This window comes from Mastigocladopsis repens PCC 10914, assembly GCF_000315565.1.
In the GTDB taxonomy this organism is placed as follows: Bacteria; Cyanobacteriota; Cyanobacteriia; order Cyanobacteriales; family Nostocaceae; genus Mastigocladopsis; species Mastigocladopsis repens.
The window spans coordinates 115,343-173,013 of the sequence record NZ_JH992901.1 but is presented as its reverse complement, the minus strand read 5'-3'; the positions used below and the strand labels follow the sequence as shown (position 1 = coordinate 173,013).

The window sequence follows — 57,671 nt, the reverse complement described above, 5'->3', positions numbered from 1 at the left end:
TTGTAACTAGCCAATTCTGCGGCGCACAGCGCCAACAGTTCTGACGTGTCGAGTTCTCGACCTCTGCTTTCGATGAAGGCGACAGGCGTCTGTCCCCACGTGTCCGAGGGCGCCCCCACTACGGCCACTTGGCTGACTTGGGATGATTGTAGGAGCACTCGCTCGATCTCTGCGGGATAGACATTCTGACCGCCGCGCACGATCATATCGACGCGTCGATCAACCACCCATACGAAGCCGTCAGCGTCCTGGTAGCCCAAGTCACCGGTGGTGAGCCAGCCGTCGTGCATGATCTCGGCGGTCGCCCCGTCGTTCTTCCAGTAGCCCTGCATCAGGCTGTCACAGGCGACTTGGATCAAGCCGATCTCGTCCGGGCGTGTCGGCTCAGCGTGGTCGCCGACGATGCGGACCGAATAGCCGGGCATGGGCCGCCCAGCGCAGATACCGCCGTCATGCCCGGCGTTCGTGCGACCGTCCTCCGGCCACTTATGCAGCGCGACCCCCCCCTCGGTGATCCCGAAGATGGTGCGTAGCGGTGTGCCCAGGACATCGCGGGCTTGATTGGCCAGGTGCTCGGGCAAGGGCGCACCGCCGCTGATTAGGGACCGCAGCGAACTGTTTTTCAAGGTGCCAGCTTTGCGGTCTTGCAACAGCAACGCAATCATCGCGGGCACGAGCATACTACACTCCACCCGCCAACGCTCGACGGCATTGATGAGCGCGCGCGGTGTGTACGCGTCGAGGATGCCTACCACGCCGAGCGCGGCCAGGTAATTGAAGGCGATGACGACACTGCCGTGAAACAGCGGGGCCGCGTTGAGGTACACCGCGCCGGGCGCGACGCGGGTCTCTGCCGCCCAGGACAGCGCCTGGAGCTGCAAGTAACGCTGATCCATGACGACGCCTTTGGGCCGTCCCGTCGTGGCGGAGGTGTGGAACATCACAACCGGGTCGGTCATACGGGCTGGGCCGCGCGCGTTTCCCGGTCGGTCGGGGAGTTCGGTGACGGACTCGATCGGCACCGTGTTCACCGAACGGTTCAGCTCGACCAATCTAGCCCGGCCCGTCGTGTCGGCAACCACCGCCGCTGGGGACACCGCGTCGATGATGTAGGTCAGTTCCGAATCGGTCAACGCTGGGTTCAGCGGTACAACAATTACTCCTGTTAGCGCACCGGCGAAGTACGTCATGATGGTTTCAACGCGATTGCCACTAAGCAGAAGAACACGGTCCATCCGACCAGTCAGGGATTGAAGGACGCTGGCCAGCGCGCGCGCTTCGCGGTAGAGTTGACGCCACGTGACGTCTCGGCGAAGATCGCGCAGACAGATTTGGTCGGGCGCGCGCTGTGTGCCTCGGGTGAGGAGCTGCTCAAGCCACATATCATCCTCCAGTACGGTAACGGTGCAACATGGCGGCGAGCGCTTGCAGCGAGGTGATGGCGAACATTTCGTCATCATCGATCTCGATGCCAAGGTACGCTTCGCATAGATACAGCAACCGGATGATTTCCCCCGAGTTGATCCCTGCATCCAGGAACGTCATCTTGTCGTCAACTTGCGCGGCGAGTTCGGGCGTGTCTAAGGCGTCTGCTAGGAGACGACAAGCCTCATCGATGTAGAACGCACGCTCATGATCAGGCAGCATCATGACGTCGCTCCTTAGTCGCGCTGACTACACCAATCATCGGAAGTGGTTGGCCTCGATCATCGTACATGAGTGCTGATGCGTCCTCTGCAACACAGGGCAGGCAGCGGTTGAACCGACTACCCAAGCAGTGAGATGAGAATTCATCATGAGACGGCAGTCGCGATCCGCCAGACAACCCGGTTGGCATTGCGGCGAGCGTCACGTCCAGGGACTTCCATCGGCTATCCTCGTATACTTCGCACCAAGCGTGTTCACTGCCCACCAAGCCCAGAATGAAGCCACGTCGGGCACGGGATTGCACACCTGCAGCGCGTAAGCGATCCGCTAACACCCGGCTAGTCACCATGCAATCAGCCATGCCCAACTGCCACGCCTGCTCGTGCTCCGTGCGCAGCGGCTCACTGATAGCCTGATAAATGACCGCCCCTGAACGCAGGTGTTGAAAGATGTCTTCGTAGATGTCGTGCACAACTGGGTCCCGAATAGGGTCGTAGACGCCCTCTATCTCAACACTTACAGCATAGCTGCTAGACAGTTCAATACGACCGTCTATCGGCCATGGTAGTAACCCGCCGACGTAGGTGATCCCGGAACTTTCAAAGTCTGGAAGGCGAACCTTGTATTTTCCAGTTCGGTCATCTTCCGGGAGACGGACCGTTAAGGCCCACTGTTGCGATCCAAGCCATGTCGACCTTGACTGGCGAGAGAACCGCAAGAGAGCGAGCGCATTAAGCTCTGGAACCGTCACACCAGTGTTGGAGAAGCGGCCGACATTCATTACGTCGAAGTAGTCGAAACGCAGGCCTTCCTGGGTGTGCATGCTGGTCAAGCCATATTCTGTCAGCTGCACCACATCCTCGGGCGTACACCGGAGCATCCTAGACGCTGACTCAGGGCTTGTATGGTATGTGGCCCACTGTGGCGGCATACACCTAAACCGTGCAAGAGCAGGAGCGAGCTGCGCTACTGTCGTCAATGAATTCATTGGAAAACTCCTAAATTGCTCGATCAATGGATAATACCCACGGTTGGGGAATGTTCGTCAGATCAACCACCTGCTTGAGGCGATTATCTAGCGGGAGCTTTTCTAAACGTCCATCCTGCTGGTTCATTTTCTCTGTTTAGAGCAGAAAGACGCCTTACTAAAGGATTCACCCAATTTTCGCCTCCTTAACGGGACTTAAACAAAAATTAAGCCCAAATAAAGCCCAAACTAGCTTTATACAGCGGTTTGCAATTGGGTGAGGTACACAAAGAAATAATGAACCACAGATGGACGAGCCAGCGCCTTGCGGAGAGAAGTTGCAAGGAGGGTTTCCTCCTTTGCAAACTAAGCCCTGAGTCCTTACGGACACGCTGCGCGAACGGGGGGTTCCCCCCGTTGTGGCGACTGGCGTACAAATGGACACAGATGAATTAGTACTTCATTCAGATGAGAAGCGCTGTAAATGAGTTGTTACAACTACTATGCCATTATCTGTTTTACCGATTTCTCCGATGTATTGTCTTCCTACTCCATCAGTAAAATTACCACTTTTTCTGTGACCAGAATCATCAATTATCAAGCTAAATTCGCGACTAATCCTGGTTTGACTACACTTGTTCATGATCTCTAATCGAAGCTCATTGATCTGAGAATCAGACCACGGCGCTTCAATTAAAAAGTGGTGTAATCGATGGTATTCTACTCCTATAGCGTTAAAAGCCATTTGAGATAAGTTTTTCTCGCTTTCCCCCAATAATCCTTCTAAATAATGCCTAAACCCTCTTTTTTGGGCTTTATGAGTAAATGCTTTATCAAACTGTTGACACCATTTCTCAAAACACGGAGGCATACTTGCGGGGGTTGTCTCTTTCATAGGGTGTTACTTTGACGTAAAAGCTATGCCGCTAAAGCATTATACCTTAAATTAAGGGTTTCAGGTTTTGTTTTGGGAGCAATTTAGTAGCATTTTCCCAAAAACGCTACTAAATCGCTTGTATCTTTTCTCCTACAACGATTTCAACTCAAGCATTCTTCTTTATCCTCAATTATGGGCATCTCTTCCAACGAAATCACTCTTCCTTCATCCTCAAAACCAGCAATTTGATCAAAGTTTAAATACCGATACAAATTATCAGCAAAAGGATGAATCTTATTCGCCACAATGTCCAGATATTCCTGCACAGTGGGAATCCTTCCTAACAGCGCACAAACTGCTGCTAATTCAGCGGAACCGAGATAAACTCGCGCATCTTTACCCATGCGGTTGTTGAAGTTGCGGGTAGAAGTAGAAAACACCGTTGTACCATCAGCAACTCGCGCTTGATTCCCCATGCACAAACTGCAACCAGGCATTTCTGTCCGCGCATGAGCAGTATTAAAAATGTCATATACACCTTCTTGTTTGAGTTGGTGTTCATCCATGCGAGTTGGCGGAGAAATCCACAAGCGTGTCTTCACTGCACCTGCGCCTTCCAACACCTTAGCAGTGGCGCGATAATGACCAATATTCGTCATACAAGAACCGAGAAAAACTTCTTGTACTGGATCGTTAGCAACTTCCGATAATAACTTGACATTATCGGGGTCATTGGGAGCAGCAACAATAGGTTCTTTGATTTCGTTCAAATCAATTTCGAGAATTTCTGCGTATTCTGCGTCTGCATCCGCTTCCAAAAGCACGGGGTTTGCTAACCACTCTTCCATTTTGGCAACGCGACGCATGATGGTACGGGCATCTTGATAGCCGCGTGCTACCATGTTCTTCAACAGCACCACGTTGGAACGCAGATATTCGGAAACTGTCTCAACACTCAGCTTGATGGTGCAACCTGCACAAGAACGTTCGGCGGTAGCGTCGGTGAGTTCAAAAGCTTGCTCAACTTTCAAATCTGGCAAACCTTCTATTTCCATGATCCGCCCAGCGAAGACATTTTTCTTGTTTTGCTTCTCTACCGTCAGCAAACCTTTTTGAATTGCCACGTAGGGAATGGCATTCACAATATCCCGCAGGGTAACACCGGGTTGCAATTCACCTTTGAACCGTACCAAAACAGATTCTGGCATATCCAAAGGCATGACACCCAACGCCGCCGCAAACGCCACCAACCCAGAACCAGCGGGGAAGGAAATGCCCAAGGGAAAGCGGGTGTGGGAGTCGCCACCAGTTCCCACCGTATCGGGTAGCAGCATCCGGTTTAACCAAGAGTGGATGATACCATCACCAGGACGCAAAGCGACACCGCCGCGAGAGGCGAAAAAGTCAGGTAGTTCGTGGTGAAGTTTGATATCAACTGGTTTGGGATAGGCTGCGGTGTGGCAGAAACTTTGCATCACCAAGTCTGCACTGAAACCCAGACAAGCAAGTTCTTTCAATTCATCGCGAGTCATCGGTCCTGTGGTATCCTGAGAACCAACTGTTGTGATGATTGGTTCGCAAGATGTACCGGGACGCACACCAGGTAAACCGCAAGCTTTCCCCACCATTTTCTGTGCTAAGGTGTAGCCTTTGCCTGTATCAGCGGATTGCTGGGGACGGGTAAAGACGGTGCTAGGTTCTAAACCCAGTGCTTGGCGAGTTTTATCAGTGAGGGTGCGTCCTATGAGTAATGGAATGCGTCCTCCGGCGCGGACTTCATCTAGGATGGTGTCAGGTTTCAGGGTGAAGGTGGAAATCACTTCCCCAGCTTCATTGGTAATTTCCCCTCTGTAGGGGTAGATGGTGATCACCATGCCGGTTTCCATCTTGGTAACATCGCACTGGATAGGCAAAGCACCAGCATCTTCGGCGGTGTTGAAGAAGATAGGCGCAATAGTACCGCCTAAAATATATCCGCCCGCCCGCTTGTTGGGTACATAAGGAATATCATGTCCAATGTGCCATAACACTGAGTTAATTGCCGACTTGCGGGAGGAACCAGTACCCACCACATCTCCCACGTAAGCCAGGGGATACCCTTTTTTCTTCAACTCGGCAATCGTTTGCAGCGCACCAGGCATTTTGGTTTCCAGCATCGCCAAGGCGTGTAAAGGAATATCCGGGCGTGTGGTGGCGTGGGTTGCAGGGGATAAGTCATCGGTATTCGTCTCACCAGGAACTTTGAAGACAGTGACATTGATGAATTCTGGTATAACCGGACGAATGGTGAACCACTCAGCTTCTGCCCAAGAATCTATCACACGCTTGGCGAAGGGATCGGTTTTAGATAATTTCAAGATATCATGGAAGGCGTCATACACCAGCAACGTTTTGCTTAAGGCATTGGCGGCGTATGCTGCCATGGGTTCCTTTCCTTGTCCCCCCATCACCAGAGGCACTTCAGAAGATGATGATAGGGATACGGTGGGAGTTTGCAGCAGTTCGATTAATGATTGTACGTTGTAGCCACCCACCATTGTGCCCAGCATTTGCACGGCTTCGATAGGTGAAATGAGGGGGCTGGTGATTTCCTCTTTGGCAATCGCGGTGAGAAACCCAGCTTTGACGTAAGCTGCGGGATCGACTCCAGGGGAAACGCGATCGCGTAACAATTCCAGTAATGTATCCTCTTCACCTGTAGGGGGATTTTTCAGTAATTCGCACAATTGTGATGTTTGATTTGCATCCAATGGCAAGGGAGGAATTCCTAGTGCGGCTCTTTCGGCAACGTGACTGCGGTATGATTCCAGCATTCTGCTCTCCAAAATGATTTTGGTCAAAAATTTATCTGTGTTTACAATGACTTCCCAACGTTACAGGAGTTCTCCCTGAGAAATGGCGACAGGTGAGATCAACAGGCGAGAAGCCTCCCTAGTTTAAGTTTTTTGTCTGGCAAGGACTTATAATTATCACTGGATAGCGCCCTCGCTAGTCAAGCTCTTTCAAAATAGCTATGATTGCTTGCGGTTGTTTATTGTGTTGTCTACCTATTTATAAGATAAGATATTTGACTTATCCGTTGCATAGCGCTGCTCTTGTATATGCCCGAAACTTACACCGTTGAGATTAACCACCAAGGCAAAACTCATACTTTGCAAGTTCCTGAAAATCAAACCATCCTATCAGTTGCTGATGCAGCTGGTTTAGAGTTACCGAGTTCCTGTCATGCTGGTGTTTGTACGACTTGCGCTGCCCAAATTCTCTCCGGAAGTGTGGATCAAAGTGATGGTATGGGCGTGAGTCCACAACTTCAACAACAGGGCTATGTCTTGCTTTGCGTTGCCTATCCTCGTTCAGATTTGAAAATTGAAACAGAAAAAGAAGAAATAGTTTATCAGTTGCAATTTGGTAAATAATGTAGAGACGCGTCATTGTGCATCTATGGCGCGTCTCTACATGAGTTAGGAGTAAAAAAATGACAACCCATTTTATCACCGCAGAAATTGACCTACAAGAAACTCCCACGGAACTACAAAAAGTCATTGAAGCAGAATTGAAAAAACAGGGAGAACCCCTACGTTGGGCAATTACCTCTGTGGATGTTGAACAGCAAGCATGCACTATTGAAGCTGTTGTCACTACAGAAAGCTAATAGCAAATAGTGAGTCTTAGTAGATAGTGGATAGTGGATAGTAAAAAAAACAACTACCAACTACCAACTACCAACTACCAACTACCAACTACCAACTACCTAAGTTTCTAATTTCTTTGTGCGTCCATATACCGCTATCTTAATTGTACCTACCGGTGTTGGAGCAGCGATTGGAGGCTATGCAGGAGATGCATTGCCTGTTGCAAAAGCTGCTTCACAGGTTTGCGATCGCCTAATTACCCACCCCAATGTCCTCAATGGTGCTAGCTTATACTGGAACCTACCCAATACTTTCTACGTTGAAGGTTACGGGCTTGACAAATTTGCCGCTGGATGCTGGGGTTTGCGTCCAGTGCATCAAAATCGGATAGGTTTGCTTTTTGACCAAGGAATTGAACCAGAATTACGGCTGCGACACCTGCAAGCAACGGATGCAGCTAGAGCAACTCTGGGATTATCCATAACAGATTACGTCATAAGTGATGCACCGTTAAATGTAGAATTACGGACATCAGCATCTGGCGCAAGTTGGGGAACCATAGGCAACCCGGATAGTTTACTACGGGCGGCCCAAGTCTTAATTAAAAGGGCGGGGGCGGAGGCGATCGCAATCGTTGCGCGTTTTCCTGATACTGTTGATGAAGAGGCAGAGCAAAACTATCGCCAAGGTAAAGGAGTCGATCCCATCGCTGGTGCAGAAGCCGTGATCAGCCATTTGATTGTACGAACTTTTCAAATTCCTTGCGCCCATTCCCCCGCCTTCTGTCCCCCACCTCTAGATCCAAATTTATCTCCCCGTTCTGCTGCCGAAGAATTGGGCTATACTTTTTTATCCAGTGTGCTTGTTGGTTTGAGCCGCGCACCCCAGTTTATTAGGGCGTCTGATGAATTGTCCCAATCTGGCGATATTTGGGCTAATCAAGTTGATGCGGTGATTGTACCCGCAACCGCTTGTGGCAGTAGCGCCTTACTGAGTTTAAGTGAGAATAGGCGATGCCAAATTATTACGGTGGAGGAAAATCAGACTCAGGTAGATGTTCGACCCCAACCTTTAGGGATAAAATCAGTACAGGTAAACACATATTTAGAGGCTGTAGGTGTATTAGCCGCCCTCAAAGCAGGCATTAACCCATCTGCCCTTAGCCCAAATATATTTCCTTTGCAATCATTAATTGTAGAGACATGCCATGGCACGTCTCTACATTAAGTCGCCAACTCCCCCACTCCTCAGGTAAACTCCCGTGGCACAACAGCACAAGCAAGAGCCAGAAGTTCCCTATTTGACACGTACCCAGGTGCTAGTGGCGATGGGAGTGACTGCAATTCTTTTATGGATAATCGCCAAGGTGTGGTTGCAATTGGGTAACATTTCCTTAATGTCTTGGCGCTGGCACGAAAGAGAGTTGCTTTGGGGAGTCTTGTTAGGTTTATGCATCACTCTCTTGAGTGGCATAGCTTATCGCTTGTGGCTTCCTTACCGTAGAAGTGCCGATTATTACTTAGAAATGGTGCTAAAGCCCTTGGCAATGCCCGACTTGATATGGCTAGGGTTACTACCAGGATTAAGTGAAGAATTGTTATTTCGGGGTGTGATGCTACCAGCCTTTGGATACGACCATGTAGCTGTCATCTTCTCAAGTCTTTGTTTTGGTATATTACACCTCAGTGATACCCAACAATGGCCCTATGTCATTTGGGCAAGCGTTGTCGGATTATTTCTGGGTTATGGGGCGCTCCTCAGTGGTAACTTATTGGTGCCGATTGTTGCTCATATCATGACTAATTTGATTTCTAGCTATTTATGGAAAATTTGGCAATCTTAACAAAGAGTTGACACTCCCACGGCTACGTGAATATCGCGCTTTGCGCTCATTCCCGTAAAAAGCCGTGGGATTCTTGGTTCATTGACTCACCATTAGACAGCAGGCTTGCGCCAACCGCCCAAGAGGGCAAATCTCCCCAAGCGTAGGTTCCCGTGTGCCCCACGGTACTGAGTCCCCTTTTCAGGATGTTGATGGCGGCGTTCACGTCTCTATCCTCCACAAAACCGCAGTGTGGACAAACATGAGTCCTGGTAGATAGAGACTTTTTCACCTTCTGACCACAGTTAGAGCAATTCTGACTTGTATTGTGGGCGGGCACGGCAACTGTAACCTTACCGTACTTGTGCCCAAAATACTCTAACCATGAGCGGAAAGTTGACCAGCCCGCATCAGTGATCGATTTAGCTAGATGTCGATTACGTACCAAGCCTTTGACATTTAAGTCTTCATAGGCTACCAAATCGTTAGATTGGATGACGGAATATGCCACTCGTTTGCAATATTCTTTTCGCTGCCTACTTACTCTTAAATGCTTCCGAGCATATCGATTTCTGGCTTTGTGGTAGTTGGTAGATTGTGGTTTTTTGGCTTTCTTTTTAGCTGAATCGTACTTCTGAGATTCCTTGCGGTTGGCGCGATTTAATTGCTTTTCAGATTTGCGGTAAAACTGGGGAGATTGTTCTACATTGCCGTTATTGTCAGCAATAAAATACTTCAATCCCAAATCAATACCGACTATTTGACCTGTTGGTTGAGTCTCCACTTCCAGCTCAACATCAATTGCAAATTGAGCGTAGTATCCATCAGCGCGACGCACTAATCGAACACGTTTAATTTGCTTGATGTCATAATAGTTCAAGTCATAAGTTCCCTTTAGTTTCAAGGTTCCCATTCCCTTCTTGTCTGAAAAGGTTATGGCTTTACGATTTGTAGAAAGCTTCCATCCAGATGTTTTATATTCGACAGAACGGCAGTGTTTCTTCAACTTTGGAAAGCCTTTTTTCCCCGGAATTTTCTTCTTACAATTCTCGTAAAACCGAACTATCGCACTCCACGCACGCTCAGCCGCAGATTGACGAGCCATTGAGTTGAGTTGATCAGCAAAAGGAAATTCAGCAGCTAGTACGGCGCAATGTTTGTTTAATGCATACTTGTCAATTTTTTTATCTTTATTGTCCAGCCAAAGACGTAAACACTTGTTTTGGATGAATTGACTAGTGCGAATAGCATCATCTATCGCCCTATACTGTTTGTCTTTCCCTTTGATTTTAAACTCGTAAATTATCATCGGCTCGACCTAACCTACTACACCTTTATGCTAACACGGCGAGCATAATAGATGATGAAGATACAACAAAGATTGTTTGACACGGCAACTAAAGTTGCTTACGCTTTCATCCCAGGACTGAAGCCACTGGGTTTTCAGCTTCCGAAATATATAAGATTGCCATTTTATCCACCTTGATCGTGCCGACTCAACCAGGGTTTGATGTCAAAGACTAGTGGTCTATCGCATTTATTTTGAAGGCTTCGTAGTCAGCGCTTAAGCGCTCAAAGAATCTAGGACTAAAGTCCTGACTACGAACTTGTACAACCATCATAAATTAATGCGATAAACCACTAGCGCTAGACAAAATTTCTCTTAAGTTTCTTTGCTAGTTCACAGCGTCGTGGGTTTCAATGGCTGCGTGAGCTGAGTGAGTCCCCAAGCGTCGAGCGCAACGCGCTGTGCTTGTAGCTTGGCTTCGTTCACTGGAGAAAGCCCAAAATCGATAGCTCCTGCAATGGTTCGTAGGGGACGTTTTCCAGAAGGCATTGCAACTAATTCCGCCACGATGTCAGCAACTATTTGGGGGTCTTGATAGACTCCTTCAGAAGAGGGCTGGTCGACACCATCAAGCAACTGTCTCGCTATTTCAGCTACGGTTCCGTATTGGGCGAGACGTTCTTGATCTTGCGGACCTTCCAAGCTTGTAGTCAAGTTTGTCTGGAAAGGTCCTGGCTCAATAATCACAGAATCAATGCCCAAACTGAACAATTCATAGTGGTACGACTCAGCCACGGCCTCAAGTGCAGCCTTGCTGGCACAATACAAACCGAAGAATGGGAAAACCAGACCACCTGCTAGTGAGGTGACATGAACCAGCAGTCCATTGCCTTGCTGTCGCATATAAGGTAGCACAGCTCGGTTCATCCGGACTACGCCAAAGAAGTTAACTTCCATTTGTCGTCGCACCTGCTCTAGAGTATATGCCTCGGTGATACCCCCATACATAACTCCTGCATTGTTGACAAGCACATCAATGCGTCCTGTCTGCTCAACAATCCTCTTCACACAGTCTTCTACGGAAGCATCTTCCGTTACATCAAGCTCCATCACATGCAGCGACAAGCCTTCTTGCTTGGCTGTATCTTGCATTTCAGCACTTACGGTACTATTACGCCCAGTAATGGCTCGCATGGAAGCAAAGACTGTATGTCCTTGTCGAGCTAGGGTAAGAGCAGTGAGACGACCAAATCCATGACTACTTCCGGTAACGAGAATAACTTGCTGTACAGCCATTTTATGGACTCTTTCTTTATTTTGAAAGTGAATAGGGTGAGTTAACTTTTTTAATGAACGGCTGGAACTTCTGGTTTAGCTGAAGTATCAGCTAAATTTAATTTGTGAACGATATAGCTTTTGAACACGGGTTTGTAGGTTTGTGGCGATCGCTTTACCACCCAGCTATGATCAGCATCTGCAATAGTCCTTTGGCTGTGGGAGGCTGGTGCTTTCCAAACACTACCCTCCCAATGTACGATCGCCTTAACTTCAGCTTGTTCTGATGTAGCGGAAACATTGATTTCTTTCAATTGATGAATTTCATCAAAGTATAGATTAACACTGCTTTCGTACCATTGCTTAAACTCTTGGCGATTATGTAAGGTTTGGCTAGGAAATTGCATCTTAAAGCCTTCTTCGTCAAAGGCAAAGAAACGATCATATTCTTCAACTGGGGCGTGAGCGTCCAGTTTTGCGTAAAAATCTGTTACCAGTTCCCTAATTTCTGACTCGGTGACTGGTGCTAATTTCGGCAGATTCCCGTCTCTTTCTTGAATAAACTTAACTATTTCCGGGATACGTTTGGGAAGAAATTCTTTGAGGGTTTTAAGGGCTTCAGCGCGTTCAGAGCGGTTTTCACTTTGCAACACAAACTCTACAATAATCGTAACTTCTGCTTGATCGCCAACTTCACGGGCGCTGAAAGTGACATTGTAAAGAGTGAACAGCGGAGTCGCCTCTGGTATATCCATCCTCCAGACATGATTTTTTTTGTCGTTCAGCAGCAAGCGATCGCGAACGATGGAACCCATAAAATCAAAGCGGACTATAGCTCCTGGAGTATTTTTCGGTTTTCCAAACCCGGTTTCCAGTTCCACATTTGTGCGTCCACTGAAGGAATTGAGAAACGTCAGGTAATCATCAAAGGCAGACCAAAATTTGTCAATAGAAAATGGAACCATTTGCACATTTTTTAATGATATCCATGTGCCGTATTCCAGTTCATCTGTGGTATCCATGTTAATTGTTGAAGTCATTTTTTCATCTCCATTAAGTAAAATAAAAAAGTCAACAGACTAATTTCATCCAAGATTTTCCGTGTTGAGTAGACCTCTTGCATAAGTAAATAATTATCTGCGTTTATCTGCGTTTATCTGCGGTTTCATAATCCAATTCAGGACTTTTGCAAGAAGTCTAGTTAAGTGGAAAATACTTGAAAAATAGAGCGTCGGTTTATTTATGAATTAACTCAATCATTTCTGACCCGACGCTCCAGATATTAGCTATTCAAGCGAGAACGAAGACTATTCAAATCAAAACCTAACTTTTCAAACTCTCCTCTTTTGCTTTCAATGAGTTCTATCAGTTGCGGTGGAATGTCTCCATCTTCATTTTTGAGCATATACCCGTAATCAAAATTAGTCAGCATATTAGAAACAGCAAGAATAATACTTGCTACCTCACGACCGGGTAATACACTCTCATCATCTTCATCTCCCATTGAGCCATTTCGCAACAAGTCGCCGTACTTTAATTCACCAAATTCAGGATTATGCTCGTTGTGAATCCAGCTATGCCAAAAAGTACATTGGTAAATAACATACCTACAAACTTGTTTGAGGTTGGCGATATCTTGTGCTGAAGGTTCCTCTGATGAAGTAATTGGTCTAACAGCTTTTACTTCTCCATCAATTTCTCGACGTGGATTTGATGAATGTTCAATTTCATTTAAATCGTACCATTCATCACCATCATCTACTTGCTCCATCGTCTGAGAAACATAAGGAACACTATGTTCCACTAAATCCTCAGATAATCTCAAAATTTCGTCCCAATTTCTGACTATTTCCTCATGATTAGCGGCAAAAAATGCATCTACATGATTGGTGAGAATATCCCAGTATAAATTACCGAGTTTCGCAAAAGTATGTGACTCACAAAGCGGCTTTCTTGGTTGCCAATCTGTCCAATCATAGCTTCCCATATTTGATCGCACCCATTTCAACATATCTGGGTTAACAATGATCGGTTCTAGCTTGGCAAAAAACCCTTCATTTGGGTCCATTAATATTTGGCGACCAAATTTATTAATATGAACAACTTCTTTGATATGAGGGTACAAAAACTCTCGAAGAGGATTTTTTCTGATATTTCGCAAGAAAGCGATCGCATACTGTTCCATATTAAAGTGACACTGACTCAGGTGTCCCTTTACCTCACCTAAAACACCCAAATGAGTAGCACGAATCACCCGTTTAGCTTGCAACCACTTATTACCATCCGCTGGTATATAAGTCTGTGGTGCTTTCATAGGTGGATTTGGCTGAGTGCAATTATCTTCCCGAAACTGGAGCGTAATTTCAACGGGTAATAATTTTTCATCTTTTAATTCAAACTTGACTTTGTAATTAGGCAAATCTATCTTGCCAGTCAGTTCAAATTGTTCTCCATTAAAACTTGTCGTGTACAAAGAAGGATTGTCTTTATCCTTCTTAAATATAAGAGGGTTAAAGCCATTCAGCATTCTTAGCCCAAAGAATTCATCGCTTCTCGTATAACCCTTTTGTCCTTTTTCTAAGATGAGAGTTAATGTTTCTGGGAATGACTTTTGTATCTCCTCGTATGATGGCTCATTCGGATTTTTGCGATTCCGTTGGATTAAGTCAAGCATGACCTTGCCAAATTTAGCTACGGATTGCATTGTCCTAGCATGAGCATCTGGCGCAAAATCGTTTCTAATAGACTTTGGCAGCGCATAAGAAAAGAGGCGATAATCTGGGTCGTACTCGTAATAAGAGAGTGGCAATACCCCAAACTCATAAATTTCTGCTGTTACGTTCTCATCCCCCTTAATTACTTCAATTAAATTTCTCGTTTTGCTTGTTTTTCCCTCGATAATCGCCGTTTGACTAGGATCAAAAATTCTTAATTCCAAATCTGGTGCATCCCCAAATCCACCTGCCTTGGGGTCATAGTATATTGCAAAATTTCCTGTTTTATCAGTGACACCATTTGCCAAATAATCCTTAAAACCAAATGGATCTCGCTCCCACAACTCCACCTCTAAATTGGGTATAGGTGTTTTCAAATCAGAATGTACTATTTTACCAACAACCTTACGCGATTGCTCAATTGACTTTCCCTTTAACTCAGCTTTCAATTTCAAAAGCTCGCTTAAAGGTAAGTTGGTTAATACCTTATATGTCAACCGTTCTAACTCGGTATCAGTGTATTGCTTTAATGAGACTTCGCCGGAAATTATTCTTTGGATTAAGTCACTCATATATGGTAGTCCTTTTGGAAAGTTTAAGGTTTTCTTAATGGCTTTTTGTCTGTGCTTTTTGGCGCTCCTCGTCGAGATTCTGTTCGTCATCCCTACCTAGAATCTCTGCAAAGGTTTTGCCATTCCAACCAACTAAATGCATCGTGGTAAATTCTTGAAAAAAGATGTACATGCGATTGGCAGGTACCTGAAATTTATTCAGTAAAATATTGCTAATGCCTTGTGTTAACTGGCTGGTAATATGTGCAGGCATACTAGCATTGAGAACCTGCACAATAGCTGCTGGGGTTTCAGAATCACTACCAAAGGAAACGTTACTATCGGTGTGAACAACAACCGATATCATTTTTACTGGATCTCCCTTTTTTATATGAATTTCTTCAGTAATTTGAGTCATGACATCTTCAATGACTTGCTTATTAAAATGATGATTAGTTTCAATTCTTACGAAAGGCATCTTGGTTTTCTCCTCAAGAATTGTCTCAAAATCACTACCGTACCCTTTGAGTCGGGTAAATCTTGGTTTTCTAGGAACACATTTAATTCATATCTGTCTTGAAAGCCCTAACTTAATCTACAAACTGATCTGACACCATTCCAAATTTTGTGGAAGCAAAATCAACTTATGCCCTTGGGAGAGTGGTGGACATAGGTCTTAAACTCGCTCCCCTGACATCTATGGCTTTATATGTGGAAGCAAAATCAACTTATGCACTTGGGATGCTGGACATAGGAGCCATCAAAAACCTAACCCCCCTTCCCTACAAGTCCTAAGGGGGGCGCTCGCATGATTGCGCGCCCTACTGCCCAACTGCACTCCGTGCGGTTGCCTTGCTCTGAAGGAGCAGGGCAGTATACGGGCGATCACTACCTCTGCATAGTCGGGCTTTACTGCTTCAGCTGGAGGCAAAATGATACTATTAAAACAGTTTAAATTTAATCTGAAAACTAAAACTAATCATTTAGTAAACTTATTGGCTAGTTATCCTGCTGTTTTTTAGCAAATTCTCATGTACAACCCATCCCAAACAACAAAGGCGAGGCAGCGCGCCCTTCGGGCTTCCCGAGGACAGTTCTCAGGAGGATAACCCTGCCGGAAGAAACTGTCCGTCCTGCTGAAAGCATAGCCGCGTGGTTCCCCCGAGTGTGCAAACTGCCGCTTGATTGGGTTAAGAGTTTATAATCAATCCCAATCCTTATAATTCCCATCCTCCTAGATTCTGTATAATCTGCCATGCTAAAGACCTTGTTGGGCGACCCCAACGCTCGTAAACTTAAAAAATACCAACCTTACATTACAGAAATTAACCTTTTAGAGGAAGAAATAAAAGCCCTCCCGGATGAAGAGCTAAAGGGCAAAACAGCAGAGTTTAGACAGCGCCTGAAGAAAGGCGAAACTTTAGATGATATCCTGAGCGAAGCGTTTGCTGTAGTACGGGAAGCAGGACGGCGAGTGTTAGGGTTGCGGCACTTTGATGTTCAACTTTTAGGCGGTGTCATCCTGCATACAGGGCAAATTGCCGAAATGAAAACTGGTGAGGGCAAAACCCTAGTTGCAACATTGCCAAGTTATTTAAATGCTCTGACTGGAAAAGGCGTACACGTTGTTACTGTGAACGATTACCTGGCTCGTCGGGACGCAGAATGGATGGGACAGGTGCATCGCTTCTTGGGATTGAGTGTGGGGCTGATTCAGCAGAGCATGACCCCAACTGAACGCCAGAAAAACTACGGCTGTGACATTACTTATGTCACCAACAGCGAGGTGGGCTTTGACTACCTGCGCGATAATATGGCAACAGACATCAAAGACGTAGTGCAGCGCCCGTTCAATTACTGCGTGATTGACGAGGTAGACTCTATCCTAGTTGACGAGGCGCGGACTCCGTTGATTATTTCCGGACAGGTAGAAAGACCAACGGAAAAATACCTCAAAGCCGCCCAAATTGCAGCATCTCTGACAAAAGACGAGCATTACGAAGTGGATGAAAAAGCTCGTAACGTGCTGTTATCTGATGAAGGCTTTGCCGAAGCAGAACAGCTTTTGGGAGTCAAAGATTTATTTGACCCAGAAGACCCTTGGGCGCACTTCGTTTTCAATGCTATTAAGGCAAAAGAACTGTTCCTCAAAGACGTCAACTATATTGTCCGCAACTCTGAAGTCGTCATCGTAGATGAATTTACTGGTCGAGTCTTGCCAGGACGACGTTGGAGCGATGGACTGCACCAGGCAATTGAGGCAAAAGAACGAGTAGAAATTCAACCAGAAACTCAAACCCTAGCAACCATTACCTACCAAAACCTGTTCTTGCTTTATCCAAAACTCGGTGGAATGACCGGAACGGCAAAGACGGAAGAAGTCGAGTTGGAAAAAATTTACAAACTCGAAGTTACGATCATTCCGACCAACAGAACCAGAAGACGCCAAGACTTGTCTGATATGGTCTTTAAGACCGAACCGGGCAAGTGGGGAGCAATTGCCAAAGAATGTGCTGAAATGCACACACTCGGCAGACCAGTGTTGGTGGGGACGACTAGCGTGGAAAAATCTGAATATCTCAGCCAGTTGTTAAGGCAAATGGAGATTCCCCACGAACTGCTCAACGCTAGACCAGAGAACGTGGAGCGCGAAGCAGAAATTGTCGCCCAAGCAGGACGCAGAGGTGCTGTGACCATTGCTACCAACATGGCGGGTAGAGGGACTGACATTATCCTGGGTGGTAATGCCGAGTATATGTCACGTCTGAAGCTGCGGGAATACTTCATGCCTCGGGTTGTTAAGCCAGAAGATGAAGATATGTTCGGTATCCATAGAGCGTCTGGTTTACCGTCCCCGGGAACTGGAGGAGGTCAAGGCTTTGTCCCTGGAAAGAAAGTGAAAACTTGGAAAGCTTCGCCACAGGTTTTCCCCACTCAGCTTTCTAAAGAAACGGAGAAACTCCTCAAAGAAGCAGTGGACTCTGCTGTGCGGGAGTATGGCGATCGCAGCTTATCAGAACTGGAAGCAGAAGACAAAGTCGCTGTGGCGGTAGAAAAAGCCCCAACAGACGACCGCGTCATTCAGAAGTTGCGCGAAGCTTACAACCGTATCAAGCATGAGTACGAACAGTTCACAAGTCGTGAACACGATGAAGTCGTGGAATTAGGCGGTTTGCACGTCATTGGTACAGAACGCCACGAGTCGCGACGGATTGACAACCAGCTGCGGGGACGAGCAGGACGCCAAGGCGACCCTGGTTCGACAAGATTTTTCCTCAGCTTAGAAGATAACCTACTGCGGATTTTTGGTGGCGATCGCGTGGCACGCCTCATGGATGCCTTCCATGTAGAAGAGGATATGCCCATCGAATCCGGAATGCTCACCCGCAGTTTGGAAGGCGCTCAGAAAAAAGTCGAAACCTACTACTACGACATCCGTAAGCAGGTGTTTGAGTACGACGAGGTGATGAACAACCAACGCCGTGCTATCTATGCCGAACGCCGTCGGGTGCTAGAAGGGCAAGACTTGAAAGAACAAGTCATCAAGTACGCCGAAAAAACGATGGATGACATCGTTGACTTCTACATCAACCCAGACTTACCCTCAGAAGAGTGGGAATTAGATAAGTTGGTTGATAAGGTCAAAGAATTTGTCTATCTGTTGGAGGACTTGCAGCCCACTCAATTAGAAGATATGGGAATGGGCGAAATTAAAGCCTTCCTCCACGAACAAGTGCGGATTGCTTACGATCTCAAGGAAGCCCAAATTGACCAAATTCAGCACGGATTAATGCGGCAAGCGGAACGATTCTTTATCTTACAGCGCATTGATACCTTGTGGCGGGAACACCTGCAACAAATGGACGCCCTGCGTGAGTCCGTGGGATTACGGGGTTACGGTCAAAAAGACCCGCTGATTGAGTACAAGAGCGAGGGCTACGAATTATTCTTGGATATGATGACCAACATCCGCCGAGATGTGGTTTACTCCTTGTTCATGTTCCAGCCCCAGCCTCAAGCAGTAGCGCAACCTTCGGAGATGGTTTGAAGCTTTTAGCGATTAACAATTAGGCGGGTAAAGGTTTATCTAAGAACCTTTGCCCGTTTTTTAGTGTGACTATTATTGAACTCTCGCTTTTGTTGTGATTGCGCGAGTCCTAAGAGCAGATGCATTCAACCACTGAAGAATTTGATGCTGCTGTGGAGCAGTTGTCCTAATGTGACGTTGTCAGGTAGCAGAAAAATGCGGGCGATGATTGCTGACAACACCGCCAAAAATACTAGCACAATCAACAACGGTGTCATGAAATCACGATCAGTTACTAGCCGGGGTAAGGGTGCATCTGAAATTGAGTCATTCTTATCACCATTTAGCTCCACCTCTTTTATCAAGAGGACAAATCCGCCAATTTGAATGATGTCACCCGCCTTAAGATTATTACCTCTAACTCTCTTTCAACAAACCGTCCGCAACTACGGTTTGTTAGGAGAGGATAAAGCCTGAAACCCTTGTTTAATAGGTATTTCTAATCTTGCCATTCCGAAGGTGACAAAATAGGGCTAAGAAACAAAGAACCAAGCAAGATGCATAGTAACAAGTTAAGGTGAGGAGCAAGTTGTCGCGAATGCCCAAAGACCCAAAGGCGCTAGGAAGAACTTTGCATTCTTGTGTTGTGTAGTGAAAGTGCTTAACAGTTTTCTATCATAGATACAGAAACCCCTGCGGTTTTAACTTGAGAGGCTCCCATAACACCGACACCCGTAAAACTCATCTTTCAGGATTACCTGAGTTACGATGACGGGACTAAAAACTGCTATGAACCGGTACCTGGGAGACTGGTTTTAAGGAGAATACTCATGAATAAGCTTTTTTCAATAGACACGCTGTCTTCATATAATTGCGAAAAGGTCTTCAAGCTTTTGATAGTTGGCGTGACAGTATTGGGAGTCAGTTTTTTAATGCCTCAAGGGGCAGAGGCACAAAGTAGTTCCACTTCCAGTCCGAGTGGGGGCAACATTCTCAATTATCCTTCTGGGACGCGCATCTATCCGAATGGTGTTATTGACCCACCCAGGAGGAGAGCGATTTATCCAGCCACGACAGTCAAGAATGGCGACGGTTCTACCACTTACTATTACCGGAATGGGACACGCATGACTACTGATAGCAATACAGTCAGTCCTGGTGGAACTTTTCTCAAATCAGGAAGCCCGAATGGAGGGTTGAGACCTACACCGGGAAGATCGAATAGAGGGGTGAATAATAATCGATAGCTGCCTCAGCAAGGGTTTAGGCAGTTGTGACAGCCATTTGCAATGCTACGCCGCTCATTAGCTGCTATCAATCGCCTTGATATTTTACAAGCTGTGTTTGGGCAAATTATCATCCCCAAGTGCAACCCCTACCAACTCAATGCCATGATTGATAATGCCCAATATTGGGTCAGTACCAGCCTCTATAAAAAAGTATTGCAACAAGCAGGAGAATTATCACAGTAGCAATGAAGAAATTCAAAGGGGCAACAAATGGCATTAGCTGGCTTAAGAATTATCTTGGTAGAACCAGCAGGTCCAATGAACGTGGGGTCAATAGCACGGGTGATGAAAAATTTTGGTCTACAGCAACTGGTGTTAGTCAATCCCCAATGCAACCCACTTTCAACGGAAGCACTTCAGATGGCAGTTCATGCCAAGAATATTTTAGAATCAGCGGTAATAGCAGGGACATTACCAGAAGCGTTGCAAGGATGTACGCGGGCGATCGCCACTACGGCTCGTGTTCGTAACTGGGATTCCCCCCTAGAAAACCCCCGCACAGCACTACCCTGGTTACTGGAGGAACCAGAACAACCCGCAGCGCTCATTTTTGGTAGGGAAGACCGGGGACTGAGTAATGAAGAATTAAATTATGCTCAGCGGTTTATTCGCATTCCTACAGGTCCGAGCTATCCATCGCTGAATCTAGCGACTGCTGTGGGAATTTGCTGCTATGAACTGTCACAAAGTGATGCGGACAAAGAAGACGCAAAGGAGGAAAATGACCCCACGTTATCTGAGAATGAGTCTGCACCTTTGGATCTCTTGGAAGAATATTACCAGCAGTTAGAATCGCTACTGCTCAAGCTAGGATATCTGTATCCGCATACGGCAGCCAGCCGTATGGAAAAATTCCGGCAACTGTATAATCGTGCTCAGTTACAAACTAAGGAAGTTGCTATGTTGCGAGGTATTTTACGGCAGGTAGAATGGGCACTTGAGAACCGGAACAATTGTGAAGACTTTTAACTCGTTGCTTACCATGTATCCAGTCACCCTCCCAAAGCCTTTAATTATGGCTTAAACTAAACACAAAAATGTTATTGGTAAGCAGAAATTGATTTCAGTAACAAGGTGCTTTAAAAGTAACTTTGAATTGTAGTTAGGGAGTTAGCGCGAAAAAAAATAATTCAATCTCTATAAAGGCTTGAGAAAAAACGACTTCTGCCCTTAAGGTAAAACCTTTATAAATATGTCGGATAATATACACTTTTTATCACCTTTTATGCAACCGAAAACCGTTATAAAAACTGTTTCGCGGCGTCAAAGCGCCAACCGCCAACTGGTTAAGCGCAAAGTCCAAAAGCCAAAACAAAATCAAGTCGAAGCCACAAAACACCAGCAACGACCCTCCCACAGACAAACAACGCCTACACGTCTAAAATCCATTCCCCCCCTCAACCCTGCAACTGCACTCACAAAGCGACCCGGGGTAGTAGCCCCAGCAGCCAAACAAATTGCTACTACCAAAGGAAAGATTCCTCCATACAACCCAAACACAGTACAGGTACAGGTAAAGAATGTGCGGGTGCGGAAGCAGCCTTTGCGTAGAAAAACTGCTCCATCCCGAAAAACACGGTTAAAGCCCATGGCAAGAACATTTTTGTACGCCCTGCGGTTGTTAATTGTGGGAGTTGGTATCGGTGCAATCGTAGGCACGGTGTTATCAGTGTTTGATCCAGCTACTCGTATCGCCACAACAGAGGGAACATCACCCGAGACTATCGGACAAACACAGCCACAACCTACCCAAAATCCCTCAGCAGGTGCTTCCGGCTTATTCTTAACTCAGGAATTGGCTTCTTTAAAAACTGCTGTGCAAAATTTGGCAGCAGGAACCCCCAATCTCACACCAGGAGTTTTCTTAGTAGATTTGGACAATGGCAGTTATGTAGATGTGAATGGTTCCTCAAGTTTTTCTTCTGCTAGCACGATTAAGATTCCGATTCTTGTTGCCCTTTTTCAAGATGTAGATGCTGGCAAAATTCGCCTAGATGAAACTCTCACCATGCAGAAGGAAATGGTTGTAGGCGGTTCTGGGGATATGCAGTACAAATCCGCAGGAACCCAGTTCACAGTGATGGAAGTGGCAACTAAGATGATGACAATCAGCGACAACACGGCAGCAAATATGCTGATTGGCCGCTTAGGTGGAATTGAGGTGCTGAATCAGCGGTTCCGCAGTTGGGGTTTGACAACCACAGCAATTCGCAATCCACTTCCCGATTTGCAAGGGACAAACACCACCAGTCCTAAGGAGTTAGGGAATTTGATGGCGATGCTGAGTAAGGGCAATTTGGTGAGTGTGTCATCACGCGATCGCATATTGGATATTATGCGCCGCACTGTGAGAAATCATCTCTTGCCAACTGGTTTAGGACAAGGCGCGACCATTGCCCATAAAACGGGCGATATTGGCACAACGCTAGCAGATGCGGGTTTGGTTGAGATGTCCACTGGCAAACGTTACATAATTGCTGTTATGGTACAGCGTCCTAATAACGACGCCAGCGCCGAAAAACTCATTGGCTCAATTTCTCGTGCTGCTTACCAACAGTTTAACCAAACTGCTCCCGTACCTAGCACGACAGGAAGCACAATGCCCACAACTGGTTATCAGTCCCCAGTGATGAGTCCACCTCTACCCAACAACATACCCAACGGTATGGGAAGCACAATGCCCACAACTGTTTATCCGTCCCCAGCCATCAATCTGCCTCTACCCAACGGCATGGGAAGCACTGTACCCACCAATACTTATCAGTCTCCCGTTCAGTCTCCCGTGATGAATCCACAGTATTATTATCCTTACCAACGATAAATTTTTCTGTTTCATGGCATCTACTACACCTTCAATCCAATTTTTTGCTGGCATTTTTGAAGAACTCAGCAATGTCAGTTTGCGACGCACCCCTAGTTCTGCGACGCGCATTGTTTTAATGACATTCAATCAATTGAAAGCGTTGGAAAAATTTAACAGCTTCACCAAACAATCTTTGAATTCCATGCTTTTGACTGACGAAGAAGGTGAAATCAGCGTCACTCCTTCTTCCACACAATTCATTTTCGGGGGTGCAGAAGGCGATGAATTACAGCGTGTAGAGTGTAAATTTGAAATTGAGCGAGATGACCATTGGGAACGATTTATGCGGTTCATGAATCGTTATGCTGAAGCTAATGGTATGGCATATAGGGAATCTTGAGATTGACTTGTCGTAAGCACTTAAGCGCTGAGGCAGATATTCAAACTGGTTCCCAATAAATTACTGCCTTACGTGGTGGAGTTTGAAATTCAAGACTGACAGCTTCTCCAACTCCATGAGCGTGTTCTTGAGAGACAGCGATCGCTAGTATGTCTTAGCAATGAATTCGACAAAAAATTTGATGCGTACCTTAAAGATATTCACTTCCGATACTCCATAAACACGACAGGAACCTTGATCAATCTCTTTCCTAATTGAGACAATCCAAACTTGCGTTTGAGAGATGGTGGTAAGTTACCAAAGGTAATTGGTACAAAGCCAAAGCGACTATAAAACTGCGCCAATCTCTGACCGAGACACTCTAAATACAGTGGTTGAGTCGCTTGGTTAATCAAATGCTGTGTCAAAGCAGTTCCCAAACCGCGACCTCTCCAAGCTGATGAAACAACCAAACTACCAAGTTCTTGTGCGCCAGAAAAGTTGCGTAACTGTCCGCAAGCGACTAATTGACTATCGCATTCTATGACCCAGAATTGCTGCCATTTGATTTGGGTAGGGTCTAGTTTTGCTCCTAGCACCAACAACCGAATCGACCAGATATCCTCAGATGTTGCACTGCGAAAGTTACACCCACTTAGCAAGGACAAATCGCGCTGATTCATAGTTTTTCTTCATTTTAAACTCTCACTCTTAATTTTCTTCTAAAAACTAAAGTCTTTGGGTAATTATATTGACCTATATTTAGTCAGAAAAGGTTTGGAATTCATAGGTACTTGTTCAATCTTTGCGTAAATCCTCAAATAACTGTTGGTAATTAAAATAGACACTCATCAGAAAGAAAACTTCCAGCAACTTCAACAAAATTGGGCGTTGCTGAATCAAGATATGAATTTACAATTTACGGGTCTGTAGAGACGTAGCATTGCTACGTCTCTACAAGGATTTCGTCTCAAACTACAATGTATACATAATTCATGAAATAATTCACCAACGCCCAAAATTGAACTAAACAAAGCGAGAGTCAATTATTAGCCGTACAAAACAATCACACGAGCCTTAACACTATGTTATGTTCAGCTATATACCCTCAGTACATTCTACTGTTAAAGCAGGTTAAAAACAGAATTATCAAATACTTTTCATCGGGCGATGTTACACCGCACCGTTGTTTATTTGGAACAGATTTAAGATATGGGACAGACTATTACTCAAGTAGACGCTTTTACCAACAAACCTTTCACAGGGAATCCTGCTGCTGTCTGCGTTTTGCCTGCTCCACAGTCCGAAGACTGGATGCAGAAAGTGGCGCAAGAGATGAATTTATCTGAGACTGCGTTTCTAGTCAGGCAGGAAAATGGTTTTCATCTGCGTTGGTTCACGCCGACAACAGAAGTACCGCTGTGTGGTCATGCAACCTTGGCAAGTGCCCATGTTCTTTGGTCGGAGGGGCATTTGTTACCAGATGAAGTTGCTCGTTTCCACACCAAAAGCGGATTGCTAATTGCCAAGAAGCAGGGAAATTGGATTGAACTCGATTTTCCTGTGAATCATTCAGAACACACAACTGCTCCTCCAGAATTAGGTGAAGCTTTGGGTGTTCCAATGAAAACGGTGATGAAAAATTCTCTGGGTTATCTTGTAGAGGTGGAGTCTGAAGATTTAGTACGGCAAATGCAGCCGAATTTCCAGCTCATGAAAGCGTTACCCCTTGGCAAAGTCATTGTCACTAGCTCAACACACAAAGATTCAGAATACGATTTTGTCTCTCGCTTTTTTGCACCAGGAGTTGGAATTAATGAAGACCCTGTAACTGGGGCAGCTCATTGTTGCCTTGCTCCCTTCTGGCGCAAGCGTCTAGAACAGGATGAATTGTTGGCATATCAGGTGTCTAGTCGGGGTGGTGTGTTGAAGATTTGCTATGACGGGGGTTCTCGTGTCTATCTGGCTGGACAAGCAGTCACCTTTCTACGTGGAGAATTAATTTAAAGTTAAGTGCCCTCCCCTTGTCAACCCACCTCTTCACTCTCCTAGAACCCCACCTATGGCACAATAAAAACGGTAATAAGAAAAATATAGATAAGGTAATTTAGTGAGTCCAACTGCTCAGGCTACCGCTGCTGCGCGTCGCGTGGTATTTCCATTTACAGCAATTGTGGGTCAGGAGGAAATGAAACTGGCTCTGCTGTTAAACGTGATTGACCCGAAAATTGGCGGTGTGATGATTATGGGCGATCGCGGTACTGGCAAATCCACAACTATCCGGGCGCTGGCTGATTTGCTACCAGAAATCCCTGTTGTTGCCAATGACGCCTTCAACAGCGACCCCGCTGACCCCGACTTGATGAGCGATGAAGTCCGCCAACAGCTAGAGCAAGGGGTGGAAATTCCCGTCGTTCAGAAAAAAGTCCAAATGGTAGACTTGCCGCTGGGAGCGACAGAAGACCGGGTTTGCGGCACCATTGATATCGAAAAAGCTTTATCTGAAGGTGTCAAAGCCTTTGAACCGGGACTGCTAGCAAAAGCCAACCGGGGTATCCTTTATGTGGATGAAGTTAATTTGCTTGATGACCACTTAGTGGACGTGCTACTCGACTCCGCCGCAAGTGGTTGGAACACAGTAGAACGGGAAGGTATTTCTATCCGTCATCCAGCGCGTTTCGTTCTTGTGGGTTCTGGAAACCCAGAAGAAGGTGAACTACGCCCCCAACTGTTAGATAGATTTGGAATGCACGCGGAAATCCATACAGTTAAGGAACCAGGTTTGCGCGTGCAAATTGTTGAGCAACGGGGGGAATTCGACCAAAATCCTCCAAGATTTTTGGAAAAGTACAAACAAGAGCAGGAAGAACTGCAGCAGAACATCGTTAACGCCCAAAAGCTATTACCATCTGTGACAATTGATTACGACTTGCGGGTAAAAATTTCTGAAGTCTGTTCAGAACTTGATGTGGATGGCTTGCGCGGAGACATTGTGAGTAACCGCGCCGCCAAAGCCTTAGCTGCATTTGAAGGACGTACCGAAGTGACAGTTGATGATATCCGCCGTGTGATGACTCTATGTCTGCGTCACAGACTGCGGAAAGACCCCTTAGAGTCAATTGATTCTGGATATAAGGTAGAAAAAGTTTTTAGCCGCGTCTTTGGCGTAGAACTACCAGAAGAAACGACCCAAAAAAATGGTACGGGACAAAAGTTAGGAGTTAAAAGTTAAGAATGAAGAATGAAGAGAGAAGAATGAAAAGAAAAGAAATTGTTTTATCTTTTATCTTCTTTCTTCTTCATGACTCAGCACTCAGCACTTAATTATGAGATTTTGGCACTTTTGGTTCAATACCTTTGTTTTATCCAGCCAATACAACCCGCCTCGGTTTGTAGAGATGCTGATGGTACTGCTAGCAATTGCAATGCTGATTGTTTGGAATTTTACGCTAGAGATAGCCTATATGATACTTGGCTGGAGCTTTGTGGTTGGGGCATCTATTTCTATCTTGGTACGAGAAGCTATTGCTCCCTCACCTGATATACGAGTTAACCAATTAGCAGCGTTGTTCTTTCTTAGCATCAGTCTCTATGGTTTTGTCTATATATTCCAAACTCTCTGAAATAAGTTCTTTGTTAGTTGTTAATAGGTAGTTGTTGGTTGTTACTGGTCAAAAAGTACTACTAACCACTAATTACTAATAACTTAGAAGAAATTTTATTTAGATATATATATTTTTTTGATTTATGAAACTTCTCCGTGAATGGCGCAGAATTTTATTGGCTGCTAGGACACGGGTAATCACTTCGTATGTTGTTCTAGTACTATTCTCCACAGTGGTATCGCTTTTAGCAATCCGTCAGATCCTGATTACCCATTTAGAAGAGAACATTGAGAATGCTCTGGTTCAGGAGGTGGAGGAGTTCCGTCGCTTGATGAAAGGACGCAGGCTAAAGACAGGTCAACCTTTTGGGGAGAATGTTGCTCTTATATTCGATGTCTTTCTAGCACGGAACGTTCCCAATGACGATGAGTTTCTGATCACAATATTAGACGGCAAAGTCTACAAGTTCAGCCATACAGCGATTCCAGCCTCTCTGCATCCTACTAACTCAGAACTCATAAAGGTCTGGGCTAAACTCACTCAGCCAAAACGGGGTGAGACAATCACCCCAGACGGTACTATTCTCTATTTGGCAGAACCAGTCAGGATCAGGGGAAAAACTCGCGGGGTCTTTGTAGTGGCACGCATCCCTGCTAGCGAGTATGGGGAGGTGAATTATGCTGTTGCTATTGTCGCAGTTGTCGAGGGGATTATGGCTATTATTGCCTTAAGCTCCTCAATTGCTTGGCTAGCATCAGGAAAGATCATAACCCGCCTGCGCTTACTTAGTGAAACAGCCCGATCAATTAGTCAGTCCGATCTGACGCAACGCATTCCGGTGCAAGGAAGCGACGAAATTACTGAACTGACAATCACCTTCAATGAAATGCTCGAACGGCTCCAGGCTGCCTTTTCCAGTCAACGAGATTTCATGAACGACGCAAGTCATGAACTGCGGACACCAATTGCCATTATCCGATGCTCTCTAGAACAACTCAGAACAGAGTTCCCAGAGCAACCTGAAATGCTAGCATTAGTATTTGACGAGTTGGAGCGCATGAGTCGCTTGGTAGATGAACTCCTAGTGCTGGCTAAAGCGGAACACCCCAATTTTTTAAACTTAGAAATTGTAGAAATCAGCTCGTTGACCGAGGAACTGTACGTTAAGGCAAGCACTTTAGCAGATAGGAACTGGTGCTTAGAAACTAAGGGTTCGGGTCGTATCATTGCTGACCGCCAACGTCTCACTCAAGCAGTGATGAACCTTGTGCAAAATGCAATCTACCATACAACAGAGTGCAATCAGATCACCTTGGGATCTATCTTAATTCATGACCAGTTCCGTTTATGGGTGCGCGACACAGGAGAAGGCATTGCTCCTGCTCAACAGCAGAAAATATTTCAACGTTTTGTCCGAGGTGACACTCATCGTCGTTCGGACGGAGCTGGTTTAGGATTGGCGATTGTTAAAGCGATCGCCGAAGCTCACGGTGGTTGGGTGGAACTCATTAGCCAACCAGGTAATGAGTCTACTTTCACTATTGTTATACCAGTTTAAATCTGACTAAAGTTGTATTGCATTTATGCACAAAATTCTCATCGCAGAAGATGAAACTCCTATTGCTGCTTTTCTGGAAAAAAGTCTGCGAGCGAATGGCTTCATGACTGCAGTAGCAAAGGACGGTGATCACGCTATTCATATGGCTTGCAGCCACAATTTTGATCTATTAATTCTTGACCTTGGTCTTCCTGGTAAAGATGGCACAACTGTTATGGAACAGTTGCGAGGTCAGGGCGAACGGCTGCCCATTATTATTCTTACAGCTCGGGACGATGTGTTTGACAAAGTTGCTGCACTCGATGGCGGAGCCGACGACTACATGACAAAACCGTTTCGTATTGAAGAACTACTTGCGCGGGTGCGTCTGCGGTTGCGCCATCGCCAAGTTGATCAACCTGGACGCAAGCAAGAAGTAGTCCGAAAAGTCGGTGACTTCGTCCTTGACTTACCCAAGCGTCAAGTCAAAGTTGGCGATCGCACAGTCCAATTATCAAACCGCGAGTTTATCCTCTTAGACACCTTTGTGCAATATGCAGGTCAAGTCTTAAGTCGGGAGGAACTTCTCAATTACGTCTGGGGTTACGATTATGACCGCTGCTTTAATGTTGTGGATGTCTATGTGGGATACCTGCGGAAGAAGCTGGGTAATGACCTGATCGAGACTGTCAGAGGCATGGGCTATCAACTGCGAATCTAAGAAAGTTCTTATAAACTTCTTATAATTCTCTCATGATCCAATACATAAATACCAAGTAAAGTTTGATTTCAGTAGTTTTAATTTTTAATTTGTAATGAATAGATGATCAAGGCAAACATTAGTTTAATTTTGGAGCTAAATTTTTTCTTTTATTTTATTTAAATCAAAAAAATCATTAAATTATAAATTCTTGAATAAAGTTTTTGTAAAAGTCAAAAAAATCTGGATGCCATTCTGTATGTATCTACGTCTAAAGGATCATATCTTCAGTCTTTCTGTAGATTTTTGAATAAAGAATTTTTTTTTGCATCTCTCATTAGATTGAAAACAGAAATAAATAAGAAGAAGATTCTGTTATGAAATTAAAAGTTCAAGGAGTTATTAAACACATTTTAATCTGACAAAGTTTATACAAATAAATTAAATTTAGGGTTGATTTGGAATAAGTAATAAAGTAGGATTAAACACATAGGGTGTAAATACCAGAAAAACTCAAGTGATAGTAATACTAAGATATTTACTTAAGTCACGCAGGTTTTTGCCGATAAGGCTTGTAGAGACAAATACATAGATTTGTTGCTCAATTAAGATAAGCTTTTTCCTACCTAAAAACTCAAAAGATCAGGATATTTGGAAAGGAAATTTTTATGAGGTAACACCTCTAACAAGTATTCAATCTCAATATTTAATTGAGCATCAGACAAAATGTTTAGCTACTAGCAATTCTGTTGCTTAGTTTTTCATATGTTTGAAGTTATCACAAAAATATATTGACAACGGTGAATACTATAAACTGCGCGATCGCTATCACCTCGTACTCCAAAGCCAGTCAGGTAGTTGGATGAAATGTGGCAACAAGGAAACCCTGATGCATGAAGGCGAACTTTGGTGGTTTGACAATAAACAGCCCCATGAAGCTTTCAATCCTTCAGAGGAATGGCGTACTCACATAATCTTTGATGTTCTACCGCCAGGTTGAACTTATCAACGTAAATTTATCAACAAACACTCCTAAGGTACGTATCATGAATAACTTTTATTTAGATTTAGAACCCGCACGTCTTAAGCAAGCAAAGGCAGCTTACACAACTCGTCACGTCGATTTTGATGCGCTCACTCAACTTCTGACCGGAGATTTGACACCCAAATGTGGTGACTTAGTACTAGCACGAGTCGAAGAAATCGGTCAGCACAAGCAGATTGAACTATCCAGCGGGCGCAAAGCTAGCTTGTTTCCTGGTGATGAGATCGTCGTTTGCTATGGCAATCGCTACGCTCCTGACCAGTTTGAAGCTGAGGTTCCCTTAGATTTATCGCCATGTAATCTCGTTGCCGCTGGTGGATTGGCGGCTATAGTTTTATCTCAGCACATCAAAGTAAACCCTGCCACTACCATCACTCCCATCGGTTTACTCGCTGATAGCAACGGACAGCGAGTCAACCTCGCTAATTGGGCTTTAAAGCCTACTACTTACATTGGGCAACGACCTTTCACTGTAGCTGTGCTTGGCACATCGATGAACTCCGGTAAAACAACAACGGCTGCTAACTTAATTAAGGGTTTGGTACTTTCCGGATTGAAAGTGGGAGCCGCCAAGATTACAGGAACTGGTGCAGGTAACGATATCTGGCTAATGCGCGATGCTGGAGCTAGCCTGGTTCTTGATTTCACTTATGTCGGTTTTCCCTCGACTTATCGAGCAACACCTCAAGAAGTTGAAACAATTCTGGATACTCTCACCAGTCACCTAGCTGGGGAGGGGGTTGACGTGATTGTTTTAGAGATTGCCGATGGCTTGTACCAATATGAAACATCAAAGCTCATCTCTTCGGTCGCCTTCCGCAACACTGTTGATGGTGTCCTATTTGCGACAAATAGTGCCTTGGGAGCCACTGCTGGTGTGGAATTGCTCCAACTGTATCAGCTTCCCGTGCTAGCGATTAGTGGTACGGTGACAACATCTCCCCTCGCAGCTCGTGAAACCGCGATCGCCACAGGTTTACCTGTTCTCGACCTAGAGATGCTGCGTACACAAGCAGCTGCCCTGACATCGCGTTTGCTCCAGCCCCAGATCGCGCTATCGGTATGAGGAAAATTCCGCGTGCAGTCAGTGGTCGCCGCATCTGGCTTCTAGTTCGTTTGGTGATCAATGGTTTTGCTCAGGCTGCCGCCACTGTAGCAAAAGCCGTGCTGGTGGAAAAAGCCTTTGATCGGTTGATCACAAAGGCTAATCCGGCTTTCTATACACTGATATGGCAGATTGGTTTGGGTTTGGTAGCGGCAGCAGTTGCGATCGCGCTTTTGCGGACAGCGGAACGAGCTGACGCTGAGATCATTGGTCAAAACTACGCCTACGAAGTGCGTATGACCTTATACAATCGACTGGCAACTCTTGCTCCTCGCGCTTTGCAAAGTCGTAGTCAGGGCGGAGTCATGTTGCGCTTTGTCGGTGACTTGACAGCCCTGCGGCAATGGGTAAGCTTGGGTTTAGCTCGTCTGGTTGTAGCCACTTCCACTATATTAGCAGCCTTGCTCGCCCTCTCTTTTGCTAGCTGGGCTTTAGCTTTGACGGTCGCCATCATTATGATTATTGGTGGCTTAATTACCTTCAAGCTGGGTCAGCGAATGCAAAAGGCAGCACGAGAAGCCCGTCGTTGCCTCAGTCGCCTAGCGGGAAATATTAATGAAAAGGTGGCTTCTATCGCTGTCGTACAAGTCTTTGGGCAGTCTGGGCGCGAGAAAAAGCGTATCGCCCGTCAGAGCCGTGAGCTTGAGGCGGCAATGGTAGACAAGGCGATGATAGCTGGTCAACTGCTAGGAGTTACAGAAGCAACCGCTATCTTAGCTTCGGGCGTTGCTCTGCTAGTGGGAGCTTTTGAGGTGGCGGCAGGTGAAGCCACTCCAGGGGCAGTCGTGGCGGCAATGTCGATTGTAGGATTCTTGGTTCCTTCACTGCGGGATTTAGGTAGAGTACAAGAATACTGGCACAACTCGCGGGTATCGCTACGAAAGATTGCACAATTTCTGGATACTCCTTCTTTGGTCACTGAGATACCTGATGCGCCTGATTTGAAGTTGGGATCAGGATGTCTGGAATTTGATTGTGTCAGCGTAGCGGGGGCTTTGCATGAGGTGAGTGCGATCGCCGAAGCGGGTCAAGTGGTTGCTTTAGTTGGTCCCAATGGTGCTGGTAAGTCAACCCTGCTTTCTGTTGCAGCTCGCCTGATTGATCCCCAACAGGGTACAATCCGCTTGGATGGACAAGACCTAGCAACTCATAATCTAGCTTCCATCCGCCGAGCGATCGGCATGGCTGGACCTGATTTACCCCTACTACGGGGAACTGTTGCTAAAAATCTCCGGTATCGTTATCCGGATGCTCCAAAAGAGGAAATTACCAGAGTTTGGGAACTGTGTGGCATTGAGCAAGTGCTAGCAGAACTACCAGAAGGCGAAAAAACGCGCATTTCTGAAGGTGGAGTAGGTTTATCGGCTGGACAACGTCAACGCATTGCCCTAGCACGAGCCATTCTAGGCAATCCACCCCTGCTGCTACTTGATGAAGTGGATGCCAATTTGGATGTCCAAGCAACTGCCGTTGTTGACCGGGTGTTAGCAGAGCATCAAGGCACAGTTATATTAATCACTCACCGTGTAGAACGTTTAGCTACAGTCGATGTAATCTGGTACTTAGAAGATGGTCGGCTGGTTGAGGCAGGGTCTCCCAAAAATTTATTAACTGGAGATGGAGCAACTGCTCGCTTTTTCCAGTCTAGAAAAGAGGGTGTATTTTCCCAACAACGCATTTATCAAGTCCTGTAGGAATACACGCTCCTATCTTTTTGAAAAAGAATGTCAAAGATTTTCTGCAAGGCTCTAGGGATTGCTTCAGCACTCCTTAGCGCCACTTTAGTATTAGCCAGTAGTACCCTTGCCTCTGAAGTACCCACAACTGAAAGCAATTCAGGCAATAGAGTTAAAGATGCACCACAACCTACTCCTGCTCTCAAACAAAATAACCAATACTCCCAACTAACCAACACAGTTCAGGTGACTTCTGTTTCCGAACTGTCGGATGTCAATCCTACCGATTGGGCATTCCAAGCCTTGCAGTCACTAGTAGAGCGCTATCATTGCATTGTTGGATATCCCGATGGTATCTATCAAGGAAATCGAACCCTCAGCCGCTATGAGTTTGCGGTAGGTGTAGAAGCTTGCTTAAACCAGGTCAACAAGCTGATTGCCGAGGGAACTGCTGAGGTGGTGAAGAAAGGGGACTTGGTTGTTTTGCAACGGTTGCAGTCGGAGTTTGCACCAGAACTGTCAACTCTAGGACAACACCTAGACAATTTAGAAGCACGTACATCTCAGTTGACAGCGCAACAGTTTTCAACCACTACTAAGTTTAGAGGAGAAGCTATCTTTGCCCTAATTGGAGCCAGTGGACAAAAGGCAAACGACAATGACTCAGTGGACGACAACATTGTTTTCGGTAGCCGCCTACGTTTAGCCTTTAATACCAGTTTCACAGGCAAAGACCGATTATTACTCCGTTTACAAGCGAGAAATATCCCTAGATTTGATGAGGATGTCACAGGTACTTCCATGACTCGCTTAGGGTTTGAGGGGAATAGTCGTAATCGACTGGAAATAGATACACTTCAATATCTCTTCCCCATTGGTAAGCGCGGAGTTGTATACATTAATGCACAAGCTTCTTCTGATGACTTTGCCGACACGGTAAATCCATTATTTGATAGTGGTGGTCGTGGTTCTATCTCTCGTTTTGGACGGCGCAACCCCATATATCGACAAATCGGTAGTACAGGAGTTGGCATCAATTATGAATTAAGTAAAGCTGTAACTTTGGGGTTAGGATATCTAGCTGACGATGCCAATGATCCTAGGTCTGGAATATTCAAAGGTCCTTATGGGGCGATCGCCCAGTTAATTATACAGCCAAACAAAGCTTTAGATTTAGGTCTAACCTATGTGCGCTCCTACAATACCCTTAATACAGGAACTGGGAGTGAGCTTGCTAATGATCCTTTTGATAGAGATGCTGATCATATAACTGCGAATTCCTTTGGAGTTGAAGGCACGTTCCAAGTTAGCCGCACCTTTATTTTGGGCGGTTGGGTTGGCTACACCAAAGCAAAAGCTGAAGATTTGCCCAATAAACCAGAAGCAGAAATATTTAACTATGCTATCACCTTAGCTTTTCGGGATCTTGGTGCCAAAGGAAACCTAGCTGGTATTGTTTTTGGTCAACCGCCGAAAGTTATTAGCAATGGTTTGGGGAAAAACTTTACTGATCCCGATATTTCTTTTCATCTGGAGATTTTTTATCGCTTCCAAGCCAACGACAAAATTTCTATCACACCAGGACTGTTAATCATTACTAATCCAGAACATAACGACAGCAACGACACGATTTATTTAGGAGTTGTCCGGACTACCTTTGCTTTCTGAGCAACCAACTTAAATTTATTACAAGTTAAGTATGTAAACTAATATTTAGTAATAAAAACTTTTTCACAAAATTGTCCAATTACTATGCATTACTAAAGAAATCGTTGCCATACTTATGGGGGACAAAACCATTTTTTTTAGCTAAGAATATTTTTCTTTAATAAGCGTGCTAGTTATGACAACCTTAAAATCCTGTGTTTCAGCTTGTCGCTACTGTCGGTATTACACCCCAGAGGGTCAGCGTGGTGGTATATGCCGACTGATGAGTGTATCAGTGAAATCTGGGTGGAAGGCTTGCTCTTTATCTGTCCCATCTTTTGTATCTGCTGGTGAAAATCTAGTTGGCGCTCATAGCTTTAGATAATAAAAATACTGAAAGTATTGTCCAAGAACTCTTGTCTGTTGAAGGGTTGCTTGTAATTCCTTGTTTTTTGTTATTATTGACAATAAGCCAGTTTTTGGGGTATAATTATAGATTGTGTGTCTCATTCCTGCTCGGATCAGGTAAAGACAATGCAAAAGCTGGAAAGCTTTCTTGTGAGCATAAAGTCCAGCTACCTGTACGGCAACCTCAAGGACAATCCTTATGACCTACGCAATTATTGAAACTGGTGGCAAACAATTACGAGTCGAACCAGGTCGCTTTTACGATATTGAACTACTTTCTGCTCAAGAGGACGAGAAAGTTACTATAGAAGCAGTCTTGTTGGTGCAGCATAACGGCGAAGTCACCATAGGACAGCCACTTGTGACAGGGGCGAAGGTAGAAGGAACGGTGATGCGGCATTTTAGAGGTCGCAAAGTCCTGGTTTATAAAATGAAACCGAAAAAGAAAACGCGTAAAAAGCGGGGTCATCGCCAGGAAATCACCAGATTATTGATTAACTCAATTAGTCTCAATGATTCAGTACTTGCCTCAGAAGAAACCGCAATCACTCTAACACCAGAAGCTGAAGTAAGTTCACAAGCAACTGCAACAACTGAAACTCAAGAAGCTGCTGCAACACCCGTTGGTGATAACCCACCTGCTGAAGAAACTGCTACTGAATAATAGATATAGAGATACAAGAGGAAATTATGGCTCATAAGAAAGGAACAGGTAGTACACGCAACGGTCGTGACTCTAACGCTCAACGACTAGGCGTCAAGCGCTACGGCGGTCAAGTTGTCTTGGCGGGAAATATCCTAGTGCGTCAGCGCGGCACTAAATTTCATCCTGGTAATAACGTTGGTATTGGCAGCGATGACACTCTGTTTGCCTTAATTGACGGCGTGGTTACGTTTGAACGCAAGGGCAAAACTCGCAAAAAAGTTAGCGTTTACCCAGTGGCTGCGGCAGCTGAAGTAGTCGCTAGTTAGTCAAAAGTCAGCCAGCGCGGTCTTGGGGGAAACCCCCATGAGCGACTGGTGAGTCCAGTCCTGTAGGCGGTGAGACCAGTACCGCAGTTTCTTACGGAGGAGATGCCCGAAGGGCGAACCCCGAAGGGGTCTAATGTCAAAAGTCCATAGTAACTATGGACTTTTGGCTTTAGATTAACTTATAGATAAGCGCACCTAAGGCTAATCCTGTCAAAGAGAATATAGACAAAAACCAAAAGATTTTCCCTGGACTAAAGCCAGATGTTTGAAAGTCTATCTTTGCTAATAGAGTTGCAGCAACAATTACCAACGTATCAACAAATATTCGGAACTTCGCTATCATCAAAAAGAACAACAAGGCTGCAAGAAGGGAAATACCAAAAGACCTGAGATTTGATTTAAATAAGCTCAAAGAATAGTCTGCAAGCTTTATAAAGGAAATCGTTAAGCCTCCCACCAGAACTAAGATAGCACTAACAACCAGTAGCCATATAAACCAATGGGTATGTGCTTTAGATATCACCCAGCCGACGGTCGTGTAAGTAAGCAGTAGTAATGCTAAGGAAATGAAGGGAAGTCTTGTCAAGATTAACATGGGTTGTTCCCAATATAAAGACAGGGTATCATTCCATAACTATCTAAAGCATAAACGTGCTGCTCTGTAGAGAAAGGATGAATTGCTTACCTACACTATAACCGATCACAAGAAAGCCAAATTTAGTTGATAGATGTTGGCTGGAATGGCTTAAAATGTAAGTCTATTATCATATTTTTTCTAGCTTAAATCAAGAGGCTGTTATGCTCTCCCAATGAAAGCAAAGCAAGTTTGCCAACAATCCCCGCACAATATTGTTAAATATTTTCTTAAATATTTGTAAACTGTTAGCAGCTAAGTAGCCGCGTGTCATGTCTTGTTAAGGAATTATTATGAGACAACTTGTTATCGCTGAGCGCGTATGCCTCACGAGTCATATCTTGGCAAAGGCTTTTGGACTGATAGGCATTCTATTGGTCATACCTAATGCCGCAATTATTTTGGACTTAGGAGGAGTTGGACAAACAGCCATGCAGTTGAGTTTGGCTGATGGCGGTGTGGTAGATATTATTTTGGGGACAATAGCTGTCTCCATTTATGCATACCGGGTATTGGGATGGCGCGCTTGGCTAGGGTTTATGCTGCCAGCTATGTCAATATCGGTGGGCAGTGAATTACTAGGAACTAGCACTGGGTTTCCCTTTGGAGACTACAGTTACTTAAGTGGCTTAGGATATAAAATTGCGGGGCTTGTACCATTTACAATTCCCTTATCCTGGTTTTATGTGGGCTTGTCTTCTTACCTGATTGCTCGTGCCGGTCTGGGTGTCGCTCAAAATCCCAGTTTAGCGCGCCACGTAGGTGCCATAGCCTTGGGCGCAATGCTGTTCACCTGCTGGGACTTTGCATTAGAACCAGCCATGAGTCAAACAACTCTCCCCTTTTGGTATTGGGAAAATCCAGGAGCGTTCTTTGGAACACCCTACCAAAACTATGCTGGTTGGTTTGGCACTAGCGCTCTATTCATGACAGTAGCAGCTTTGCTATGGAGAAACACGCCAATTAAATTGGAGCGATCGCAACTCTGGGTACCCTTAGTCGTTTATCTCAGCAATTTTTTCTTCGCTGCTGGACTCAGCTTAGCAGCTGGATTTGCTATCCCAGTTTCTCTGGGCTTTGTGATTGGTGTCGTTCCTGCTGTAGCACTTTGGTGGAGATCAAAAGCCCCATCTGCTCATGTTGCTGTTGCACCGACAACTACTGAAGTTTCTGTAGCGAGCGTCAAAGTTGCCGTTGAGTAGAGCTTTGATTCCCATCGCCTGGTATTTTGCTGTGCTAGACACATGGACGATAGCAAGTGCTATCTCACTCTTATTACTGCTTATCCAATTACCAGCAACAGCAATTCTGCTGTCGCGCCTCCTTACTGGACCTAGCCGCCATCCTCCCATTGCACCCAAAAATCCCACACCAGAATTTTTGGGTGCTGTCAGTGTTGTCATTCCCACCCTGAATGAGGCTCTTCGTATTAGTCCCCTGCTAGACGCCATAAGTCAGCAAAGCTACGAAGTCCGGGAAATTATCGTTGTAGATAGCAAGTCTGGTGATGGCACACCCGACTTGGTAAAAGCAGCACAGCAGAAAGACCCCCGCTTTCGCCTGATGACGGATGATCCCCTACCCACTGATTGGGTGGGGCGTCCTTGGGCGTTGCATTACGGCTTTTTGCAGACCTCAGAGGGGAGTGAGTGGTTTTTGGGTATGGATGCTGATACACAACCCTCACCTGGTTTAGTTGCTGGTTTGGTGAAGACAGCAGAAGCTTCTGGCTATGACTTGGTTTCCCTCTCACCCCAATTCATTCTCAAGTATCCAGGAGAGTGCTGGCTACAACCAGCATTGTTGATGACTCTGCTTTACCGATTTCACCCTGCTGGTGTCAACACGCAGGAGTCAGAACGGGTGATGGCAAATGGGCAATGCTTTTTGTGCCGTCGCTCTGTTCTGGCCGCTGTGGGTGGCTATACCAGTGCGAGTGGTTCTTTTTGTGATGATGTCACCTTAGCACGGAATATAGCCGCCTCTGGATTTAAGGTCGGCTTTTTAGATGGGGCAAAAGTGCTGAAGGTGCGGATGTATGAGGGAGCAATGGAAACTTGGGAACAATGGGGGCGCAGCCTTGACCTGAAAGACGCGTCCTCCCGCCCTCAACTTTGGGGGGATTTATGGCTACTTTCAGCAGTTCAAGGTCTACCCCTCATAGTCGTCCTCACCTACCTCTTCCTTTCTCCCCCTCCTCCACTCCTCTACTCCCCCACTCCCCCCCTCCTCCTATTAGCGCTGAATCTCTTTCTACTGGTGATTCGTTTTGCAATGCTTTTTGCGATCGCACCTTCCTATGACCGCACCCAAGCAAAGGGTGGCTGGTTGTTCTGGCTTTCGCCTTTAGCTGACCCAGTAGCGGTGCTGCGAATTTTCTTATCTGCATTCCGCACTCCAAGAGAGTGGCGGGGACGAAAATACTAGTGCAAGGAGTCAGAAGTCAGAAGTCAGGAGTCAGAAGAGAAAAATAGTTACACAATCAGGGTTTTTACTTGTTTCTAACTGTCTAGTTATTTCTGCGCCCGCTGCACTAGACTTCTTGCAAAAGTATGATTAATGGATATTTAGAACCACAGATGGACACTGATTAACACTAGTTATTTATCCGTGTGCATCAATGTTTATGTGTGGTTTCATTTTCACTGTTGTTAGTTTTTGCAAGAGGTGTACTGAAGATAGAAGAGAAAACAATTTTTTCATTTTTCACTCTTCATTTTCGACCCGGTCCCCTCGTTCCAGTTCCCAGAGAATTTGATTGCCTTCTCGTCGCACTCGTGATACAATCCAGTTCCGCCAGCGCCACTCGTCGCCACGACTCGTGACAGCGCTGGCGTGGACATCCATCAGGTCTGCCAGTTCGGAACTGGTAATGAGGTAGCCTTTTTCGGCAATTTCGTCAGCAATACGGAGGGTTTCAACTAAGTTTTGCAGTTGCGTGACCCTCGTCTCTCGAGGAACTTCCTCGCTTACAGAGCTAGCAGAGTGGGTTTGTGGTTCCATAGTGGTTATATCTGTTCCCAGAGTACTGATTTCCTGTTTCTTTGTGTTAATTATTGTAGAGTTTGTGGCAAAATCAGCTCCTGTTGATACATTGACCTCGCTTTTTTGCTCTATGATTTGGTGAAAATTAGAGAAGTCTTGTTGTTGCAGAGATAGGGTTTTGCCATTGGCGAAGGCGCGGGCGATCGCATCACAACGTTCGTTACCAACATTACCTGCATGACCCCGGACATGCTCCCATTTTACCCGTGGGCTATTGAGGTCGTCTAAGGTTTCCAACAGGTCTTGGTTAAGAACAGGGCTTCCATCTGCCTTTTTCCAACCTCGCTTTTTCCAACCTCTAACCCACTTGGTTACACAATTGATGAGGTATTCGCTGTCAGTGTAGAGGGGGATGGGTTCGGTTTGTCCTGAGTCTTTTAAAAATTCGAGGGCGGCGATCGCTGCTTGCATCTCCATCTTGTTATTAGTAGTTCGGGAGGATGCACCACCTATTTCGTGGATGGAACCATCACTGAAATAGACAACGACACCCCAACCACCAGGACCAGGATTGCCTGTGCAAGCACCATCGGTGTATATACTTTGGATTGTGAGAACTGAAGACATAGTGAGAATATAGAACCGCGTAGACGCGAAGGACGCAGAGTAAGAGAATGTTTTAGCGGCGAAAGATGCGTAGAACTATATAGGTTAGCGCGACAAAAATCAACCCTATTGCGTCAATGCCCTCAGGGCAAAGTGTAAGGGAATAAGGGTGTAAGGGTGTAGGGGTGTAGGGTGTAGGGGGAAACAGTTAACGTTAATTAATTTTTCTTCCCCCTTATACCCTTATACCTCTGCACCCCTACACCGTTAGTTTGGTCAAGGTGCTAGAGTGCCAAAATAAAGGCTTTGAGTTGGGAGGCTTCTACTGGTTGCATGATGGAATCCCTGTAATTGTAAAAGCTGCCCAGAAGTAAGGGTGATTATAGGGTTGTTTACTTGGTTCGGTTTTATTCTTAATAATGTTTAAATAGCGTGACAAAAAACGGTGAAGGATGCCTTCATCTTCGGGAAATTTAACAATTTCGGTTGCATACCATTCTGCAAGCTCCGCATTTGTGACATTTCGCAACCATTGGGTAGCCGCAGCCAAAGCTACCACCTCTGGTTTGTCTTGTCGAAGCAGTTCGTAAAATTTCATCATCACCAAAGCGCTAGCGGCTGATTCCACAGTCCACAGGGTACTGACAACATGAGCCACACCGCAACCCATAAAGCCACTGACAAGCCCCACATATTCTGTTGTGATGGTGTGATCACCCGTGAGAGCGGTTTCGCAAGCCGCAAGACTGACAAGTCGGTAGCTTGTCAAATCAAAATCGCGGATATCGGCAAGAGTTAGTTTTTCGTCACCCGCTAACGCCAAGTGGGATAAAGCAGGATTGTTGAAATTGTCTTCGCCATGCCCTGTAAAGTGAAAAATATCGTATTTTTTGGACAAAGCGGTTATAACTGCTTCTTTTGTGGCTTGTTCCGAGGGAAGACGATTTTTGTTGGGGAACATCCGGCAAATCGCCTCAGACTGAATTTGGGCAAATTCCAATGAGGGATAACCTTTGCTGTTGGGATGTTCGATAGTTAGTAAAGTGTACTGCTCATAGCCTGTCTTTTTAAGGGGGGTTGGGGAGAGCAAGCCAATTTGGGCGCTAGGTAGATAGCTGATGGTGAAGTCATTAGGAAACAGTGCATGGAGGGGGAAGCGGTGTAAGTCACGGTGAGGAATCAAAATGACGTTTTGGATTGACTCCCCTAACCCATCCCCCTGTAGAGAAGGGGAATTTAGCTCGCCCTGTCCTTGTAGAGAAATGTGCTGGGGGGTTAGGTTTAGGGCGTTAACAATAGCCGGGATATCAAGAATCTTAGCCAGCTTGCGAAGCAATTCGGGCAAATTGTCGCGCCATGTGTTTTCGTCTTCACGTTGCTTGTCTTTGCTCTTGCGATAATTCGCGTATTGTTTATTCCAATCTTTCACCCAGTCCTCAAACTTGTGCAAGCGTTCCACTGCTGCTGAGCTCTCCAACTCACCCTCCTCGAGAGGAGGAGATATAACGATAGGTGATAGGGCGTCAGGTTTGAGGATAAAGGTGTGTAGATCTGCTGGGCTGAGATGCCAGTAAACTATAGCGGTAGTGGAATTAAGCAGCTGTTTTATCTCCTCCCACTTGGGTGAGTCATCACCTCCAGCATCCATCAGCCAAGATAAGCAGGTCTTTTTCCCCTGTTCTGCCAGTTCCAGCGCAGCACTCCAGTTTCCTAACTGCACAGCTAAATCAACGCTGAACTGCTGAAAACCTGCAAACTTCAAACCTAACCGCTTTTTCTCACCAGGACTTTTACATTCATCCAGCAAGCGTCGCAACATATCTGTAGCACGTCTCTGGAGTTCTTGGGCTTTGGCAGTTTCCCCCAAATGTTGCCGAACGCCAATTAAGTCTTGCAAAACTTCCAGATGCAACTCAGGAAAATCAGTCTCTGTGAGAGTTTTCAGCGCCTTATTATAACTGCTAACAGATTGTCCTAAATAGAGGCGGCGAAGGGAATAATTGTCGCGCCATTGAGAATAGTGTGCATTACCTATCGCCCAATGCAACATTCCCCAGCCTTCTGGGTGAGTGTCTTGCTGGCAATATTTCAACCCTTCCTCATAGCTTGCCAATTTCCCCTCATAATCACGCTGATTAAGGGCAGGATTTTTTTTGGCGATAGCACTCATAAAAGCCAGGTGGGGATGATAATTCACTGAATTTCCTGCCGCAATACCCCGATTTAACCAAGCTTGATGGAAATCGGGTTTGAATTCAATTGCTCTGTCGAAGGATGCAATTGCTTCTTCAAATCGCCCTAACTTATCCAGCGCCATGCCCCGGTTGTGCCAAGCTTGATGGAAGTCAGGTTTGAATTCAATTGCTCTGTCGAAGGATGCAATTGTTTGTTCAAACTCCCCTGCCATGTATTGCTCAACACCTCGGTCAAACCAAGCTTCTGCATCTTCCTCCTCTCTTTCCTCTGCATCCTCCACGGCTATGTGGTTCGTTTCTCCTTCCCGTTTCAACAACCGCATCCCAATTTCATGTGCCACCTCCCCCACTTCCCCAATACCCACCTCACCCAGTTGCACCATGCGGGAAGCTAACTCTGTATTCTGGGCGCTTGATACTAGCAATGTCTCGCCAAAGCGGCGCAACCATTCCACCAAACCTACCTGAGTGATTTTATTTGCATCCAAGAAACCCCGCACCCGTCCCCGACTCCAGCCCTCATTCACACCAGCCAACAGTTTGAGGAACAACGCTTCATACTCCGCATCTGTCGGCTGTTTGAGTGGTTCTACCTTTGTGTGTCCCCCCGCTTGAGGAGATGGGTGCTTACTACCAAATAACCGCTGAAAAAACCGTTTGAGCCACCGCCAAAGTCGCCTGAGCATTTGCCGCAGATTTGTATTGCATTTATGCTGTATTGTAGCGATTTCTCTGAAAGCGCTGTGGTTTGAGTCACATTTATTTTAAAAAGTGCGCTCAAGAGTGGCTATTGTGTCATCAAGCTTTGAAGTTTGGCTTCATCAAATGCAATACCCCGACGTGCAAAATATTTGTGAATGTCTGTTTAATGAGAATTATCAATAACCTGGTTCATAAAATTCTGCCAGTTTTCATTTGGAACCCAAATTTTCTGTAAGTCTTTTTTTGCATCTTCCTCACTTATGCATTCATGTAGGCGGCGATAAAGATACATGAATGCTGAAACTCTCATGTTAGCCGCACAATGAACAAAAACTTTTTTGTCTGTGTTTGCTTCCATGACACTAAAAAATTCGTTCACATTTTCAAGCGTGGGTTTTTCCCAAACCACTGGAATATGTACATACTGCATATCTTGAGCTTCCACAATTTGTTTTTCATCAGGTAAAGCGTTGGTAGATTCTGCTAGTGCCAAATTCACAACAGTTTGATATCCTGCTTGCTTGATTGCCGAAAACTGTTCTTTAGTCGGTTGTCCAGAAGTGGCCATGGAATCTGATATTTTCAGGAAGTTGTAGATGTCTTCAATGTTATTACTCATGATATTTTATGAAATGGGTTTGTTCGAGACATGAACATGATCTGTAGGTCAATCTCAGCAGTGAAGCCCCAACGTTCATAAAAAGGAATCATCTCTGGCAAACAATAAAGAGCAAATTGCTCAACCGAGGCTAACTCAGAATGAGTGATCACTGCATCTATCAACTTAGCACCAAGCCCCATTTTTCTAAGCGTTGGTTTAACGATGACATCATAAATAGTTGCCCTGTACACAAAGTCGGTGAGAACACGAGTAAAAGCAATCAAGCGATCGCTCTCATCTACCAAAGCGACGACAATATCCGACGCTGCAAGCATTTTAAGAACGTCCTCACGTTTGCGTTTGTTACTCCAAAATTCGTTTTTGTATAAATCCAGGAGATCTGAAATCTGGTTTTCAGTCAAATTTGCAACAATTTGATACGTCATAATTGCACCTGGTATTCATTAGACTTCTTGCAAAAGTCAATTATCTTTCTCGGTGCAATGGGGAATCGTATCTGCTTGTGCAAGATAGCGTAACGCATGGTCTGCGGAAGTCCAGAGGTTGACCATAATAATTGTGTGAAGTTTTAAATTTCACGCAAAGACGCAAAAAATATCTTACCGTCTTTGCGACTTGGCGCGAAATTATCCTTTTTTAAGGTTGTTTTTTTTGAAGATTATTTCAGATTAGGCATGAAGGTTCGCTTGTTCTTGCAACCACGGATCGACAGGTTGTCCATCTTTGCGACGCAACTCAATTTCAACAACCATAACTTGTTTGGAACCAGGAGGTGCGGGTTTTTTATGGAAGAGAATGTCGTAATCTGCGGGATTTTGATTACGTTCTTTCAACCAATCCTGCACTTTGATTGTGGCGAAAAATGATTGCCCTTGCTCAAACATTTGGGTAATCTGCATTTGAAGAGAGAAAGGATTTAAGCGACCCATTTTATACCGCCTTTGTTAAGTAATTTAAAGTTAGGGCTTCGCCTTACTCTATATTATCTCTAGTGCATTCACACTTGTTAGCTCCAAACTTTGCTTCTACTGCAGGAGTTCGGTAAACCTCATAACCAATAGATGAGTCGCGCTCAAAGTTAATCTGTACTCAAGGAAAAGCCTGAAAACTCCCTCAGTACGGGAATCTGCAATGCTAAATCTAGTCGGTGACTTCTAAAATTGAAGCAAGAAAGCGAATTGAGGAGCCACCAAGATGCAAGTTACGTACGATTCTGATAAGCGCAGATTACTATCATCTCTGTGTCATGGGTCGATTTTCTTTAGTACAGCATTGTTGTCGATTGGGGTTCCAATTGCAATTAACTTAATTTCCGATGACCCAGTTGTAAAAAGCAACGCTAAAGAATCAATTAATTTTCACTTCAATGTTTGGTTTTGGGCAATCTTAATTGGAGTTCCAATTGGGATTCTATCTTGGCTGACCTTTGGTATTGGCGGAATTTTATTTTTCCCTGTTGTTGCTTTTGGCTTTGCACTGCATTGGGGACTGACAATTTGGGCGCTGTTGCACTGTTTCAGCAAGCCCGATGAACCGTTCCGTTATCCGTTTATTTTTCGACTGTTTTAATCGTTCCGACTCAAGATAAAGTTTGTTTTTGGAAAAGGGATTGAGATAAGCATCCCTTTTTTGTTTTATTGTGCGAACAGTATTGGGAGTGGAAGTTTACCCAACTGATACTTGACAATGGACTCCGAGATTGATAGAACACTCAAATAAACTTTATTGTTTGAATCCTGAATGGCATGTCGAACATCTGTTGATAGCCGATTATCTCCACTAGAGTTCTTGCAAAAATCCAATAATTAAGTATTTGGAACCACAGATGCACACAGATTAACACAGATAATTAATCTGTGTGCATCTGTGTTAATCTGTGGTTTTATTTTCATAAAACTGACTTTTGCACTCTTGTTTACTGATAAACCACAACAAAACCAGCCACGGATTTCTCCCTCGCCTTAAACTATAAGGTGGTTAACCCAAAGCTGATCGCAACTCACTCCGCGCTTGTTCCAACGCCTCTGGCAATTTACTCGCATCGCGTCCGCCTGCTTGCGCTAAGTTAGGACGTCCGCCACCGCCACCACCGCAAATTTTGGCTATTGTACCAATAAATTTACCTGCTTGCAAGCCTTTTTTGTTCACCTCTGGACTGAAAGCAGCAACTAGGCTAACTTTTCCTTCTTCCGGAACTGAACCTAGCACGATCGCACCATTACCGACTTTTTGCAGCAAGCGTTCGGCTACGGTTTTTAAGGATTCTGGATCAACGTCTTCCATCTTGGCAACGAGAATTTTATAATTGCCAACCGACTCGACAGTTTGCAGCAAGCTATCAGATTTAGCAATAGCAAGTTGTGACTTCAGGGTTTCCAGTTCCTTCTGGGTGGTTTTGAGTTCGTTTTGCAGAGTGGTGATTCTGTCGGGAAGTTCTTCAGGTTTTACCTTAAAGCGATCGCTCAAATCTTTAACGACTTTATCACGGACATTCAAGTAATCTAAGATAGCCGGACCAGAAACAGCTTCAATCCGCCGCACTCCCGAAGCTACCCCAGCTTCCGAGACGATTTTGAAAACGCCTATCTCCGCAGTGTTACTGACGTGAGTCCCACCGCACAGTTCCATTGATACACCTGGGAAGTCAATCACCCGCACTTCTTCGCCGTACTTTTCACCGAACATAGCAACAGCACCTCTGGCTTTTGCTTCTGCTAAGGGCAAAGTTTCCACTTTTGCAGAATGTGCTTCGGCAATCCAAATGTTCACCAGTTTCTCAACTTGCTGCACTTCTTCTGGTGTCAGAGGACGCGGACAGTTGAAGTCAAACCGCAACCTGTCGAACGATACAAGTGAACCAGCTTGCGATATCCCTTCATCGACAGTTTTCTTCAACGCTGCTTGCAATAGGTGAGTTGCGGTGTGGTTGGCTTGGGCGCGGCGACGATTAGCTGGGTCAATTTGTGCGGTTACAGCATCTCCTACTCGGATTGTACCGCGTTCGATGTGTCCGAAGTGAACAAAGAAATCAGATTCTTTCTTAACGTCGTGAATTGTCACGAGGACGCCATCGCCGGAGATATAACCGCGATCGCCTATTTGTCCTCCCGACTCTGCATAAAATGGGGTTTGGTCGAGGACAATTTGTACTTCTGTTCCTGCTTCTGCTTCTTCTTGGGAGACGCCATTAACCAACACCACTTCGACTTTAGATGTCGCTACAGGTTGGGTGTAACCTAAAAATTCTGTCGCGTGGATGTGTTCCGCCAGCTTGTCGAGAGAACCTTGCACGGTTAAATCGATGGTTTTGTGTGCTTCCTTGGCGCGTTCTACCTGCTTTTGCATTTCTGCATCGAAACCCGCCTCATCAATGGTGAGGTTGTATTCAGCAGCAATTTCTTGAGTGAGTTCTAGAGGGAAACCGTAGGTATCGTACAAAGTAAAAGCACTTTCACCGCTGATTTGGGTTTCGCCTTTGCTTTGTACCTGGGCAATGATTTCCTCAAGCAGTTTTTCGCCGCGTTCCAAAGTTCTCAAAAACTGAGACTCTTCGCGTTGCAGTTCGGCTTTGATGGCATTTTCGCGTTGCCGCACGTTGGGGTATGCTGATTCTGAAAGAGCGATCGCCGTCTCCGCAACTTGGGTGGTAAATTCTCCTTGAATGCCAATCAATCTCCCGTGACGGACAACCCGACGAATCAGGCGACGCAGCACATAACCTCGTCCCACGTTGGAGGCGCGAATTTCATCGGCTATCATATGGACGACGGCACGAACATGATCGCCAATCACTTTTAAGGAGACTTTGGTTTTCTTATCAGCCGATTCGTAATCTATCCCAGCAATATCCGCTGCTGTTTTGATAATCGGGAAAACCAAATCAGTTTCGTAGTTGTTGGGAACTTTTTGGAGAACTTGCGCCATTCTCTCCAAACCCATCCCGGTGTCGATGTTCTTGTTGGCAAGTGGTGTTAAGTTGCCTTCAGCATCCCGATTGTATTGCATGAAGACGAGGTTATAAACCTCAATGAACCGGCTGTCGTCTTCTAAGTCTATATTGTCGTCGCCGCGTTCAGGGTGGAAGTCGTAGTATATTTCCGAACATGGACCGCAAGGACCAGTGGGACCAGATACCCAAAAGTTATCATCTACCCCCATGCGCTTGATTCTAGCTTCCGGAACACCGATCTGATCGCGCCAGATTGCAAAAGCTTCATCGTCTTCCTCAAAGACACTAACAACGAGTTGTTCTGGGGGTAAACCAAAGACTTTTGTTGACAACTCCCAACCCCAGGCGATCGCTTGTTCTTTGAAATAGTCCCCAAAACTGAAGTTACCCAACATTTCAAAAAACGTATGATGCCGTTTAGTGCGTCCGACATTTTCGATATCATTGGTGCGGATGCATTTTTGGGAAGTCGTCGCACGCTTGAATTCCGGGTTGCGCTGTCCTAGGAAGATGGGTTTAAATGGTAGCATCCCCGCAATTGTCAGCAGTACAGTTGGGTCTTCTGGAACGAGGGAAGCACTTGGGAGAATTTGGTGTCCCCTTTGCGCGAAGAAGTCAAGGAATAAGGCGCGAATTTCGTTACCGCCGAGGTACTGGGGATGATGAGACATGGGTGCTTACAAAAGTAGTTTCAATAATCAGGAATGGGGGATTGGGAAAAGGCCCTAGTCCCCATTTTTGCATTTTGTTTTAGTTTGCGACCAGCAACCTTTGCCCAAGTCGCAGCTTGTGCAGCTATTACGTAGTGCCACAATCACCTAACTCTGGTAGGATGAGCCAGCCTGCTAACGATTATTACAATCAAAGCTGAGAAAAAATCAAAATTCCCTAAAAGAGGTAGATTATGGCATTAAAAATGAACGTTCCGAACATTGCCTGTGAGGATTGTGCAGCAACGATTTCCGAATCTATCCACGTTATGGAACCCGACGCCAAGGTGGATGTGGATGTAAAAGCTAAAACTGTGACTGTGGAGTCTGCTGCTTCTGAGGAGTCAATCAAACAGGCAATTGTTGCTGCGGGGTACCACATCGAAGGATATCAGTAGCCCTTTATTAGTTGTTCACAATTTTATTGTACTTTTGAGAACTGGCTTTCCCAGCACGACCGCCACAAAATTTCTCAATTTTTGCTATTGCAAGAAGGTAATCTGACTTTGATTACCTGTTCTTAGATGAAGGTCAGGTTGTTGGGGTCAGTTTTTTCTACAGCTTTATTTTCTCGTAATTTTACGTAGTGTTTTGGCAAATTGTGAAGGCATACAAGAAAAAGGCGACAGTTTTTTTAATAAACCCTATTCCCTGTCCCTTCTTTAAATCCTTATATACAAAAAGTGATTTAAGTGGATGAGCTTATCATCATCTTAACATACTTTATACTTAAGTATCACAAGAGCACCTTCATACTTCCATCAAATATTCAGTATTTCTACTGTTTGAAATCAATGAGCAAACAACGGACATTATGTATCAGAAATGAAAAATACAGCGATTGTAGTAGTAAAGGTAAAGTACTAGGAGGTAAGAAAATGGGAGGTTTTTAATAAAGTAAAGAGGGAAACAACAAGAAAGGGAAGAGTTAGTATCCCTGATTACCAAAAATAGCGGCACAATCAGTGATCACAGGGAGCGTTAGTTAAGTTTTACTAAAGACATCCCCTTGAAGTTGAAATAGGGCAAAAAGCAAAGCAATGAATATATCTATTCTGGTCTTCGGAGGTGATCATTTTCTCACCACACTTCCAGATCAGATCCGTGATGCATCCGCTTTTAGCGTAGAGGTGATCGGTAATCTGAATCAGGCGGTGTCGCACATCCAAATCACGCCGCCTGATGTGATAGTGGTACAGGCTAGCTTGGATGATGGCATGGAACTGTGTCGTTGGCTCAAAGAACAGACAAAGTTATCCTGGATTTACTGTATCCTTTTGGAGGATCGTCCTCAGTTGCACGCTCTGAGAAGTCAGTGTGGCAAGGAATGGGAGTTGGAGATGACTTGTGCTGCACTACGCCTTGGAGCTGATGCTTATATTTGGTCTGTCCAAACGCGCGATGACGCGTCTGGACAAAATGAGAAAACTGCCAACGAGCAATTATTGCTAGCTCACTTAACTGTAGGCTTGCGTAAGGCACAGAAATATCGCGATTTGCTGCGGACGAATGATTTATTATCAACGATCGCCTTAGCTGATTCGTTGACGGAGTTGAATAATCGCCGTGCTTTGGAGTGGGACTTACCCAAGCAAATTCAAAAAGCCCGTAGTCATGGAACTCCGCTCTCGTTGATTATTCTAGATGTGGACTATTTTAAAAAAGTGAACGATAGCCATGGGCATTTAATCGGCGATCGCCTGTTGCAGCTGCTTTGTCATCGTCTGCGCCACAATCTACGGTTTGGTGACACTGCTTTCCGCTATGGTGGTGAGGAATTTGTGATTGTTCTGAGCAACACCACCTGTGATGAAGCACTCCTGGTGGCGCGTCGTCTCAATCGAGTTGTTAGCGAACAAGCATTCGCAATTAACACTAAACTGGCTATCAACATTACAATCAGCTTGGGAGCAACCTGTTTGCGACCAGAAGATGATGTTAAGGGAACCAGCTTGTTGAATCGCGCCGATCAATACCTGTTGCAAGCTAAAGCTACTGGACGTAATCGAGTCATTGGTTGCGGTAGCTACGTATTCCATCATGCTTCACATCTTCAGGCTGTTTCTTCATAAGCCTGGGCAATTGCACGAGTACACTCTGCAACTGTTGCACGTTGTCGCATACTATTGACTAAAGCTTGATATGCTGACCAATTTTCTTGCAATAGCGTTTTGGCTTGGAGTGTACAAAAGCGTTGTTTCTGCTCACAAGTTGATGCAGAAAATCCTAGATTTGTCAATACTATTGATAGCTTGGTTTTATCATCAGCTCCACCCTCAGAATTTTTGTAAACGAGTGTTTCAGCAGCAATACCTGCCATCCAAACAGTGCAGTAGCGGTCTAGCATTTGGGCGCTGATTCTACCTTGTTCGAGTTGGGATGCTAATTTGCCATCATCAAAGCTGACGCCACCTTGCCCTGGTTGTCTTTGTTTGAGCGCTTCCCAAGCACTTAGGGTATAGTTTATAACCGGAATACCCAGCAGGTAAGCGACTAGAAAATGTCCTGCTTCGTGGTGAATGATGCGTTCTCTGTGTTCCGGTGAAAAACCTGCTATCCAATCTAAAAGTAGATTTCCACCCTTGCCTTGTAAACTAAATACATCGAAAGTTGCTATTCCCAAAAGGGTAAATGTGGCAATTGCTGGGATTGCGGGTGACAAGTGAAACAACGGTCCCAACAGGGTGGAAATTGTCATTATAAAGACAGATATTGCGACTAAATTTAAGGCTGTGTTGCTCATAACAAAGATAGCCCAGCTTCATCTTTCTTAACTCTTTTTTTATTATGAGTCGATCCGAGGAAGAATTTTCTGCGCTATTTGGAAGTTTGAACAATTTTCGCGGCAGTCCCCACCCTGAATGTACTCGTAGGGTGGGGAAGGATAGCGGGCAGTGATGAAGACATCTGCGACGGGAATTTATCAAAATATCGGAACGTCCTGGAGTCTCGGCAGAATATGGAAACAATGAAATTGTGATCGCATATTGAAACGGTTAGGTGCAAGATGTGAGTAAACTAACCCCGGGGAGGGGTTGCCCTGGCTATGGGAGGAGTTTTAGCGGTCATTGACACACCTGCCCTACCTCCAAAACTCCGTGGAAAACCTCCTGATTAGAAAACCGGACAACCACGCTCTCGTAGAATTCGCTATCCTCTTGTCAAGAAACGTACTTTTGACACTCTCACCTTCAAGGCTTCGCCTGCTTAGTAGCTCGAAGAGGAATTAACGAATTTTAGCCAACGTGGCAAAAATACACCTAACAGACAAGGGTCACTCAGTATTTTCCTCGTGATCACGCAACGCTCAACTCAGACTCACTCTCTGATGGCGCACCATCTTGCACTAAGGAAGGTCTGTTATCATTACGTTGCAACATATTACCTGCAAATGCTAACAAGGCGTTAACCTTGCGGGTGCGCCACTCATCCACAAGTTTCTGCACTTGAATTGCAGACATACGCCGCGTCATGGCTTCATAAAGATAGGCAGCATGACCAGTTTCATCCTGGGCAATGCTCAACATTCCTTGTTTAAGGTTACGAGCAGTTGTGTCATCTTCAGGTAACACGTTTGCCATCCGAGCAAAGTCTTTGCTAGCATCCAACTCTAGGATGTAGGTGCTAGCCATAAACACATCCCAATCAATAGTCTCAGGTTTTATTTGTTCTGGAGAGTAGCCTTCATAGTATGCGGCAAAGAAGGGACTACGCCGTTGTTGAGTTTTATTTTCCTCCGGATTCTTAGGCAGACTTTTAAAATCTACAACTTTCTTGTTAAGTTGCTTTAAGGCATGGGCAAAAATTTGACCATGCCTCATTTCATCTGATGCGTGTTTTGCCAGTTTTTCTGCTAACCAGGTGTCGCCTTCTGCTGCTGCGCGATCGCTTAATTTTGTCAGAAAGGGAACTGAGCCAGACTCTGCCAATTGGAACCCAGCCAAGACATTGGGGCGGGTTTTGATGTCACGGATTTGTACAGCAGAGTAATAAGCCATAGCACCAGAACCAGCTAAGTGCATGACATAAGTTAAGAAGTTCATGAGTAACTCGTGATGACTGTGAGGAAGTTACATTCCTTATACTAATCCTCATTTTGGGTTTGGGATACTTATTTTTGGAGCATGGATGGATTTACTAAGAATCGGCAATTTGACTTGAGTATCTACTTCAACAAAACCTAAGTGCATGAGTTGAACTCATTGACACCTATCACCCTACAGATAGAGTTCAAACTCTGAACTCAAAAATTCAAGGAGAAAAAATCATGCAAGAATTAACGCGGTTGGAACCGAATCAGTTTGACCTGCAAGGCGATAATACTCAGCTTAGTTATTCCACCACCAGCATTACCGGAGAGCCACAGTTTAACTTCACCTATCAGGGTGAAACTCGAACGTTTAGTGGTTCTGAGATTCGAGTAGAAGATACCGGAGTAGAAAACGGAATCGGGCGAATTGTGACCGTAATGCTAGAAAACAATGAAGGCGATCAGGGCTATCAGAGCCTAAGTTTGTTGTTGCCGGTCGTCCAGTTGTCTTCAGAGTCCGTGAATGTCCCAATTCAAACCATAGCTATTCTCAGCCAGACTTTCATTCGTGTCGTTCCTGGTGCAAGACAACTGCAAACTTACAACGTGCTTAATCTGTCCGGAACTGCTGAACTTGTCGATTTTTGATCTATCGCAATCTAGAGAATTTCCGATAAGTCTCATTGTTGGGTGTAACGCCTTTTTCAGCGGCGATCGCTTTGACTGGAGCTACACAAACAAAGGCTGCTTCCTCAGCCTATAAGGTTTTCAGCCCACGGAGGTGGGCTTCGTATGTGTAGCCCCAGACTTATAGTCTGTGGGGCTTTTCTCTTGCAGCAGGTAAAGATAACCTTGCAGGCTGGTTCAAAGTGCTATTTTGAGCGGCATTTACTTCTTCTGATGCCAACAGTTGCCGAATGAACCTTGCAATAGCTTTCTGCACCAACTGGTTGGCGACTTGCTGACCCAAACGCTGTACCCCTGGGTTGAAGAACAACTGGCCAATTTGAGGTGCAAGTCGCGCTGGATCAAAACCACGGGTTTCTTGGAGAATATTGACAATACGTTTAATGTGATCCAACGTTTGTTGTTGTTCAATGGAAGCAGCAGGAGTTTCATTGACTGCAGTCACCCCAACTCTTTCCCGCAGCAGGTATGTAAAGTTATGCAAAACATTTCTACCTAAAGCATCGAGTCCTTTGATAAATTCATCCACTAGTTTGTCTCGAATGAAAGCACCGCGTTCGGAAGACAAAAAGTCTATCCCCTGATTCAGTACCAAGTCAAAGTCGTAGTCTTGACTGTTACGAGCATTGCGTAACAAATTTTCTAAACGATTCCAGCGGAATCTACCTTCTTTAAACAGTAACTCCCGCAGTGATGCTCTTAAGTCAGGCGCTGGGTCGGTTAACAGGCGTTTAGCAACGTATGGATAAGCTTCGCTGAGGACTTTGAAGTTGGGATCAATATTAATAGCTATTCCTTCCAACGTCACAAGAGAACGAATAATTAAAGCGTAGTAGGGTGGTACACGGAAGGGATATTCATACATCAAAGCCGAGAGTTCATCAGTGATGCTTTTGATGTTCAATTCAGCAACACTGGCTCCTTGGGCATCAGCAAACACTCTAGCAAAAGCTGGAATAATAGGTGTTAAATCTGTCTCTGGAGATAAGAACTCTAACTTGACATAGTCTTTTGCCAAGGCATCAAAGTCACGGTTGACAACGTGGACGATCGCCTCCAGCAAACCATAGCGCTGCTGCGGCTGAATCTCACTCATCATCCCAAAATCGAGATAAGCCAATTGACCATCTAGTGTGGCTAACAAATTACCTGGGTGAGGATCAGCGTGGAAAAAACCATGTTCCAGCAACTGGCGTAGTGAACACTGCACGCCGACTTCAATCAAATAACGAGCATTTATGCCTAAAGTGCGAAGTTCTTCTGTTTGGGTTAATTTAACGCCGTTAATCCACTCCATCGTCAACACACGACGATTGGTATATTCCCAGTAAATTTTTGGTACATAAACGTCTTTCATGTGACCATAAAGCTGGAAAAATCGCTCGGCGTTTTCTCCCTCATGAATATAGTCCATCTCTTCAAAGATGCGACTACCTAATTCATCAAGGATACCGACAAGGTCACTCCGCACCCGTTTGATGTTTTTGTTCCCCCATGCAGCCAATTGACGTAGAATATACAAATCAATGGTGATGCGCTCTCTCAAGTCCGGACGTTGGACTTTAACAGCGACTTCTTCACCAGACTTGAGTTTAGCTTTGTAGACTTGACCCAAGGAAGCAGCAGCAATTGGTTCAGCAGAGAGTTCAACGTAAATCTCCTCTGGCGAAGAACCTAGTTCTTCTTCAATAAACCGATAAGCAATTTCGTTGGGAAAAGGTGGTAATTTGTCTTGCAGTTGAGTCAGTTCCTCCAGATACACAGGAGGAACTAGATCTGGTCTGGTGGACAAAGCTTGTCCAATTTTGATGTAAGCAGGTCCGAGCCTTGTCAGTAGTTCTCGCAACTGAATTGCACGTCGTAGGTCATTTTTGACGACAACTCCCCGCTTGCTATCCCACCATAACCCGAAAGCAAAGCGAAGAGTTGATGTCAAAACTGTGATAATTCGCCGTAAAACCTGTAGGGGTCTTTTTTGGTAATGCGCCGAAATCTCCTGAGGATTGTAAAGTATAGTTTCAGACTCAGGCTTTGTAGCTACCAGCACCTTGTGTTCTTGAGTTTCCTCTGAGGTGGGTAAGCTGACAACTTTGACTAGCGCACCATTTTCAGCCACTAGTTCAGTATTGGACAGTTTGGGTGAGTTAGGCTCTTTCGCCAGAGCCGACACAAGGGAAACCTTCCCCGAGTTTACGCTCACTACGTGACTGTCTTGCTTTATTGCTTGGGAAGTGGGGGGAACTGTCTTACCATTCATGTAGCTCTACCACCGCGTCGGAGTTATTATGTTAAGTATTGTAACAATGTGTTATGCAAAGGCGTAAATCTTTAAAGGTGATAGGGGATAGGCAATAGTGAGAAATTCATACTTTGTTATCTAATCCTTAATTAATAACTTGTTCCCTAACCAACAAACTCTATCGTTAGAACCATATATATCGAAGTCAAACTAAACTAGGTTTGGTACACTCAAGAGGTCTTACTAGTCCAATAGTATTAGGTCTTGCTGATCGCTTAGAGATCATCTTTGAGTGTCTCATAAATGAATTGAATCCAGCGTCTGTCCTCACGGAGAATTTGACTTAATGTTGTCTCTCTTGCGAATAGAAAACTTTGCCCTTATTGACCAACTAGAACTGGAATTTGGCGCTGGACTTAATGTATTGACAGGGGAAACCGGCGCGGGGAAATCGATTATCTTAGATGCGATTGATGCTGTATTGGGCGGTAAAGTCTCCAGTCGAGTTATTCGTACTGGTACAAGTCGGGCAATGGTAGAAGCGACGTTCAGTTCAAACTCGGCATTAGCTGTGACTTTGAGTGAACAGGAAATAGATTTAATAGAAGATAACTCTATCATCATTAGCCGAGAAATCACAGCCACATCCACGAATATTCGCTCTCGTTCGCGAGTCAATGGAGTGTTAGTCAATCGACAGGTGATGTCAGGATTGAGGGAACGCCTTGTGGAAATTACAGCCCAAGGGCAAACTGTACAAGTGGGACAGTCTGCTCAAGTTCGCGACTGGTTGGACATATATGGTGGTGACTCTCTCATGGAGCAGCGTCAGCTTGTCAGCTCCACATTTTCCGCTTACCAACAAGCGCATACAGCATTAGAAAAACGCCGGACATCAGAACGCGATCGCCTCCAACAACTCGACTTGCTGACGTATCAAGTGCAGGAACTCACAGCAGCAAACCTCAGCGAACCCGATGAATTGGAAAAGCTTTTGCAAGAACGGGAACGCCTCAATCATGTCGTTGAACTGCAACAGATGAGTTACAAAGTTTATCAGGCTTTGTACCAAAATGATGGCGAAGCTCCAGCAGTAGCAGACTTACTGGGAGACAGTGAGGCGACATTAACTGACATGGTAGAATACGATACCCAACTACAACCGCTGTTGGACATGGTGAGAGATGCTCAAGCAACTTTGGCAGAAGTGGCACGGCAAATCAATACCTATGGGGAAAGCTTAGAAGCAGATCCGCAACGCTTAGAGGAAGTCGAAGAGCGTATACAGGAATTAAAGCAAATTTGTCGTAAATACGGTCCAGCACTCACAGATGCTATTGCTTACTACCAGCGCATCCAAGGGGAATTGGCTGAACTCAATGATAACGAACAAACCATTGACACTTTAGAACAGCAAGAAAATGTTTGTTTGGAAAAGCTGACCCAAGCTTGTCACAAGTTAACTCAGTTGCGGCGCACCACTGCTGCTGCTTTAGAAGGGGAACTCATCAGAGAACTCAAACCTTTGGCAATGGAAAAGGTACAGTTTCAAGTTGAGATTGTCTCGACTTCCCCAACCGCAGCAGGAGCAGACAAAATTACCTTTTTGTTTAGTCCCAACCCCGGAGAACCATTGCAACCTTTAACAGCAATTGCTTCTGGCGGTGAAATGAGCCGCTTTTTACTGGCGCTCAAAGCTTGTTTTTCCCAAGCTGATGAGAGTGCAACACTGGTATTTGATGAAATTGATGTTGGGGTTTCCGGACGTGTGGCGCAGGCAATTGCAGAAAAATTGCATCAGTTGGGTCAAAATTCCCAAGTATTATGTGTCACACACCAACCTTTAGTTGCAGCAATGGCAGACCAGCATTTTCGGGTTGATAAGCAAGTCATTACTCTAGCTAAATCTCACAAAGAAAACAATGGGCATCCTGAACAGCGTACTGTTGTGCGAGTCACGACCTTGGATAATTTAAACAAGCGTCGAGAAGAACTGGCACAGTTGGCTGGTGGGAAGTCGGCGCAGGAGGCTATAGCTTTTGCTGAGTCTTTGTTGACGCAAGCAGCTAACCACCGCCGAAAAAGCTAAGGACAAGCAGGGTATGTAGAAGAAAGAAGTACAGCTTAGACTTCTTGCAAAAGTGAATAATCTTGAAAATAAAACCACAGATGGACACCGATTCACACAGATATGACATCGGTGTTCATCTGTGGTTCGATATAAAAAAATATACTTTTGCAAGAGTTCTCTTCATCTGTGTTTAGCTGTGGTTCCTTAATTCTTTGAATGTATTGCACCCAATTGAAAACCGCTATATAGCTGAAAAGCTATTTCTGCTGGATAAC

At 45.2% G+C, this 57,671-nt stretch carries 51 protein-coding genes and 1 pseudogene (2 of these 52 running past the window's edge); 29 read left to right on the top strand and 23 right to left on the bottom strand.

What is annotated here, in order from left to right; translation table 11 throughout:
- The 5 genes and pseudogenes from MAS10914_RS31960 to acnB form a co-directional block, all read right to left on the bottom strand.
- Positions 1–1,382: the 5' portion of a class I adenylate-forming enzyme family protein gene (locus MAS10914_RS31960; protein WP_017314379.1), read on the bottom strand. Its footprint begins 112 nt before the window's first position; 1,382 of the gene's 1,494 nt are visible here — the first part of the coding sequence; the start codon lies at positions 1,380–1,382; its stop codon lies beyond the left edge, outside the window.
- A 1-nt stretch (position 1,383) separates the two neighbouring features.
- Complete coding sequence (locus tag MAS10914_RS0102785; protein ID WP_017314378.1) at positions 1,384–1,650, bottom strand: acyl carrier protein; 267 nt, start codon at positions 1,648–1,650, stop codon at positions 1,384–1,386.
- Entirely contained in the window at positions 1,637–2,500 is an 864-nt protein-coding gene (locus MAS10914_RS29440; RefSeq protein ID WP_198014955.1) for a transglutaminase domain-containing protein, read from the bottom strand. The genes MAS10914_RS0102785 and MAS10914_RS29440 overlap by 14 nt, the downstream gene beginning before the upstream one ends.
- 595 nt (positions 2,501–3,095) lie before the next feature.
- Positions 3,096–3,509: pseudogene (locus tag MAS10914_RS29435) on the bottom strand (transposase); the annotation flags it as partial.
- Positions 3,510–3,652: 143 nt separating this feature from the next.
- The gene (gene acnB, locus MAS10914_RS0102765) at positions 3,653–6,304 is read right to left on the bottom strand and encodes a bifunctional aconitate hydratase 2/2-methylisocitrate dehydratase (protein ID WP_017314374.1); all 2,652 of its coding nucleotides are present in this window, start codon (positions 6,302–6,304) and stop codon (positions 3,653–3,655) included.
- Positions 6,305–6,592: 288 nt separating this feature from the next.
- On the opposite strand from acnB, the gene MAS10914_RS0102760 reads away from it, so the two are divergent.
- From MAS10914_RS0102760 to MAS10914_RS0102745, 4 genes are all read left to right on the top strand, one after another.
- Positions 6,593–6,907, top strand: coding sequence for a 2Fe-2S iron-sulfur cluster-binding protein (locus MAS10914_RS0102760; protein WP_017314373.1), 315 nt, complete (start codon positions 6,593–6,595; stop codon positions 6,905–6,907).
- Positions 6,908–6,966: 59 nt separating this feature from the next.
- Positions 6,967–7,143 carry a hypothetical protein gene (locus MAS10914_RS34855; protein WP_017314372.1) on the top strand — a complete coding sequence of 59 codons (177 nt, stop codon included), beginning with the start codon at positions 6,967–6,969 and terminating at the stop codon, positions 7,141–7,143.
- A 118-nt stretch (positions 7,144–7,261) separates the two neighbouring features.
- Positions 7,262–8,350 (top strand): DUF3326 domain-containing protein, encoded by a 1,089-nt coding sequence (locus MAS10914_RS0102750; RefSeq protein ID WP_017314371.1) that lies wholly within the window; start codon positions 7,262–7,264, stop codon positions 8,348–8,350.
- A gap of 34 nt (positions 8,351–8,384) precedes the next feature.
- Positions 8,385–8,966 (top strand): CPBP family intramembrane glutamic endopeptidase, encoded by a 582-nt coding sequence (locus MAS10914_RS0102745; RefSeq protein ID WP_017314370.1) that lies wholly within the window; start codon positions 8,385–8,387, stop codon positions 8,964–8,966.
- A 46-nt stretch (positions 8,967–9,012) separates the two neighbouring features.
- Here MAS10914_RS0102745 and MAS10914_RS0102740 read toward each other — a convergent pair whose 3' ends face one another.
- From MAS10914_RS0102740 to MAS10914_RS0102720, 5 genes are all read right to left on the bottom strand, one after another.
- Positions 9,013–10,254: an RNA-guided endonuclease InsQ/TnpB family protein gene (locus MAS10914_RS0102740; protein ID WP_017314369.1), complete on the bottom strand. Its 1,242-nt coding sequence runs from the start codon at positions 10,252–10,254 to the stop codon at positions 9,013–9,015.
- Between the two features lie 372 nt (positions 10,255–10,626).
- The gene (locus MAS10914_RS0102735) at positions 10,627–11,529 is read right to left on the bottom strand and encodes an SDR family oxidoreductase (protein ID WP_017314368.1); all 903 of its coding nucleotides are present in this window, start codon (positions 11,527–11,529) and stop codon (positions 10,627–10,629) included.
- A gap of 50 nt (positions 11,530–11,579) precedes the next feature.
- Positions 11,580–12,548, bottom strand: a complete 969-nt coding sequence (locus tag MAS10914_RS35285; RefSeq protein ID WP_017314367.1) for a hypothetical protein — start codon at positions 12,546–12,548, stop codon at positions 11,580–11,582.
- Positions 12,549–12,790: 242 nt separating this feature from the next.
- A complete protein-coding gene (locus MAS10914_RS0102725; protein WP_017314366.1) occupies positions 12,791–14,794 on the bottom strand; it encodes a lipoxygenase family protein in 2,004 nt (667 codons plus the stop codon).
- A 34-nt stretch (positions 14,795–14,828) separates the two neighbouring features.
- On the bottom strand, positions 14,829–15,251 hold the full coding sequence (locus MAS10914_RS0102720) for a phenylpyruvate tautomerase MIF-related protein (protein ID WP_017314365.1): 423 nt from the start codon (positions 15,249–15,251) through the stop codon (positions 14,829–14,831).
- Positions 15,252–16,028: 777 nt separating this feature from the next.
- Here MAS10914_RS0102720 and secA point away from each other — a divergent pair.
- Positions 16,029–18,821 carry a preprotein translocase subunit SecA gene (gene secA, locus MAS10914_RS0102715; RefSeq protein WP_017314364.1) on the top strand — a complete coding sequence of 931 codons (2,793 nt, stop codon included), beginning with the start codon at positions 16,029–16,031 and terminating at the stop codon, positions 18,819–18,821.
- Positions 18,822–18,946: 125 nt separating this feature from the next.
- On the opposite strand, the gene MAS10914_RS0102710 is transcribed toward secA, so the two are convergent.
- Entirely contained in the window at positions 18,947–19,153 is a 207-nt protein-coding gene (locus MAS10914_RS0102710; protein ID WP_156818080.1) for a hypothetical protein, read from the bottom strand.
- Positions 19,154–19,630: 477 nt separating this feature from the next.
- On the opposite strand from MAS10914_RS0102710, the gene MAS10914_RS0102705 reads away from it, so the two are divergent.
- The 5 genes from MAS10914_RS0102705 to psb28 all read left to right on the top strand — a co-directional run bounded on the left by MAS10914_RS0102705 (position 19,631) and on the right by psb28 (position 23,292).
- Entirely contained in the window at positions 19,631–20,047 is a 417-nt protein-coding gene (locus MAS10914_RS0102705) for a hypothetical protein (protein ID WP_017314362.1), read from the top strand.
- A gap of 42 nt (positions 20,048–20,089) precedes the next feature.
- Positions 20,090–20,272 (top strand): hypothetical protein, encoded by a 183-nt coding sequence (locus tag MAS10914_RS0102700; protein ID WP_017314361.1) that lies wholly within the window; start codon positions 20,090–20,092, stop codon positions 20,270–20,272.
- Positions 20,273–20,299: 27 nt separating this feature from the next.
- A complete protein-coding gene (locus MAS10914_RS0102695) occupies positions 20,300–21,058 on the top strand; it encodes an RNA methyltransferase (RefSeq protein ID WP_017314360.1) in 759 nt (252 codons plus the stop codon).
- 256 nt (positions 21,059–21,314) lie between these two features.
- Complete coding sequence (locus MAS10914_RS0102690) at positions 21,315–22,910, top strand: serine hydrolase (RefSeq protein WP_026082292.1); 1,596 nt, start codon at positions 21,315–21,317, stop codon at positions 22,908–22,910.
- Positions 22,911–22,923: 13 nt separating this feature from the next.
- Positions 22,924–23,292 (top strand): photosystem II reaction center protein Psb28, encoded by a 369-nt coding sequence (gene psb28, locus MAS10914_RS0102685; protein ID WP_017314358.1) that lies wholly within the window; start codon positions 22,924–22,926, stop codon positions 23,290–23,292.
- A 200-nt stretch (positions 23,293–23,492) separates the two neighbouring features.
- Here psb28 and MAS10914_RS0102680 read toward each other — a convergent pair whose 3' ends face one another.
- The gene (locus MAS10914_RS0102680; RefSeq protein ID WP_017314357.1) at positions 23,493–23,954 is read right to left on the bottom strand and encodes a GNAT family N-acetyltransferase; all 462 of its coding nucleotides are present in this window, start codon (positions 23,952–23,954) and stop codon (positions 23,493–23,495) included.
- A gap of 529 nt (positions 23,955–24,483) precedes the next feature.
- On the opposite strand from MAS10914_RS0102680, the gene MAS10914_RS0102675 reads away from it, so the two are divergent.
- The 12 genes from MAS10914_RS0102675 to rpmA all read left to right on the top strand — a co-directional run bounded on the left by MAS10914_RS0102675 (position 24,484) and on the right by rpmA (position 35,966).
- Positions 24,484–25,278, top strand: a complete 795-nt coding sequence (locus MAS10914_RS0102675) for a PhzF family phenazine biosynthesis protein (protein WP_017314356.1) — start codon at positions 24,484–24,486, stop codon at positions 25,276–25,278.
- 103 nt (positions 25,279–25,381) lie between these two features.
- A complete protein-coding gene (gene bchI / locus MAS10914_RS0102670; protein WP_017314355.1) occupies positions 25,382–26,503 on the top strand; it encodes a magnesium chelatase ATPase subunit I in 1,122 nt (373 codons plus the stop codon).
- 94 nt (positions 26,504–26,597) lie between these two features.
- Positions 26,598–26,894 carry a hypothetical protein gene (locus MAS10914_RS0102665; RefSeq protein WP_017314354.1) on the top strand — a complete coding sequence of 99 codons (297 nt, stop codon included), beginning with the start codon at positions 26,598–26,600 and terminating at the stop codon, positions 26,892–26,894.
- A gap of 124 nt (positions 26,895–27,018) precedes the next feature.
- Positions 27,019–28,434 carry a sensor histidine kinase gene (locus tag MAS10914_RS0102660; RefSeq protein ID WP_017314353.1) on the top strand — a complete coding sequence of 472 codons (1,416 nt, stop codon included), beginning with the start codon at positions 27,019–27,021 and terminating at the stop codon, positions 28,432–28,434.
- 25 nt (positions 28,435–28,459) lie between these two features.
- Positions 28,460–29,134, top strand: coding sequence for a response regulator transcription factor (locus MAS10914_RS0102655; protein ID WP_017314352.1), 675 nt, complete (start codon positions 28,460–28,462; stop codon positions 29,132–29,134).
- Positions 29,135–29,882: 748 nt separating this feature from the next.
- Entirely contained in the window at positions 29,883–30,113 is a 231-nt protein-coding gene (locus MAS10914_RS0102650) for an aspartyl/asparaginyl beta-hydroxylase domain-containing protein (protein WP_017314351.1), read from the top strand.
- Between the two features lie 46 nt (positions 30,114–30,159).
- Positions 30,160–31,224 (top strand): P-loop NTPase family protein, encoded by a 1,065-nt coding sequence (locus MAS10914_RS0102645; RefSeq protein WP_017314350.1) that lies wholly within the window; start codon positions 30,160–30,162, stop codon positions 31,222–31,224.
- Positions 31,221–32,957 (top strand): ABC transporter ATP-binding protein, encoded by a 1,737-nt coding sequence (locus MAS10914_RS0102640; RefSeq protein ID WP_017314349.1) that lies wholly within the window; start codon positions 31,221–31,223, stop codon positions 32,955–32,957. The genes MAS10914_RS0102645 and MAS10914_RS0102640 overlap by 4 nt, the downstream gene beginning before the upstream one ends.
- A gap of 30 nt (positions 32,958–32,987) precedes the next feature.
- A complete protein-coding gene (locus tag MAS10914_RS0102635) occupies positions 32,988–34,607 on the top strand; it encodes an iron uptake porin (protein WP_017314348.1) in 1,620 nt (539 codons plus the stop codon).
- A 175-nt stretch (positions 34,608–34,782) separates the two neighbouring features.
- Entirely contained in the window at positions 34,783–34,971 is a 189-nt protein-coding gene (locus MAS10914_RS34850) for a hypothetical protein (protein ID WP_198014954.1), read from the top strand.
- A gap of 222 nt (positions 34,972–35,193) precedes the next feature.
- On the top strand, positions 35,194–35,658 hold the full coding sequence (gene rplU, locus MAS10914_RS29430; protein ID WP_017314346.1) for a 50S ribosomal protein L21: 465 nt from the start codon (positions 35,194–35,196) through the stop codon (positions 35,656–35,658).
- A gap of 26 nt (positions 35,659–35,684) precedes the next feature.
- The gene (gene rpmA / locus MAS10914_RS0102620) at positions 35,685–35,966 is read left to right on the top strand and encodes a 50S ribosomal protein L27 (protein ID WP_017314345.1); all 282 of its coding nucleotides are present in this window, start codon (positions 35,685–35,687) and stop codon (positions 35,964–35,966) included.
- A gap of 169 nt (positions 35,967–36,135) precedes the next feature.
- On the opposite strand, the gene MAS10914_RS0102615 is transcribed toward rpmA, so the two are convergent.
- A complete protein-coding gene (locus tag MAS10914_RS0102615) occupies positions 36,136–36,561 on the bottom strand; it encodes a hypothetical protein (protein WP_017314344.1) in 426 nt (141 codons plus the stop codon).
- A gap of 332 nt (positions 36,562–36,893) precedes the next feature.
- Here MAS10914_RS0102615 and cruF point away from each other — a divergent pair, with 332 nt between their 5' ends.
- Both cruF and cruG read left to right on the top strand, forming a co-directional pair.
- Entirely contained in the window at positions 36,894–37,802 is a 909-nt protein-coding gene (cruF, locus tag MAS10914_RS0102610) for a gamma-carotene 1'-hydroxylase CruF (protein WP_017314343.1), read from the top strand.
- Positions 37,803–37,833: 31 nt separating this feature from the next.
- On the top strand, positions 37,834–39,027 hold the full coding sequence (gene cruG, locus MAS10914_RS0102605; RefSeq protein WP_026082291.1) for a 2'-O-glycosyltransferase CruG: 1,194 nt from the start codon (positions 37,834–37,836) through the stop codon (positions 39,025–39,027).
- Positions 39,028–39,306: 279 nt separating this feature from the next.
- Here the strand turns inward: cruG and rnhA are convergent, their stop codons facing one another.
- From rnhA to MAS10914_RS0102580, 5 genes are all read right to left on the bottom strand, one after another.
- A complete protein-coding gene (rnhA, locus tag MAS10914_RS0102600) occupies positions 39,307–40,212 on the bottom strand; it encodes a ribonuclease HI (protein WP_017314341.1) in 906 nt (301 codons plus the stop codon).
- A 301-nt stretch (positions 40,213–40,513) separates the two neighbouring features.
- Entirely contained in the window at positions 40,514–43,072 is a 2,559-nt protein-coding gene (locus MAS10914_RS0102595) for a CHAT domain-containing protein (protein ID WP_017314340.1), read from the bottom strand.
- Between the two features lie 179 nt (positions 43,073–43,251).
- A complete protein-coding gene (locus MAS10914_RS0102590) occupies positions 43,252–43,707 on the bottom strand; it encodes a protein tyrosine phosphatase family protein (protein WP_017314339.1) in 456 nt (151 codons plus the stop codon).
- Positions 43,704–44,135: a GNAT family N-acetyltransferase gene (locus MAS10914_RS0102585; RefSeq protein WP_017314338.1), complete on the bottom strand. Its 432-nt coding sequence runs from the start codon at positions 44,133–44,135 to the stop codon at positions 43,704–43,706. The genes MAS10914_RS0102590 and MAS10914_RS0102585 overlap by 4 nt, the downstream gene beginning before the upstream one ends.
- A gap of 243 nt (positions 44,136–44,378) precedes the next feature.
- The gene (locus MAS10914_RS0102580) at positions 44,379–44,639 is read right to left on the bottom strand and encodes a hypothetical protein (RefSeq protein ID WP_017314337.1); all 261 of its coding nucleotides are present in this window, start codon (positions 44,637–44,639) and stop codon (positions 44,379–44,381) included.
- A 265-nt stretch (positions 44,640–44,904) separates the two neighbouring features.
- Between MAS10914_RS0102580 and MAS10914_RS0102575 the strand changes: the two genes are divergently transcribed.
- The gene (locus MAS10914_RS0102575) at positions 44,905–45,279 is read left to right on the top strand and encodes a DUF4870 domain-containing protein (RefSeq protein ID WP_017314336.1); all 375 of its coding nucleotides are present in this window, start codon (positions 44,905–44,907) and stop codon (positions 45,277–45,279) included.
- Between the two features lie 408 nt (positions 45,280–45,687).
- On the opposite strand, the gene alaS is transcribed toward MAS10914_RS0102575, so the two are convergent.
- Entirely contained in the window at positions 45,688–48,330 is a 2,643-nt protein-coding gene (alaS, locus tag MAS10914_RS0102570) for an alanine--tRNA ligase (RefSeq protein WP_017314335.1), read from the bottom strand.
- A 233-nt stretch (positions 48,331–48,563) separates the two neighbouring features.
- Here alaS and MAS10914_RS0102560 point away from each other — a divergent pair, with 233 nt between their 5' ends.
- A complete protein-coding gene (locus MAS10914_RS0102560; RefSeq protein ID WP_017314333.1) occupies positions 48,564–48,767 on the top strand; it encodes a heavy-metal-associated domain-containing protein in 204 nt (67 codons plus the stop codon).
- 642 nt (positions 48,768–49,409) lie between these two features.
- Entirely contained in the window at positions 49,410–50,441 is a 1,032-nt protein-coding gene (locus tag MAS10914_RS0102555) for a diguanylate cyclase (RefSeq protein ID WP_017314332.1), read from the top strand.
- Here MAS10914_RS0102555 and MAS10914_RS0102550 read toward each other — a convergent pair.
- Both MAS10914_RS0102550 and MAS10914_RS0102545 read right to left on the bottom strand, forming a co-directional pair.
- The gene (locus MAS10914_RS0102550) at positions 50,423–51,112 is read right to left on the bottom strand and encodes a hypothetical protein (RefSeq protein ID WP_017314331.1); all 690 of its coding nucleotides are present in this window, start codon (positions 51,110–51,112) and stop codon (positions 50,423–50,425) included. The genes MAS10914_RS0102555 and MAS10914_RS0102550 overlap by 19 nt on opposite strands.
- Positions 51,113–51,665: 553 nt before the next feature.
- Positions 51,666–52,412 (bottom strand): ferritin-like domain-containing protein, encoded by a 747-nt coding sequence (locus MAS10914_RS0102545; RefSeq protein WP_017314330.1) that lies wholly within the window; start codon positions 52,410–52,412, stop codon positions 51,666–51,668.
- Between the two features lie 224 nt (positions 52,413–52,636).
- Here MAS10914_RS0102545 and MAS10914_RS0102540 point away from each other — a divergent pair, with 224 nt between their 5' ends.
- Positions 52,637–53,047, top strand: a complete 411-nt coding sequence (locus tag MAS10914_RS0102540; protein WP_017314329.1) for a hypothetical protein — start codon at positions 52,637–52,639, stop codon at positions 53,045–53,047.
- A gap of 160 nt (positions 53,048–53,207) precedes the next feature.
- On the opposite strand, the gene MAS10914_RS0102535 is transcribed toward MAS10914_RS0102540, so the two are convergent.
- On the bottom strand, positions 53,208–55,343 hold the full coding sequence (locus tag MAS10914_RS0102535) for an ABC1 kinase family protein (protein WP_017314328.1): 2,136 nt from the start codon (positions 55,341–55,343) through the stop codon (positions 53,208–53,210).
- Positions 55,344–55,671: 328 nt separating this feature from the next.
- Here MAS10914_RS0102535 and recN point away from each other — a divergent pair, with 328 nt between their 5' ends.
- A complete protein-coding gene (gene recN, locus MAS10914_RS0102530) occupies positions 55,672–57,414 on the top strand; it encodes a DNA repair protein RecN (protein WP_017314327.1) in 1,743 nt (580 codons plus the stop codon).
- Positions 57,415–57,653: 239 nt separating this feature from the next.
- Here recN and MAS10914_RS29425 read toward each other — a convergent pair whose 3' ends face one another.
- Positions 57,654–57,671, bottom strand: partial view of a phosphodiester glycosidase family protein gene (locus MAS10914_RS29425; RefSeq protein ID WP_017314326.1) — the end only. The gene runs 1,623 nt beyond the window's last position; 18 of the gene's 1,641 nt are visible here — the last part of the coding sequence; the start codon falls outside the window, past its right edge; its stop codon occupies positions 57,654–57,656.

Coding starts and splice junctions, on each gene's coding strand:
- recN (WP_017314327.1), top strand. CDS start 55,672: ATGTTGTCTCTCTTGCGAATAGAAAACTTTGCCCTTATTGACCAACTA.
- MAS10914_RS0102785 (WP_017314378.1), bottom strand. CDS start 1,650: ATGATGCTGCCTGATCATGAGCGTGCGTTCTACATCGATGAGGCTTGT.
- MAS10914_RS0102580 (WP_017314337.1), bottom strand. CDS start 44,639: ATGGGTCGCTTAAATCCTTTCTCTCTTCAAATGCAGATTACCCAAATG.
- MAS10914_RS0102735 (WP_017314368.1), bottom strand. CDS start 11,529: ATGGCTGTACAGCAAGTTATTCTCGTTACCGGAAGTAGTCATGGATTT.
- MAS10914_RS0102575 (WP_017314336.1), top strand. CDS start 44,905: ATGCAAGTTACGTACGATTCTGATAAGCGCAGATTACTATCATCTCTG.
- MAS10914_RS34855 (WP_017314372.1), top strand. CDS start 6,967: ATGACAACCCATTTTATCACCGCAGAAATTGACCTACAAGAAACTCCC.
- MAS10914_RS0102545 (WP_017314330.1), bottom strand. CDS start 52,412: ATGAACTTCTTAACTTATGTCATGCACTTAGCTGGTTCTGGTGCTATG.
- MAS10914_RS0102595 (WP_017314340.1), bottom strand. CDS start 43,072: ATGCTCAGGCGACTTTGGCGGTGGCTCAAACGGTTTTTTCAGCGGTTA.
- MAS10914_RS0102540 (WP_017314329.1), top strand. CDS start 52,637: ATGCAAGAATTAACGCGGTTGGAACCGAATCAGTTTGACCTGCAAGGC.
- MAS10914_RS0102615 (WP_017314344.1), bottom strand. CDS start 36,561: ATGTTAATCTTGACAAGACTTCCCTTCATTTCCTTAGCATTACTACTG.
- rnhA (WP_017314341.1), bottom strand. CDS start 40,212: ATGTCTTCAGTTCTCACAATCCAAAGTATATACACCGATGGTGCTTGC.
- alaS (WP_017314335.1), bottom strand. CDS start 48,330: ATGTCTCATCATCCCCAGTACCTCGGCGGTAACGAAATTCGCGCCTTA.
- MAS10914_RS0102585 (WP_017314338.1), bottom strand. CDS start 44,135: ATGACGTATCAAATTGTTGCAAATTTGACTGAAAACCAGATTTCAGAT.
- MAS10914_RS0102725 (WP_017314366.1), bottom strand. CDS start 14,794: ATGAGTGACTTAATCCAAAGAATAATTTCCGGCGAAGTCTCATTAAAG.
- MAS10914_RS0102645 (WP_017314350.1), top strand. CDS start 30,160: ATGAATAACTTTTATTTAGATTTAGAACCCGCACGTCTTAAGCAAGCA.
- cruF (WP_017314343.1), top strand. CDS start 36,894: ATGAGACAACTTGTTATCGCTGAGCGCGTATGCCTCACGAGTCATATC.
- MAS10914_RS0102740 (WP_017314369.1), bottom strand. CDS start 10,254: ATGATAATTTACGAGTTTAAAATCAAAGGGAAAGACAAACAGTATAGG.
- MAS10914_RS0102675 (WP_017314356.1), top strand. CDS start 24,484: ATGGGACAGACTATTACTCAAGTAGACGCTTTTACCAACAAACCTTTC.
- psb28 (WP_017314358.1), top strand. CDS start 22,924: ATGGCATCTACTACACCTTCAATCCAATTTTTTGCTGGCATTTTTGAA.
- acnB (WP_017314374.1), bottom strand. CDS start 6,304: ATGCTGGAATCATACCGCAGTCACGTTGCCGAAAGAGCCGCACTAGGA.
- MAS10914_RS35285 (WP_017314367.1), bottom strand. CDS start 12,548: ATGACTTCAACAATTAACATGGATACCACAGATGAACTGGAATACGGC.
- MAS10914_RS0102695 (WP_017314360.1), top strand. CDS start 20,300: ATGGCATTAGCTGGCTTAAGAATTATCTTGGTAGAACCAGCAGGTCCA.
- MAS10914_RS0102690 (WP_026082292.1), top strand. CDS start 21,315: ATGCAACCGAAAACCGTTATAAAAACTGTTTCGCGGCGTCAAAGCGCC.
- rpmA (WP_017314345.1), top strand. CDS start 35,685: ATGGCTCATAAGAAAGGAACAGGTAGTACACGCAACGGTCGTGACTCT.
- MAS10914_RS0102705 (WP_017314362.1), top strand. CDS start 19,631: ATGAATAAGCTTTTTTCAATAGACACGCTGTCTTCATATAATTGCGAA.
- MAS10914_RS0102680 (WP_017314357.1), bottom strand. CDS start 23,954: ATGAATCAGCGCGATTTGTCCTTGCTAAGTGGGTGTAACTTTCGCAGT.
- MAS10914_RS0102665 (WP_017314354.1), top strand. CDS start 26,598: ATGAGATTTTGGCACTTTTGGTTCAATACCTTTGTTTTATCCAGCCAA.
- MAS10914_RS0102720 (WP_017314365.1), bottom strand. CDS start 15,251: ATGCCTTTCGTAAGAATTGAAACTAATCATCATTTTAATAAGCAAGTC.
- MAS10914_RS34850 (WP_198014954.1), top strand. CDS start 34,783: ATGACAACCTTAAAATCCTGTGTTTCAGCTTGTCGCTACTGTCGGTAT.
- secA (WP_017314364.1), top strand. CDS start 16,029: ATGCTAAAGACCTTGTTGGGCGACCCCAACGCTCGTAAACTTAAAAAA.
- MAS10914_RS0102635 (WP_017314348.1), top strand. CDS start 32,988: ATGTCAAAGATTTTCTGCAAGGCTCTAGGGATTGCTTCAGCACTCCTT.
- MAS10914_RS0102550 (WP_017314331.1), bottom strand. CDS start 51,112: ATGAGCAACACAGCCTTAAATTTAGTCGCAATATCTGTCTTTATAATG.
- rplU (WP_017314346.1), top strand. CDS start 35,194: ATGACCTACGCAATTATTGAAACTGGTGGCAAACAATTACGAGTCGAA.
- MAS10914_RS0102760 (WP_017314373.1), top strand. CDS start 6,593: ATGCCCGAAACTTACACCGTTGAGATTAACCACCAAGGCAAAACTCAT.
- MAS10914_RS0102640 (WP_017314349.1), top strand. CDS start 31,221: ATGAGGAAAATTCCGCGTGCAGTCAGTGGTCGCCGCATCTGGCTTCTA.
- MAS10914_RS0102655 (WP_017314352.1), top strand. CDS start 28,460: ATGCACAAAATTCTCATCGCAGAAGATGAAACTCCTATTGCTGCTTTT.
- MAS10914_RS0102590 (WP_017314339.1), bottom strand. CDS start 43,707: ATGAGTAATAACATTGAAGACATCTACAACTTCCTGAAAATATCAGAT.
- MAS10914_RS0102700 (WP_017314361.1), top strand. CDS start 20,090: ATGCTACGCCGCTCATTAGCTGCTATCAATCGCCTTGATATTTTACAA.
- MAS10914_RS0102555 (WP_017314332.1), top strand. CDS start 49,410: ATGAATATATCTATTCTGGTCTTCGGAGGTGATCATTTTCTCACCACA.
- MAS10914_RS0102560 (WP_017314333.1), top strand. CDS start 48,564: ATGGCATTAAAAATGAACGTTCCGAACATTGCCTGTGAGGATTGTGCA.
- MAS10914_RS0102660 (WP_017314353.1), top strand. CDS start 27,019: ATGAAACTTCTCCGTGAATGGCGCAGAATTTTATTGGCTGCTAGGACA.
- MAS10914_RS0102535 (WP_017314328.1), bottom strand. CDS start 55,343: ATGAATGGTAAGACAGTTCCCCCCACTTCCCAAGCAATAAAGCAAGAC.